Source organism: Citrobacter sp. L55, from assembly GCF_002850715.1.
In the GTDB taxonomy this organism is placed as follows: domain Bacteria; phylum Pseudomonadota; class Gammaproteobacteria; order Enterobacterales; family Enterobacteriaceae; genus Citrobacter; species Citrobacter braakii.
Map to the genome: position 1 here is coordinate 1 of NZ_KZ559411.1, position 57,671 is coordinate 57,671.

A 57,671-nucleotide genomic window follows, 5' to 3' on the forward strand; every position below is an offset into this window, starting at 1 on the left:
GGTGTTCGGGTTGTCATGCCAATGGCATTGCCCGGTAGCTAAATGCGGAAGAGATAAGTGCTGAAAGCATCTAAGCACGAAACTTGCCCCGAGATGAGTTCTCCCTGACCCTTTAAGGGTCCTGAAGGAACGTTGAAGACGACGACGTTGATAGGTCGGGTGTGTAAGCGTAGCGATACGTTGAGCTAACCGATACTAATGAACCGTGAGGCTTAACCTTACAACGCCGAAGATGTTTTGGCGGATGAGACATCGAAATTCAGCTTGATTACAGATTACATCGACAGACCCGAGAGGTGTGTTGATAAACAGAATTTGCCTGGCGGCTGTAGCGCGGTGGTCCCACCTGACCCCATGCCGAACTCAGAAGTGAAACGCCGTAGCGCCGATGGTAGTGTGGGGTCTCCCCATGCGAGAGTAGGGAACTGCCAGNGAGAGGTGTGTTGATAAACAGAATTTGCCTGGCGGCTGTAGCGCGGTGGTCCCACCTGACCCCATGCCGAACTCAGAAGTGAAACGCCGTAGCGCCGATGGTAGTGTGGGGTCTCCCCATGCGAGAGTAGGGAACTGCCAGGCATCAAATAAAAGCGAAAGGCCCGGTCGAAAGACCGGGCCTTTTGTTTTATCTGTGGTCTGTCGGTGAGTGCTCTCCTGAGGAGGACAAATCCGCCGGGAGCGGATTTGAACGTTGCGCAGCAACGGCCCGGAGGGTGGCGGGCAGGACGCCCGCCATAAACTGCCAGGCATNAGGCCCGGTCGAAAGACCGGGCCTTTTGTTTTATCTGTGGTCTGTCGGTGAGTGCTCTCCTGAGGAGGACAAATCCGCCGGGAGCGGATTTGAACGTTGCGCAGCAACGGCCCGGAGGGTGGCGGGCAGGACGCCCGCCATAAACTGCCAGGCATTAAATAAGTGAAGAAGCCCATCCTGCCGGATGGGCTTTTTTGCGTCTGAAGGGAGTGAAAACTGCCGGATGCAGCGTACCATTTTATCCAGCCCATCATGTTGTAACCGGTGTTCAGGCCTGAGAAGCGCAGCGCACCTGGCTCTCCCGGCAGCACATTGCCTGTTACGCGAACGACGAATAGCATTCTCCTTTTTTCTTTACTGCACTAATCTACAGCAAGGAGCCGTGAAACTTTCTCAACTTGAGGATGCAGGCTCGACATTCGCATGATTCCTGGGTATCTTCAGCTATCTGGATGTCTAAACGTTTAAATGTATGTAGTGAGGTTATCAGGTTATGCCAATTCGCGTGCAGGACGAGCTACCCGCCGTCAATTTCTTGCGTGAGGAAAACGTCTTTGTGATGACGTCATCTCGCGCTTCTGGTCAGGAAATTCGTCCACTGAAGGTGCTTATCCTCAACCTGATGCCCAAGAAGATTGAAACGGAAAACCAGTTCCTGCGTTTACTCTCTAACTCACCGCTGCAGGTAGATGTTCAGCTATTGCGCATTGATGCCCGCGAGTCACGCAACACCCCTACGGAGCATCTGAATAACTTTTACTGTAATTTCGAGGATATCTGCGATCAGAACTTTGATGGACTGATCGTGACCGGCGCGCCGTTGGGTCTGGTTGAATTTAATGACGTGGCTTACTGGCCGCAGATTAAACAAGTGCTTGAATGGGCGAAAGATCATGTTACATCGACGCTCTTTGTCTGTTGGGCGGTGCAAGCCGCATTGAATATCCTGTACGGAATTCCCAAGCAAACCCGTACGGATAAACTCTCAGGCGTCTATGAGCACCATATTCTTCATCCTCATGCGCTGCTGACGCGTGGATTTGATGATGCGTTCCTGGCCCCGCATTCGCGCTATGCCGATTTTCCTGCTGCCCTTATCAGGGACTACACCGATCTCGAGATTTTTGCCGAAACAGAAGAGGGAGATGCCTACCTGTTTGCCAGCAAAGATAAACGTATCGCCTTCGTAACGGGCCATCCTGAATATGACGCCCATACACTCGGCAGTGAATATTTTCGTGACGTCGAAGCGGGCTTAACGCCGGAAGTGCCCTATAACTACTTCCCAAAAGATGACCCGCAAAATAAACCGCGGGCAACCTGGCGTAGCCACGGCAATCTGTTGTTTACCAACTGGCTCAACTATTACGTTTACCAGATCACGCCATATGATCTGCGTCACATGAATCCAACGCTGGATTAATCTTCTGTAACAGACGATCCTTAAGCGTTTCAGCATGTTGAATCAGGCACCTTCGGGTGCCTTTTTTATTTCCGAAACGCACCTCAATGTGTAATTAAATTTTATTTATATTGTTATCAATAGGTTAATTGATAATTAAATTAAAAATGGAAATTGTTTTTGATTTTGAAATTTAAATGAGTAGTCTTAGTTGTGCTGAACGAAAACCGCACAACGATCCTTCGTTCGCATTGGGGATGTGTTTGGATCAATGACGAGGAACTACGCAATGAATCAACAGGCAACGACAACCGATGAACTGATCTTCACCAGGCCGCGTGGCGAACAGGAACAGCAGATTCTGACCGCTGAAGCGGTGGAGTTTCTGACCGAGCTGGTGACAAGATTTACGCCAAAGCGGAATAAACTTCTGGCTGCACGTATCCAGCAGCAGCAGGATATTGATGACGGTAAGTTGCCTGACTTTATTTCGGAAACAGCTTCCATTCGCGAAGGTTACTGGAAAATTCGCGGTATTCCTGATGATTTACTGGATCGCCGTGTAGAGATTACCGGACCGGTTGAGCGCAAGATGGTTATCAACGCGCTGAACGCGAACGTCAAAGTCTTTATGGCTGATTTTGAAGATTCGCTGGCTCCTGAGTGGAGCAAAGTTATCGACGGGCAGATCAACTTGCGCGATGCAGTCAATGGCACCATTAGCTACACCAACGAAGCCGGTAAAATTTATCAACTCAAACCCAATCCGGCCCTGTTAGTGTGCCGCGTTCGCGGTCTGCACCTGCCGGAAAAACACGTCACCTGGCGTGGCGAATCGATCCCGGGCAGCCTGTTCGACTTTGCCCTCTATTTCTTCCACAACTACAAAACGTTGCTGGCAAAAGGCAGTGGCCCTTATTTCTATCTACCCAAAACGCAGGCCTGGCAAGAAGCGGCATGGTGGAGTGAAGTGTTCAGCTATGCAGAGGATCGCTTTAATCTGCCGCGCGGCACAATTAAAGCGACCCTGCTGATTGAAACGCTGCCAGCCGTTTTCCAGATGGACGAAATTCTGCACGCGCTGCGTGACCACATTGTGGGCCTGAACTGCGGTCGCTGGGACTACATTTTCAGTTATATCAAAACCCTGAAGAACCACCCGGATCGCGTGTTGCCGGACCGTCAGGTGGTGACGATGGATAAGCCATTCCTCAGTGCGTATTCGCGTCTGCTGATTAAAACCTGTCATAAACGCGGCGCGTTCGCGATGGGCGGCATGGCTGCGTTCATTCCCAGCAAAGATGTGGAACGTAACAACCAGGTTCTGACCAAGGTAAAAGCGGACAAAGCGCTGGAAGCCAATAACGGTCATGACGGCACCTGGATTGCCCATCCAGGACTCGCAGATACCGCAATGGCGGTGTTCAACGACGTACTCGGTGAAAACAAAAATCAGCTGTTTGTGACCCGTGAAGAAGATGCGCCGATTACCGCAGAACAATTGCTGGCACCCTGTGAAGGTGAGCGTACTGAAGAAGGCATGCGTGCCAACATTCGTGTCGCGGTGCAGTACATCGAAGCGTGGATCTCCGGTAACGGCTGCGTACCGATTTACGGTCTGATGGAAGATGCGGCCACCGCCGAAATCTCTCGTACCTCCATCTGGCAGTGGATCCACCACCAGAAAACGCTCAGCAACGGCAAACCGGTTACCAAACCGTTGTTCCGCCAGATGCTGGCCGAAGAGATGTTGGTGATTCAGGACGAACTGGGGGAACACCGCTACAGCAGCGGGCGTTTTGACGATGCCGCGCGCCTGATGGAGCAAATCACCACTTCCGACGAGTTAATTGACTTCCTGACGTTACCGGGCTACCGCCTGTTGGCCTAATTTACCCACAATTTATCCTAATGGAGCATCTGCACATGAAAACCCGTACTCAACAAATCGAAGAATTACAGAAAGAATGGACTCAACCGCGCTGGGAAGGCATCACCCGCCCCTATAGCGCGGAGGAAGTGGTGAAATTACGTGGCTCGGTCAACCCGGAATGCACGCTGGCGCAGCTTGGCGCGGCGAAAATGTGGCGTCTGCTACACGGCGAATCGAAGAAAGGTTATATCAACAGCCTCGGCGCGCTGACTGGTGGTCAGGCGCTGCAGCAAGCGAAAGCTGGTATTGAAGCGGTCTACCTTTCAGGCTGGCAGGTGGCGGCAGATGCCAACCTGGCGTCCAGCATGTATCCGGATCAATCGTTGTATCCAGCGAACTCCGTTCCGGCGGTGGTGGACAGGATCAACAACACATTCCGTCGTGCCGATCAGATCCAATGGTCAACCGGTATTGAGCCGAACGATCCGCGCTATGTGGATTACTTCCTGCCGATCGTTGCCGATGCGGAAGCGGGTTTTGGCGGGGTACTGAACGCGTTTGAACTGATGAAATCGATGATTGAGGCTGGTGCAGCGGCCGTTCACTTCGAAGATCAGCTCGCATCGGTGAAAAAATGTGGTCACATGGGCGGCAAAGTCCTGGTGCCGACTCAGGAAGCTATCCAGAAACTGGTGGCAGCCCGTCTGGCTGCAGACGTCATGGGCGTTCCGACGCTGGTGATTGCGCGTACCGATGCTGACGCAGCCGATCTGATTACGTCTGATTGCGACCCATACGATAGCGAGTTCATCACTGGCGAACGTACCAGCGAAGGGTTCTACCGTACGCATGCGGGCATTGAGCAGGCGATTAGCCGTGGCCTGGCCTACGCACCGTATGCGGATCTGGTGTGGTGTGAAACCTCCACGCCGGACCTCGAACTGGCGAAGCGCTTTGCCGATGCTATTCATGCGAAATTCCCAGGCAAACTGCTGGCCTACAACTGTTCGCCATCGTTTAACTGGCAGAAAAACCTGGATGACAAAACCATTGCCAGCTTCCAGCAACAGCTGTCCGATATGGGTTACAAATACCAGTTCATTACGCTGGCGGGTATTCACAGCATGTGGTTCAACATGTTCGACCTCGCGCATTCCTATGCGCAGGGTGAAGGCATGCGCCACTACGTTGAGAAGGTTCAGCAGCCGGAATTTGCGGCGGCTAAAGATGGCTACACCTTCGTGTCCCATCAGCAGGAAGTGGGGACAGGCTATTTCGACAAAGTAACCACCATCATTCAGGGCGGCACTTCTTCAGTGACCGCGCTGACCGGCTCGACTGAAGAATCGCAGTTTTGATCAATGCCCGGTGGCGCTGCGCTTACCGGGCCTACGAAGGGATGTAGGCCGGATAAGCGAATGCGCCATCCGGCATGACATTGTGCCGGATGGGAGAAATTGATGACGCGTGGCCTGGAATTACTGATTGCTCAGACGATTTTGCAAGGTTTCGACGCCCAGTACGGGCGTTTTCTGGAAGTGACCTCCGGCGCGCAGCAGCGTTTTGAACATGCCGACTGGCACGCGGTTCAGCAGGCGATGAAAAGCCGTATCCACCTTTACGATCATCATGTGGGTCTGGTGGTGGAGCAACTGCGCTGCATTACTGACGGCAAAAGTACCGACGCGGATTTTTTACTTCGCGTGAAAGAGCATTACACCCGGCTATTGCCAGATTATCCACGCTTCGAGATTGCGGAGAGTTTCTTTAACTCCGTCTATTGCCGGTTATTTGACCACCGCTCGCTGACTCCCGAGCGACTGTTTATTTTCAGCTCTCAGCCAGAGCGCCGTTTTCGCACGATCCCACGCCCGTTGGCGAAAGACTTTTTTCCCGATACCGGCTGGGAGTGGCTGCTTACGCGCGTCCTCAGCGATCTGCCCTTGCGTCTGCCGTGGCAGAACAGACATCGGGATATCCACTACATCATCGAACACCTGACCGAAACGCTGGGGGCGGATCTGTTGCAGCGCAGTCATTTGCAGGTGGCGAACGAACTGTTTTATCGCAACAAGGCCGCCTGGCTGGTCGGGAAGTTGATTACCCCTTCCGGGACGCTGCCGTTTTTACTGCCAATTCACCGTACTGACGAGGGCGAACTGTTTGTCGATACCTGCCTGACCACAACGGCGGAAGCCAGTATCGTGTTTGGCTTCGCCCGCTCGTATTTTATGGTTTACGCCCCGCTGCCCGCCGCGTTAGTGGAGTGGCTGCGCGAGATCCTGCCCGGTAAAACCACCGCTGAATTGTATATGGCGATTGGCTGTCAGAAACACGCGAAGACCGAAAGTTACCGCGAATATCTGCTCTATCTTGCCCATTGCGATGAGCAATTTATCGAAGCGCCGGGGATCCGCGGCATGGTGATGCTGGTGTTTACCCTGCCGGGCTTCGACCGCGTCTTTAAAGTCATCAAAGACAAATTTGCTCCGCAAAAAGAGATGTCGGCCGCCCACGTCCGCGCCTGTTATCAACTGGTCAAGGAGCACGATCGTGTCGGGCGGATGGCTGACACCCAGGAGTTCGAGAACTTTGTGCTGGATAAACGGCAAATCGATCCGTCGCTGATGGCGCTGTTGCTACAGGAAGCCCCGGAAAAAATTACCGATCTCGGCGAGCAGATTGTCATTCGCCATTTGTATATCGAACGACGGATGGTGCCGCTGAATATCTGGCTGGAGCAGGTCGAAGGCCAGCAACTGCGCGATGCAATTGAAGAGTACGGCAATGCCATTCGTCAGCTGGCCGCCGCCAATATTTTCCCCGGCGATATGCTGTTTAAGAACTTCGGCGTGACTCGCCACGGGCGCGTGGTGTTCTACGACTACGATGAAATTTGCTACATGACGGAGGTGAATTTCCGTCATATCCCGCCGCCGCGTTACCCGGAAGATGAGATGAGCGCTGAACCGTGGTATAGCGTATCGCCGGGGGATGTCTTCCCGGAAGAGTTTCGTCACTGGCTATGCGCTGACCCGCGTATCGGGCCGCTATTTGAAGAGATGCATGCTGACCTGTTCAGCGCCGACTACTGGCGAGGTCTGCAAACGCGGATCCGTGAAGGACACGTGGAAGATGTTTACGCCTACCGGCGCAAACAGCGGTTTTGCATCAGATTTTCGGCTTGATGTCCGGCAACCCTTTCTTAACGAAATCCGCCGTATGCCAGCGTGACTTCTTTCGCCGCTTTGATCGCCATGGCGCCAAACTCGGTCACTCGATCGTCGGTAATGCGCGAAATGGGTCCGGAGATGGAAATAGCGGCAAACGGCTCACGGTGTTCATCATAAATGCACGACGCCACGCAGCGCAGACCCAGCGCATGCTCCTCATCATCAAAGGAGTAGCCGCGCTTGCGCGTCTGGGCTAAATCCTCTTTCAAATGCACCGGCGACACCAGCGTGGCGTGGGTGTAAGCGTGCAGCCCTTTACGGTGCAGCAGGCCAGTCACCTGTTCTTCACTCAGTTGGGATAAAAACGCCTTACCCGCACCGGAGGCGTGCATCGGCAGTTTGCCGCCGATAGGCGCGGACATGCGCATCAGTTGGGTACACTGCACCTGGTCGATAATAATGGCCTGATGGTCGCTTTGATCTAACACGGCAAGGTTTACCGTCTCACCGGAGTCTTCCATCAGCTTGCGCAGGATCGGGTGGACAATCGCCAGCAAATTACGGCTTTGCAAAAAGCTGCTGCCGACGATAAACGCATGCGCACCCACGGCCCAGTGGCCTAATTCACCCACCTGACGGACAAATCCTTGCTGCTGCATGGTGGTCAACAAACGGTGAGTCGTGGAGTTTGGCAAGCCGGCCTGCTGTGCCAGCTCGGTTAGCGCCACGCTGCCGTTGGATTCTGCAATCCACTCCAGTAGCTTCAGGCCGCGGGTCAGAGACTGAACCTGCCCGGTTGCAGGCGTAGTAGCAGCGGCGGGTTTTCTACCGCGTTTCGCGGGGATTGTGGCAACCATGGCGGACTCCTTTTCTGTATCGTGGAAATCATTTTCGTTTTATTCAATTATAATGCAAGAATTCCTGTACTGATCGGATGAGTGAAGCTGAACATGTCTCATGTTGGCCGTTGTTCTCTTTTCCACCTCTCAGGTTTGTGCCAGTATGGTCTGTTGAGTTTTTTTCGGTCTGGTTGAGCGTTGTCGGGAGCGAGTGTGAGCAGCAAAGTTGAACAATTACGTCAGCAGTTAAATGAACGTATTCTGGTGCTGGACGGCGGTATGGGCACCATGATCCAGGGATATCGTCTGAGCGAAGAGGATTTCCGCGGCGAACGCTTTGCCGACTGGCCGTGCGATCTGAAAGGCAACAACGACCTGTTGGTGCTCAGCAAACCTGAGGTGATCGCCGCCATCCATAACGCCTATTTTGAGGCGGGCGCGGATATCATCGAAACCAACACCTTTAACTCCACGACGATCGCCATGGCGGATTACCAGATGGAATCCCTGTCGGCGGAAATCAACTTTGCAGCAGCCAAACTGGCGCGCGCGGCGGCAGACGAATGGACGGCACGCACACCGGAAAAACCGCGTTATGTCGCGGGCGTGCTCGGCCCAACCAACCGTACGGCGTCTATCTCGCCTGACGTCAACGACCCGGCTTACCGCAATATTACCTTTGATCAGCTGGTGGCCGCCTACCGTGAATCCACCAAAGCGCTGGTGGAAGGTGGCAGCGACCTGATCCTGATTGAAACCGTCTTCGATACCCTGAACGCCAAAGCCGCTATTTTCGCGGTTAAAACCGAATTTGAAGCGCTGGGCGTTGAGTTGCCGATTATGCTCTCCGGCACCATCACCGATGCTTCCGGGCGTACGCTCTCCGGTCAGACAACCGAAGCGTTCTATAACTCACTGCGCCACGCCGATGCGCTGACCTTCGGTCTGAACTGCGCCTTAGGCCCGGACGAGTTGCGCCAGTACGTGCAGGAACTGTCGCGCATTGCCGAATGCTACGTTACCGCGCACCCGAACGCCGGGTTGCCGAACGCCTTTGGCGAATACGATCTTGATGCAGACACCATGGCGGCGCAAATACGCGAGTGGGCGCAAGCGGGCTTCCTCAACGTGGTCGGCGGCTGCTGCGGCACCACGCCGGAACACATCGCCGCGATGAGCCGCGCAGTGGAAGGCTTGCCGCCGCGCCGCTTGCCGGAAATCCCGGTAGCCTGCCGTCTGTCTGGCCTTGAACCGTTGAATATTGGCGACGATAGCCTGTTTGTGAACGTCGGCGAGCGTACCAACGTCACCGGTTCGGCAAAATTTAAGCGACTGATCAAAGAAGAGAAATACAACGAAGCGCTGGATGTCGCCCGTCAGCAGGTGGAAAGCGGCGCACAGATTATCGATATCAATATGGATGAGGGGATGCTCGACGCCGAAGCGGCGATGGTGCGTTTTCTCAACCTTATCGCCGGTGAGCCGGATATCGCCCGTGTGCCGATTATGATCGACTCCTCGAAATGGGACGTCATCGAAAAAGGGCTGAAGTGCATTCAGGGTAAAGGCATCGTTAACTCCATCTCGATGAAAGAGGGGGTTGAGACCTTTATCCACCACGCGAAGTTGCTGCGACGCTACGGTGCCGCAGTGGTGGTGATGGCCTTTGACGAGCAGGGGCAGGCCGACACCCGAGCACGTAAAATTGAGATTTGCCGTCGGGCGTACAACATTCTTACCGAAGAGGTAGGCTTCCCGCCGGAAGACATTATCTTCGACCCGAACATCTTTGCGGTCGCGACCGGGATTGATGAGCACAACAACTACGCCCAGGACTTTATCGGCGCCTGTGAGGACATCAAACGCGAACTACCGCACGCGCTGATCTCCGGCGGCGTCTCCAACGTGTCGTTCTCCTTCCGTGGTAACGACCCGGTTCGTGAAGCCATTCACGCGGTATTCCTTTACTACGCCATTCGCAACGGCATGGACATGGGGATCGTCAACGCCGGACAACTGGCGATTTACGACGACCTGCCCGCCGAGCTGCGCGATGCGGTTGAAGATGTGATTCTCAACCGTCGTGACGATGGCACCGAGCGTCTGCTGGAGCTGGCTGAGAAATATCGCGGTAGCAAAACTGATGACACTGCCAATGCCCAGATGGCGGAATGGCGCAGTTGGGACGTGAAAAAGCGCCTCGAATATTCGCTGGTGAAAGGCATTACCGAATTTATTGAGCAGGATACTGAAGAAGCTCGCCAGCAGGCCGCGCGTCCGATCGAGGTGATTGAAGGGCCGCTGATGGACGGGATGAACGTGGTTGGCGATCTGTTTGGCGAGGGCAAAATGTTCCTGCCGCAGGTGGTGAAATCCGCCCGCGTGATGAAGCAGGCGGTGGCCTACCTCGAACCGTATATTGAGGCCAGCAAAGAGAAAGGCTCCAGCAACGGCAAGATGGTCATTGCTACCGTGAAAGGCGATGTGCACGATATCGGCAAAAACATCGTTGGTGTGGTGCTGCAATGTAACAACTACGAAATCGTCGATCTTGGCGTGATGGTGCCAGCGGAGAAAATCCTCAGAACGGCACGTGAAGTGAATGCCGATCTGATTGGTCTTTCCGGGCTGATTACCCCGTCGCTGGACGAAATGGTCAACGTGGCGAAAGAGATGGAGCGTCAGGGGTTCACTATTCCGTTGCTGATTGGCGGCGCGACCACCTCAAAAGCGCACACGGCGGTGAAAATAGAGCAGAACTACAGTGGTCCAACGGTTTATGTGCAGAACGCCTCGCGTACCGTTGGCGTAGTTGCCGCACTCCTCTCTGACACTCAGCGCGATGACTTTGTCGCCCGTACGCGTAAAGAGTACGAAACTGTGCGTATCCAGCATGCGCGTAAGAAACCGCGGACCCCACCAGTAACGTTACAGGCTGCCCGCGACAACGATCTGGCCTTCGACTGGGAAAACTACACGCCGCCAGTGGCGCACCGCCTCGGCGTACAGAGCGTTGAAGCCAGCATCGAAACGCTGCGCAACTACATCGACTGGACGCCGTTCTTTATGACCTGGTCGCTGGCCGGGAAATACCCGCGCATACTCGAAGATGAGGTGGTGGGAGAAGAGGCGAAACGTCTGTTCAAAGACGCCAATGACATGCTGGATAAACTCAGTGCTGAGAAAACCCTGAATCCGCGCGGCGTGGTGGGCTTGTTCCCGGCTAACCGCGTGGGAGACGACATCGAGATTTACCGTGACGAGACGCGTACGCACGTCATCAACGTCAGTCATCACCTGCGCCAGCAGACGGAAAAAGTCGGTTTCGCCAACTACTGCCTGTCTGACTTTGTTGCGCCGAAACTGAGCGGCAAAGCGGATTACATCGGTGCTTTCGCAGTTACCGGCGGTCTGGAGGAAGATGCACTGGCGGACGCCTTCGAAGCCCAGCATGACGACTACAACAAGATCATGGTGAAAGCGATCGCCGACCGCCTGGCGGAAGCGTTCGCGGAATATCTGCACGAGCGCGTGCGTAAAGTCTACTGGGGCTATGCGGCGAATGAGAACCTCAGCAACGAGGAGCTGATCCGCGAAAACTACCAGGGAATTCGCCCGGCACCGGGCTATCCGGCTTGCCCGGAACACACCGAAAAGGCCACCATCTGGGAACTGCTGGATGTAGAAGCGCACACCGGGATGAAGCTCACCGAATCCTTCGCGATGTGGCCAGGTGCGTCGGTTTCCGGCTGGTATTTCAGTCATCCAGACAGCAAGTACTACGCCGTGGCGCAAATCCAGCGCGATCAGGTTGAAGATTACGCCTTCCGTAAAGGCATGAGCGTGGCGGAAGTCGAACGTTGGTTAGCGCCTAATCTGGGCTATGACGCTGACTGATTCACAAAACTGTCATCTTTATTTACAACAAACAAGGCACTCAATGAGTGCCTTGTCTCTTTATTACGTTTAAACCCTTATACTGAAAGAACGTTCATCGGTACTGCTTGCCGGATGGCACATTTTTGTCGGCCTGATAAGCGTGGCGTCATCAGGTGTTATGTCATCGCTATGAGCCTCAGGAACATATAACGATAAGGAGAACCTGATTCCGTGCTAACTCTGTTACACCTGCTTTCTGCTGTCTCTATGCTGGTTTGGGGTACGCATATTGTGCGCACCGGCGTGATGCGCGTCTTCGGCGCCCGTTTGCGTACCGTACTCAGCCGTAGTGTTGAAAAGAAGCCGCTCGCCTTTTGTGCGGGTATCGGGGTGACGGCGCTGGTACAAAGCAGCAACGCCACCACCATGCTGGTGACCTCGTTTGTCGCGCAGGACCTCGTCGCGCTCACCCCTGCGCTGGTGATTGTACTCGGCGCCGACGTCGGGACCGCGCTGATGGCGCGTATCCTGACTTTCGATCTCTCCTGGCTGTCGCCACTGCTGATTTTTATCGGCGTGATCTTCTTTCTCGGACGTAAGCAGTCCCGTGTGGGGCAACTGGGGCGGGTTGGTATTGGACTGGGGTTGATTTTACTGGCGCTGGAACTGATTGTGCAGGCGGTAACACCGATCACCCAGGCTAACGGCGTACAGGTTATTTTCGCCTCGCTCACCGGCGATATCATGCTGGATGCGCTGATTGGCGCTATGTTCGCGATTATCAGTTACTCCAGCCTTGCGGCGGTGCTGCTGACGGCAACGCTGACCGCGGCAGGCATTATCTCGTTCCCGGTGGCGTTGTGTCTGGTGATTGGCGCCAACCTCGGCTCTGGCCTGCTGGCGATGCTTAATAACAGCGCCGCTAACGCCGCCGCCCGCCGTGTGGCGCTCGGTAGCCTGCTGTTTAAGCTGGTGGGTAGCCTGATTATCCTGCCGTTTGTTCATCCGTTGGCAAATCTGATGGATGAACTGCCGCTACCGAAATCTGAACTGGTTATTTACTTCCATGTCTTCTACAACCTGGTGCGCTGCGTGGCGATGGTGCCGTTTGCAGAACCGATGGCGCGTTTTTGTAAGCGCATCATCCGCGATGAGCCGGAGCTGGATGCGCATTTGAAGCCCAAGCATCTGGACGTCAGTGCGCTGGATACGCCGACGCTGGCCCTGGCCAATGCCGCTCGTGAAGCTCTGCGCATCGGCGACGCGATGGAGCAGATGATGGACGGGCTGAAGAAGGTGATGCACGGCGAGCCGCGTGAAGAGAAAGAGCTGCGCAGGATGGCGGACGACATTAACGTGCTATACACGGCAATTAAGCTCTATCTGGCCCGGATGCCAAAGGATGAACTGGCGGAAGAGGAATCACGCCGTTGGGCGGAGATTATCGAAATGTCGCTTAACCTCGAGCAGGCTTCCGATATTGTCGAACGTATGGGCAGTGAGATAGCGGATAAGTCGCTGGCTGCTCGTCGCGCATTCTCCGTGGAAGGATTGAAAGAGCTGGATGCGCTCTTCGATCAGCTGCTCAGCAATCTGCAGCTGGCGATGTCGGTGTTCTTCTCAGGTGACGTGACCAGCGCCCGTCGTCTGCGCCGTAGCAAGCACCGTTTCCGTATTCTCAACCGTCGGTATTCGCATGCGCACGTTGACCGTCTGCATCAGCAGAACGTGCAGAGCATCGAGACCAGCTCCTTGCACCTGGCGCTGCTGGGCGATATGCAGCGTCTGAACTCGCTGTTTTGTTCCGTGGCCTATAGCGTGCTGGAACAGCCGGATGAGGACGATGAGCGCGACGATTATTGAGTGAGGTGGACCGGTTGGCCGGATAAGGCATTTATGCCGTTATCCGGCAACGTCGGTTAGAAGCAGTGACCTGCTTCGAGGGCAACCGCGTCTTCACCCGCTTTAAAGACGTAAGTGGTGTTCGGACCGCCAAGAACCGCCTGGCCGTTACTCACCTTAATCCAGTTTCCTTCCGGCAAACCAATCACCGTCAGCTCTGGTGCCACAACCAGCAGCTCGCGAATACGCTGTTCACGCGTTTCGCCTTTGTGGCCTTCCGGAAGCGCATTGGTGAAATGTGGGTTAATCTGCAGCGGGAACAGACCCAGGGCATCAAAACCTTTTGGATCGACAATCGGCATGTCGTTGGTGGTGCGGATGGTCTGGCAGGCGAGGTTAGAACCTGCGCTCCAGCCGATGTACAGCGCACCGCGTTTGACGACATCCACAATCGGCGCCAGCAGTCCGCGCTCGCGGCTCTCTTTCAGTAACTGGAAGGTGTTACCCCCGCCGACAATCACCAGCTCTGCGTTTTCAATGGCAGCGATCGGATCGGCAACGGTATGAATGCCAGTAACGTTGACGCCCATTGGCGCAAAGATGGCTGCCGTTTTCGCCGTGTATTCATCCCAGGTTTGAGTCACGCCAGCGAACGGAATAAACACCGCCGTACGGCGACCATTCAGCTGCTCAGCAATCAGCGGTAGCGCATGTTCCATCCAGCCTTTGCCCGGCAGCGTCGAGTTACTCAATAAAAGCAGTTCCATCATTTCTCCATGTAATCAGAAAATTACAAACCGCGCTAATGCTACCACTATCAGCGTAACGCCTTACTGATATGGCTCACGATGTTGGAAGGGGGGAAAGCCGAATGGGTTAACCACAACCTCCTGTTGGAAAAATCCGTTCGGACTTAACAACGATCAATCTATTGAAACAGCGTCCTTTTGCGTAGTGGCAAACGCCAGGCCTTCGTCCTCCCAGCCCTTAATACCACCAATCATTATTTTCACCGGTCGACCTAGCTGCGCCAACTTCAGCGCCGCGCGATCGGCCCCGTTACAGTGTGGGCCAGCGCAATAGACGACAAACAGTGTGTCCTGTGGCCATTTTTTCAAGGATTCCGTATTTATCAGTCGATGGGGAAGATGAATCGCGCCAGGGATATGACAACGGGAAAAACTCTCTGCACTCCCCACCACATGTAAAAGCACAAAATCTTTGTCGTCAGCAGCCATCGCGGAATGAACGTCAGAACAATCCGTCTCCATATTCAGACGTTGCTGGAAATGGGCGATAGCTTGTGCAGATGAAGCGGCTGGAATATCAGTTACGGTACTCATATTGTTGTTTTCTCTTGTGGTGAAATCAGCTGTTGTGTTACCTCTTATCTCATCAAAAAATTAACCTCGAAACACCCTCTGACTATGACAGATTCCGCCAGGATCATGACAACATCTTCTCGCCCGTTGGTCGTTGCACTCGCTTATGACGGGCTATGTACTTTCGAGTTTGGCGTCGCAGTGGAAGTTTTTGGGCTTCCGCGACCTGAACTGGGAGAGAGCTGGTATCGTTTTGCCGTGGCTTCGGTTGATCTAGGTGAATTAAGGGCAACTGGCGGGGTTCGTATCGTGGTGGACGGTGGGTATGAATTGCTGCAAGAAGCAGACACTATTGTCATTCCTGGCTGGCGTGACGTGAGCTCACCGGTCCCGGAAGCATTATGCGATGCGCTTCGTGAAGCACATCAACGCGGTTGTCGAGTCATCTCTATCTGTTCTGGTGTATTTGTTCTGGCTGCGGCAGGTTTGCTGGATGACCGTAAGGCGACGACGCACTGGCGTTACGTCAGTGAACTCCAGCGACGCTTTCCCGCCATCAACGTCGTGGAAGATGTCCTGTATGTCGGTGACCACGACGTGCTCACTTCGGCAGGTAGTGCGGCAGGGATTGATTTATGTTTGCATGTGGTGCGCACTGATTTTGGACTTGAGATTGCCAATAACGTGGCCCGTCGCCTGGTGCTGCAGCCCCACAGGGATGGCAGCCAGACTCAGCAGCAACTGCGTCCTGTTGCCCGCAGTCGGGAAAGCCAGCGTTTTGGTCTTTTGCTTGACTGGTTACATAACAATATCGCGCAGAAGCATACCCTTGACGCTCTGGCCAGCCAGGTCGGTATGAGTCCCCGAACGTTGATGCGGCGATTTCAGGAGTCAACGGGGCTTACTCCCGCACGTTGGCTGATGAATGAACGGCTAAACCGTGCGCAGCAGGCGCTCAATACATCCCATATCAGTATTGAGCAGATCGCGCAGCAAACCGGGTTCGGCAGCGCAAACTCTTTGCGTTACCACTTTCAAAAACGATTTGGTATCAGCCCGCAGGCATTACGTAATCAGATGCGATAGCACATTTTCACGCTCTGCTTTTTTATCCCCCGCAAGGTAGGGTATATTTCGCTGTCAAAGGAGAAATTATGCTGCCCGACTCATCCATCCGATTAAATAAATACATCAGTGAAAGCGGAATCTGCTCGCGCCGCGAGGCGGATCGCTTTATCGAACAAGGGAATGTCTTCCTGAATGGTAAACGCGCCACCATTGGCGATCAGGTGATGCCTGGCGACGTCGTAAAAGTGAATGGTCGGTTGATTGAGCCGCGTGAAGCGGAAGATCTGGTTTTTATCGCGTTGAACAAGCCAGTAGGGATTGTCAGCACCACTGAAGACAGCGAACGCGACAACATTGTTGATTTTGTTAACCACAGCAAGCGCGTGTTCCCAATCGGTCGTCTGGACAAAGATTCCCAGGGGCTTATCTTTCTGACCAACCACGGCGACCTGGTGAATAAAATCCTGCGTGCCGGTAACGATCACGAAAAAGAGTATCTGGTGACGGTAGATAAGCCGGTCACTGATGACTTTATCCGTGGGATGAGTGCCGGTGTGCCAATCCTTGGCACCGTTACCAAGAAATGTAAGGTCAAGAAAGAAGCGCCGTTTGTGTTTCGCATCACGCTGATTCAGGGGCTGAACCGCCAGATCCGTCGTATGTGCGAGCACTTTGGCTATGAAGTTACTAAGCTTGAGCGTACACGTATCATGAACGTTGGTCTGTCCGGCCTGCCGCTGGGTGAATGGCGTGACCTGACGGATGACGAACTGATCGACCTGTTCAAGCTGATTGAGAACTCGTCCTCAGAAGCCAAACCGAAGGCGAAAGCGAAGCCAAAAACCGCAGGCATTAAGCGCCCGGTGGTGAAAATCGAAAAATCGGCAGAGAAAGAGAAATCGCGCCCGGCGGCAAACGGGAAGCGTTTTACCTCGCCGGGGCGTAAGAAGAAAGGGCGTTAACGTCTGCCGCGCGTTGGCGTATTCGCTGACCAGGAAAATGATGCTTCCGCATCCGGTTTATAAGCCTGCTTTTTCTTCAACTGGCGGGCTTTTTTAGCTTCTGCTTCGCGCAAGGCCATCAGTTTATCGATGTACTCTTTCTTGATGCTGTTGGTCTCAGCGTTGGTCAGCAGTCGACCATGCGCAATGCGCGCGCGGTCGAGCAGCGTTTTCAGTTCACGCTGTTCGCGCTCGGTCATCTCTTTTTGGGTAATGCGGGGGAGTGCCATAAGGGTGCCCTCTGTTAGCCGATATCCGCAGTGTACGGCAAAGTGCAGAGGCTGGGTAGGCCGGATAAGGTGTTAGCCGCTATCCGGCCTGCCGCCGCCAATTAGCGGCGTTCTTTTTCTTCAATCGGTTTACCGGACCAGTAACCTGCCAGCAGCGAACCGGAAAGGTTATGCCAGACCGAGAACAACGCGCCGGGCAGCGCCGCAAGCGGGCCAAAGTAGATTTTGCCCAGCGCAGCGGCAAGCCCTGAATTCTGCATGCCCACTTCAATAGCCAACGTACGACAGGTTGACTCGTCGAAACCAAAGAGTTTTCCGCCCCAGTAGCCGCCGAGCAAGCCAATGGTGTTATGCAGGATCACGGCGATAATCACCACAAAGCCGACAGACGCAATGTGCGAGGCGGAACCCGCCACGACGGCGCTGATGATCGCCAGGATGCACAGCATAGAAAACGCCGGCAGATACGGTTCCACGGCTTTTACGACGCGTGGGAACAGATGGTGAATGACCAGTCCCAAAGCAATCGGAATGACCACGATCTGCAGAATACTCAGCAGCATACCCATCACATCCACCTGGATATGCGCGTCGACATACAGCCGTGTCAGCAGCGGCGTGGCGACAACGCCGACCAGCGTTGAAACCGATGAAATAGTCACGGAGAGCGCCACATCACCTTTTGCCAGATAGATCATGACGTTCGATGCCGTTCCGCTGGCGACGCTACCGACCAGCACCATCCCTGCCGACAGTTCCGGCGGCATATTAAATGCCAGCGCCAAAATCCATGCGGCGAGCGGCATCACCAGATAGTGCAGGAAAATACCCGCCGCGACAGGTGCGGGGCGTGAGAGTACGCGTTTAAAGTCGTCCACCTTCAGGTGAACGCCCATGCCGAACATGATCAGCATCAGCAACGACGGTACGAATGGCCCGACAGGCGTAAAGGTGGAGGGCGTGTAATACGCAATAACAGAGAGCAGCAGCGCCCATAACGGGAACAGCCGCGTGAGAGTAGCGAGCATGTTATCTTCCTTGCGATTGAAATGTGTTGTGTTGTTATAAAAAAGCCGGGTTCGAGCCCGGCTATAGTTATTGTTTATCGCGTGATGAAATATTATTCAAACAAATTATGATGCAGCTTCTGTACCACCTGTTCGGCTTCGCTACCGGGCACCAGGAAGCACAGGTTATGGCTGGACGCGCCGTAGCAAATCATGCGGATGTTGAACGGCTCCAGTACACCAAACACCTCTTTACCCACGCCGCAGGCTTTGGACAGGTCGTTGCCAATCAACGCCACCAGCGCCAGGCCTTCTTCGACTTCAACCCGGCACAGGGCAGACAGTTCCATCAGCAGAGATTGCGTTAACAGCGTATCGCCGGTGGAGGTTGAACCGGTGGTATCCAGCGTCAGCGCCACGCTGACTTCTGATGTGGTAATTAAATCTACCGAGATATTGTGGCGTGCAAGGATGCCGAACACTTCTGCTAAAAAGCCGCGAGAGTGCAGCATATTCAGGCTATGCAGCGTCAGCAGCGTCTGCTTACGGCGTAGCGCCAGCGCACGGAACAGCGGTGGATTCGCGGTTTTATTGCAGACCAGCGTACCGCCTGCTTTTGGATCCTTGCTGGAGCCAACAAATACCGGGATATCGCTACGTACGGCCGGCAACAGGGTTGCCGGGTGCAGCACTTTCGCGCCAAAGGTCGCCATTTCCGCGGCCTCTTCAAAGGCGATTTCATCAATACGCTGCGCTGCAGGAACAACGCGCGGATCGGTAGTGTAAATGCCAGGAACATCGGTCCAGATATCGACGCGCGTTGCGTGCAGCGCTTCGGCCAGCAGGGCGGCTGTATAATCGCTACCGCCGCGCCCCAACGTGGTGGTGCGGCCTTTGCCTTCGCTGCCGATAAAACCCTGAGTGATTACCAGACCTTCGCTCAGACGCGGGGCCAACTGAAGCGTTGCCAGTTCAGCCAGCGCCGCGACGTCGGGTTCTGCGCGACCAAAACGATCGTTGGTGCGCATCACTTTACGCACGTCAAACCACTGTGCTTGCACGTTGCGTTCACGCAGGATTTCGACGAACAACAGGGTAGACATCAGTTCACCGTGGCTGACCAGTTCGTCGGTCAGGGCGGTTGAGGTCGCCAGTGATGCCGCTTCTGCCAGCGTGGTGATGTTTTCCAGCAGACGTTCAATCTCTTCACGAATTACGTTTGGATAACGCAGGCGTTCCAGAATATTGAACTGAATTTGACGAATGGCGTCGAGTTTTTCGAAGCGCTCGGTTGGCTCCAGCCCTTCAGCCAGTGCGACCAGCAGGTTGGTAATTCCAGCGGAAGCGGAAAGTACCACTACACGGACGTTAGCATCAGAAAGTACCACATCAGCGCTGCGATTCATGGCATCAAAATCCGCCACGCTGGTACCGCCAAACTTGGAGACAACTACATCAGTCATAACTACCTCGTGTCAGGGAATGAATAGAGCGACCATGGCACATAAGGCAGAACGAAAACCGGTGCAGGCGCAAATGCAAATACCGTATTTATAAATAAAATGTGTAGCTTGCACTGTCAACGCTGGGATTATGCGGATTTTTCATGCTGCGTTTCCGTTCAGTAACAGCGCTTATAACATCTATACTTTTTACCCTGGTTCGATGGATACAAGGGCGATGGCATTAAAACAATCACACTTTTCTGTGACTGGCGTTACAATCGATCTCAGTCACAATTCTCAAAATCAGAAGAGTATTGCTAATGAAAAACATCAATCCAACGCAGACCTCAGCCTGGCAGGCACTACAAAAACACTTTGAAGAGATGAAAGACGTTACTATCGCGGATCTGTTCGCGAAAGATAGCGATCGTTTCACTAAATTTTCCGCAACGTTTGACGATCTGATGCTGGTGGATTTCTCCAAAAACCGCATCACTGAAGAGACGCTGGCTAAACTGCAGGATCTGGCGAAAGAGACCGATTTGGCAGGCGCCATCAAGTCCATGTTCTCCGGTGAGAAAATTAACCGCACTGAAGATCGTGCCGTGCTGCACGTGGCGCTGCGCAACCGTAGCAACACTCCAATCATCGTTGACGGCAAAGATGTGATGCCGGAAGTGAACGCGGTGCTTGAGAAGATGAAATCCTTCTCTGAAGCGATTATCTCCGGAAGCTGGAAAGGCTATACCGGTAAAGCCATTACTGATGTCGTGAACATCGGTATCGGCGGTTCAGACCTCGGCCCGTTCATGGTGACCGAAGCGCTGCGCCCGTACAAAAATCACCTGAACATGCATTTTGTGTCTAACGTCGATGGTACGCACATTGCCGAAGTGCTGAAGAAAGTGAATCCGGAGACTACGCTTTTCCTGGTCGCTTCCAAAACCTTCACCACTCAGGAAACCATGACTAACGCCCACAGCGCGCGCGACTGGTTCCTGGCGACCGCTGGCGACAACAAGCACGTTGCTAAACACTTCGCAGCGCTCTCCACTAACGGTAAAGCGGTTGGCGAGTTCGGTATTGATACCGCCAATATGTTCGAGTTCTGGGACTGGGTTGGCGGTCGTTACTCCCTGTGGTCTGCAATCGGTCTGTCCATCATCCTTTCTGTGGGCTTCGACAACTTTGTTGAGCTGCTCTCTGGCGCGCACGCCATGGACAAACACTTCTCCACCACTCCGGCGGAGAAAAACTTGCCGGTGCTGCTGGCGCTGATCGGTATCTGGTACAACAATTTCTTCGGTGCTGAAACCGAAGCGATTCTGCCGTACGACCAGTATATGCACCGTTTCGCGGCCTACTTCCAGCAGGGCAATATGGAATCCAACGGTAAATACGTTGACCGTAACGGCAATGCGGTGGATTACCAGACAGGCCCAATCATCTGGGGTGAGCCGGGTACTAACGGTCAGCATGCGTTCTACCAACTGATTCATCAGGGTACCAAAATGGTTCCGTGCGATTTCATCGCTCCGGCAATCACCCACAACCCGCTGTCGGATCACCATCCGAAACTGCTGTCTAACTTCTTCGCTCAGACCGAAGCGCTGGCTTTTGGTAAATCTCGTGAAGTGGTTGAGCAGGAATACCGCGACCAGGGTAAAGATCCGGCAACGCTTGACCACGTTGTGCCGTTCAAAGTGTTCGAAGGTAACCGTCCAACTAACTCCATCCTGCTGCGCGAAATCACACCGTTCAGCCTGGGTGCGCTGATTGCGCTGTACGAGCACAAAATCTTCACTCAGGGCGCGATCCTGAATATCTTCACCTTTGACCAGTGGGGCGTTGAGCTGGGCAAACAGCTGGCGAATCGCATTCTGCCAGAGCTGAATGATGATAAAGAAATCACCAGCCATGATTGCTCAACTAACGGTTTGATTAACCGTTATAAGTCCTGGCGTTAATCTGCTTCTTCCTTCGAGCTGCAGCGCTGTTGGCTGTGTTCGTTAACCCCGGTCGCATAGCTATCTATGCTCCCGGGGATTAACGATCTTGCCGCCTTGCTGCAATTCGAATGAATTTGCAGATTACTTATAAAAAAGCCGATATTAATATCGGCTTTTTTTATAATCTGGCTCCCGAATATCTACGCTTTTGCTTTACACCTTTATTGAGCTTAATCCTAAAATAATTCATTCAACGTTATCGTGTTTCTGGTTTTTTCAGAATTACCGGATGTTGTGTTTTTGTTTTTATATTTTAACTTTATGATTGTATTAATTTAATTATCTGACGTTAATCATTTTATTTCTTGCTATCTAATTATCCTAAATTCCCGCCTGGCGTAATTTACACACTTTGGCTTGTGTATACTCGATCTCGCCCGAAATTCTTTTGGGTAAATCTCCATTCATACAATGAAGGGAATTTGTGATGAAAAAAGTTCTGTATGGCCTTTGGGCTATATCTGCGCTTGCGGCGACTTCTGTCTATGCCGCCCCCGTTCAGGTGGGTGAGGCTGCAGGGTCGGCTGCCGCGTCGGTTTCGGCAGGAAGTTCCTCCGCAACCAGCGTGAGCACCGTAAGTTCTGCGGTGGGGGTTGCCCTTGCGGCAACCGGTGGCGGCGATGGTTCTAACACCGGAACCACAACCACCACAACCACCAGTACCCAGTAATACCGGTACGTCTAATTCTAACCACACTTCGGTGTGGTTATTTTGCCGCTGCGGAGAAATGTCGTGAAGCGACCAGCGCTGATAATGGTTTGCCTGTTATTGCAGGCGTGCTCAGCCACCACCGAAGGGCTGGGTCATTCGCTATGGGATAGCGTGTTTGGTACTCCCGGCGTACAGATGACGGACGATGAAATCAAAAACATGCCCTACGCCAGCCAGTACATGCAGCTCAACGGCGGCCCTCAGCTGTTTGTGGTACTCGCGTTCGCGGAAAACGGACAGCAGAAATGGGTGACTCAGGATCGGGCCATTCTCGTCACGCAGTCTGGGCGCATGGTGAAAACGCATCTCGGCGGGGATAACCTGATCGAGGTGAATAATCTCGCGGCAGATCCGCTCATCAAACCAAACCAGATAGTCGATGGGGCAACGTGGACTCGCACGATGGGCTGGACCGAACATCAGCAGGTGCGCTATGCCACCGCCCGCTCGGTTTTCGAATGGGATGGCACTGACACCATTAAGGTTGGTAGCGAAGATACGCCAGTACGGATCCTTGACGAAGAAGTCACCACCGATCAAACGCGCTGGCATAACCGCTACTGGATCGACAGCGAAGGGCAGATTCGCCAATCGGAACAGTATCTTGGCGCACGTTACTTCCCGGTGAAAACCACGCTGATTAAGGCGGCAAAATCATGATGAAACGAGCCGTTGTGGCGCTGCTATTGAGCCTGAGCGCAGCGTCAGTTTTTGCTGCGGGTAGCGTTAAGGTCTTTACCTCCGCCAGCGAAGAGCCAAAGACGCTGACCGGGGCCGAACATCTGCTCGACCTGGTTGGGCAGCCGCGATTGAGTAATAGCTGGTGGCCAGGAGCGGTTATCAGCGAAGAGCGGGCAACGACGGAAGCAGAGCGTCAGCAGCAGGCATTACTGGCTCGTCTGGCGATGCTCAGCGCTGAAGAAAGCGGTGACGATGCCGCGGCTATCAACGCATTGCGCCAGCAAATTCAGGCGCTGAAGGTGACCGGCAGACAGAAGATTAATCTCGACCCGGATGTTGTGCGCGTCAGTGAGCGAGGCAACCCGCCGTTGCAGGGCAATTACACGCTGTGGGTCGGACCGCAGCCAACGGATATAACGCTGTTTGGCCTGCTAAGTCATCCGGGTAAACAACCGTTTATGCCCGGGCGCGATATCGCCAGCTATCTCGATGGGCAACGTCGGCTCAGCGGCGCAGATCGTAGCTACGCCTGGGTCATCTATCCCGACGGACGCACGCAAAAAGTCCCGGTCGCCTACTGGAACAAACGTCACGTTGAGCCGATGCCCGGCAGCATCATTTTTGTCGGGCTCTCTGATGCTGTCTGGCGCAGCACCCCGGATGAAATCAATGCCGACATTCTTCGCACCCTGACCCAGCGGATACCCGAATAATGAGAAAAACTTATCTGCTCAGCTTACTGGCGCTGGGCGTAAGCGTTGCCTGCCACGGTGAAACCTGGCCCGCGCCCATTGGACCTTCCCAGTCCGATTTTGGCGGCGTGGGACTGCTGCAAACCCCAACCGCACGCATGGCGCGTGAAGGCGAAATGAGCCTTAACTACCGCGATAACGATCAATACCGTTACTACTCTGCGTCGGTACAACTCTTCCCCTGGCTGGAAACTACCCTGCGCTATACCGATGTGCGTACCAAAAAATACAGCGGCGTGGAGTCGTTTTCTGGCGATCAGACTTATAAAGATAAGGCTTTTGATCTCAAACTTCGCCTGTGGGAAGAGAGCTACTGGATGCCGCAGGTGGCGGTTGGCGCGCGGGATATCGGTGGTACCGGCCTGTTTGATGCGGAGTATGTGGTGGCGAACAAAGCCTGGGGCCCGTTTGATTTCTCTCTCGGCCTTGGCTGGGGATATCTCGGGACCAGCGGCAACGTTAGCAATCCGTTTTGCTCATACAGTGATAAATTCTGCCATCGCGATAACAGCTACAAGCAGGCCGGTTCTATTGACGGTAGCCAGATGTTCCACGGCCCGGCGTCGCTGTTTGGCGGCGTAGAATATCAGACTCCCTGGCAGCCGCTGCGCCTGAAACTGGAGTATGAAGGTAATAATTACCAGCAGGATTTTGCCGGCAAGTTGGATCAGAAGAGCAAGTTTAACGTCGGCGCTATTTATCGCGTCACCGATTGGGCCGACGTTAACCTCAGCTATGAGCGCGGGAACACCTTGATGTTTGGGGTCACGCTGCGGACTAACTTTAACGATCTGCGACCAAACTATAACGACAATACCCGCCCGAAATATCAACCACAGCCGCAGGATGCCATCCTGCAACATTCGGTGGTGGCGAATCAGTTAACGCTGCTGAAATATAATGCCGGGCTGGCGGATCCTAAAATTCAGGTGCAGGGCAATACGCTGTATGTAACGGGTGAACAGGTGAAATACCGTGATTCGCGCGAAGGGATCGAGCGTGCTAACCGGATCGTGATGAACGATCTTCCCGATGGGATCCGCACGATCCGCATTACGGAAAACCGCCTTAACTTGCCGCAGGTGACGACCGAAACGGAGGTTTCCAGCCTCAAGCGCCATCTGGAAGGCGAGCCGTTGGGCCATGAAACTCAACTGGCACAAAAACGCGTCGAACCCGAGGTACCGAAAACGACCGAGCAGGGCTGGTATATTGATAAGTCACGCTTCAATTTCCACATCGATCCGGTGCTAAATCAGTCGGTGGGCGGCCCGGAAAACTTCTATATGTATCAGTTGGGCGTGATGGGAACGGCGGATTTGTGGGTTACCGATCATCTGCTGACCACCGGGAGTTTGTTCGCCAACCTCGCCAATAACTATGACAAGTTTAACTACACCAACCCGCCGCAGGATTCGCATTTACCACGCGTGCGTACCCATGTGCGTGAGTATGTGCAAAACGATGTCTACGTGAATAACCTGCAGGCCAACTACTTCCAGTCACTCGGAAATGGGTTCTACGGACAGGTTTACGGTGGCTACCTGGAAACTATGTACGGCGGAGCGGGGGCAGAAGTGCTGTATCGCCCGCTGGACAGCAACTGGGCGTTTGGTGTTGACGCCAACTACGTGAAACAGCGTGACTGGCGCAGCGCGCAGGACATGATGAAGTTCACCGACTACAGCGTGAAGACCGGGCATTTGACGGCTTACTGGAATCCTTCGTTCGCCCAGGATGTACTGGTGAAAGCCAGCGTGGGGCAATATCTGGCGGGGGATAAGGGCGGAACGCTGGAAGTGGCGAAACGCTTTGACAGCGGCGTAGTGGTGGGCGGCTATGCGACCATCACCGACGCCTCGCCGGATGAATACGGAGAGGGTGATTTTACCAAAGGGGTGTACGTTTCTGTGCCGCTGGATCTGTTCTCGTCAGGCCCAACCCGCAGCCGTGCGGCGATTGGCTGGACGCCGTTAACACGCGATGGCGGCCAGCAGCTTGGACGTAAGTTTGGTCTGTACGACATGACCAGCGACAGGAGTGAAAACTTCCGCTGATAGATGGCCGGATGGGACCTGCGCTTATCCGGCTCTATAAACGACGTAATAATTTTGCCGGATTTCCCGCATACACGCCTTTCTCGGTGATCGATTTGGTCACCACGCTTCCCGCGCCGACGACCACGCCATCACAGATAGTGACTGCCAGAATGGTCGCTCCGCTACCGATCGAGACATCGTCGCCAATCGTAATACGTCCCCAACTGTTGCGGTCGGCATTGGGTTTTCCTTCGCGAAACATATCGTTGGCGAACATCACGCCGTGACCGATAAAACAGCGGGCGCCGAGGGTGACATATTCGCAGATGAAGGTGTGCGACTGAATTTTGCTATCTGCGCCAATCTGCGTATTACCCTGGATTTCAACAAATGGTCCGACAAAAACGTTGTCCCCTAATGTGCAGTCGTAGAGATTTGCGGGTTCATAGATCACCACGTTCTCACCGCAGGTAACGTTGCGAACAGCGGATTGTCTTAGCTGCATAATTCATCCTGTGAAATGTGTCGTGACACTCATCATTCCCTGCTGACCTTTCTTGCACAAAATATAAACAAAAAATGTAGATCTCTGTCACATTTTTGCGTTATACAGGAACCTTGCCACTGAGTAAGAGGTGCTGTTATGACGTCGCTATCTCGTCCGCGCGTGGAGTTTATCTCCACTATTTTACAGACCGTGTTGAATCTGGGGTTGCTGAGTCTGGGCCTGATCCTGGTCGTATTCCTCGGGAAAGAAACGCTGCATCTGGCGGATGTGCTGTTCGCGCCGGAACAAACCAGCAAGTATGAACTGGTGGAAGGGCTGGTGGTTTACTTTCTCTACTTTGAATTTATCGCGCTGATTGTGAAGTACTTTCAGTCAGGTTTTCACTTTCCGCTGCGCTACTTTGTCTATATCGGGATCACTGCGATTGTGCGGCTGATCATTGTCGATCATAAAGCGCCGATGGATGTGCTGATCTATTCTGCGGCGATCCTGCTGCTGGTGATCACCCTGTGGCTGTGTAATTCCAAACGGCTGAAGCGAGAGTAAAAGACAACACGCCGCAATTGGGCTGCGGCGTGTTTTGGGTAAAAATTACTGCGCAGAGGCCGGCTGGGTTTTCTCCGCTGCGGGCTCCCACAGCTCTTCAAATTTATCCACCGTCATGATCGCCAATACGGTAAAGCTAAGGTTGATCACGCCGATGGCGATAATGCCTGCGCCAAACTAATTCTGTTTAATTTGTCGAGTTTCAGGCGAAAAATTGATTTGCAGTGATGGGGGGCACGAAAGGAAATAATCGTAAGCGTAATGCAAAATAACATAAAAAAAGGGCGCTCCGTAGAGCGCCGAATAACAGTCACAGGTTGGGATAACATAAGTTGAGGGTTGCAGTGGCATTGCCCGTTGCCGGGCAGTTACTTCGGTAAAACTTAACCTTTCACACCACCCGCCGTCAGTCCGTTGACCAGCCAGCGCTGTGCCAGCAGGAACACCAGAGTGATCGGAATGGCTGAAAGTACAGCTGCGGCGGCAAAGTCGCCCCACAAATAGTTCTGTGGATTGAGGTACTGCTGCATACCTACCGCAAGGGTATAGCTGTTCACATCACGCAGCAGCAGTGATGCGACCGGTACTTCGGTAATCGCGGCAATGAAAGACAGAATAAACACGACCGCCAGAATCGGAACGGAAAGCGGTAGCAACACCAGGCGGAATGCCTGCCATGGCGTTGCGCCATCCAGCGCGGCCGCTTCTTCCAGCGAACCGTCGATGGTTTCGAAATAGCCCTTAATCGTCCATACATGCAGCGCAATACCGCCGAGATAGGCGAAGATCACGCCACCGTGAGTGTTCAGACCAATAAACGGAATGTACTGGCCCAGGCGGTCAAACAAAGCATACAACGCGACCAGAGACAGCACCGCCGGGAACATCTGGAATATCAGCATCCCTTTCAGCAGGGTTGCTTTGCCCGGGAAACGCATACGGGCAAAGGCGTAAGCGCAGGTGGTGGAAAGCGTCACGATACCGATCGCGGTAATGGTGGCTACTTTCACCGAGTTCCACAGCCATAACAGCACCGGGAACGGCGGCGGCGTCACGCGGCCATCCACATGCTCAACGCTAAAGCCCAGCGCCAGTTTCCAGTGTTCCCAGGAGATGTTTTCCGGGATCAGGCTGCCGGTGGCAAAGTTACCTTCACGCAGCGAGATAGCGATAACCATCAGCAGCGGGAACATGATCGCTGCAATGAAAATCAGCAGCAGCAAGTGCGTTGTTAAGAGACGCAGTTTCTGAGATTTGGGTTGTACCATAGCCATGTTCGTTGTCTCCCTTAATCAAACTTCATACGCGTGGCTTTCAGGTTCACGATGGCCAGCGCACCGACCAGCAGGAAGATCAGCGTGGCAATCGCCGCCGCCAGACCGAAGTCCTGACCACCGCCGCCTTCGAAGGCGATACGGTAGGTGTAGCTCACGAGCAGGTCGGTATAGCCTGCTGGCGTGGTGGTACCAAGACGGTCTGGACCACCGTTGGTCAACAGTTGAATCAGCACGAAGTTGTTAAAGTTAAAGGCGAAGCTGGCGATCATCAGCGGCGTCAGCGGCTTAATCAGCAGTGGCAACGTAATCTTAAAGAAGTTCTGGAACGGACCTGCACCATCCATCGCCGACGCTTCATACAGGTCGTCAGGGATCGCTTTAAGCAGACCCATGCACAGGATCATCATGTACGGGTAACCAAGCCAGGTGTTGACGATAATAATCATCGAACGCGCGGTGGTTGGGTCGCTGAACCAGGCCGGTTTGATGCCAAACAGTGCGCTCAGCATCATGTTGATTTCACCGAAGCTCTGGTTGAACAGCCCTTTGAAAATCAGAATCGAAATAAACGACGGTACGGCATACGGCAGAATCAGCAGGACACGGTAAATCGCTTTGCCTTTGAGAGACTCCCACTGTACGAGACAGGCTAGTACCATCCCCACGGCCACGGTGAGGATCACGGTCAGAACGGAGAAGACCACCGTCCAGACAAAGATGGCGAAGAACGGTTTCTGAATGCCTTCGTCGGTAAATACGCGGGTGAAGTTGTCCCAACCGATGGCAACGGTATAGCCTGGGCTGAGTTTTTCGTTACCCCAGCTACCGTCAGCGTTAATTGCCTGATAATAACCAATATCGTTGTTGGCGCGGTATTTTACGCCGCTTTGGCTGTTGGTGAGCGTGCCGTCATCAGCGAGCGTATAGAGTGGCTGCGTGCCGGAAAACTGGCGCAGTGAACTCATAATCACTTTGCTTTCATCCGGCAGGATGGCGGTGAGTTGGGTTAACGCCTGGCGATTTTGCGTAATGACACGCAGCGTCGCACGTTCGCCCGTTGGCAGCGCTTCGGCTTCTTTCAACTGCAGTTTCTGTTCGCCGCCAAATTTAAAGGCGTCGGAGAGATAATTCTTGCCAGTTTCACCGTCGGTGAGGGCCAGTTGCCACTCCGTACCCGCCGGATACAGGCCGAAGTTGTAGGTTTTCCCCGCCTGATAAGAACGGTCCATCAGGACTTCCTGAGCACGTTCAAAGGTCAGTTGGTTGGTGCTGCTGTAGTTGGTAAAGGCAATTGCGATAGTACAAATCAGCGGAAACAGGACAAACAGCCCCATCCCGGCAACGCCTGGGTAAACATAGCGCCAGGCGTAGGCTTTACGGTTAGCAAAAATATACAGGCCAGCAGAGCTTAAAATCAGCGTCATGATGGCAAACAGGTACTCCCCCTGAGCATACATCAAAACAACAAGGTAACCGACCAGCAGCCCAAGCAGACCCATCACTGACCATTTCAGCCGGTCGCTTTGCCACCAGTGTTTCTTTTTAATGACATCCATGGGGATCAATCCTCTTTACGCTTTATCCTTCGCACTACCTCTTTGTTGGCTGCGGAAGCTCACCCCAGTCACTTACTTATGTAAGCTCCTGGGGATTTGCCTCCTTGCCGCCTCGATGTAGCGCGAATGATTTCGCGTAACAACGTATTCAATAAACCTGATTCCCTAAGAAATAAGGGAAACCGTATTACTTGGTGATACGACCTTGTGCATCTTTCAGCGCGGCATCGACGGTCTGACGGCCGCTGGCAGCGTTGATCACTGCGGTACGAACGGCATACCAGAATGCGGACATCTGCGGGATGTTCGGCATGATCTCGCCTTTCTGGGCGTTATCCATGGTGGCCGCGATACGCGGGTCTTTCGCTAACTGATCCTGGAAGGATTTCAGCGCAACCGCGCCCAGCGGTTTGTCCTTATTCACTTCATCCAGACCCTGATCGGTCAGCAGGTAGTTTTCGAGGAACTCTTTTGCCAGTTCTTTGTTCGGGCTGGCAGCGTTGATACCTGCGCTCAGAACGCCCACGAACGGTTTGGACGGTTTACCCTTGAAGGTTGGCAGCAGGGCAACGCCGTAATTCACCTTGCTCTTATCGATGTTGGACCACGCCCACGGACCGTTGATGGTCATCGCGGTGTCACCTTTGTTAAAGGCCGCTTCGGCGATGGAGTAATCGGTATCCGCGTTCATGTGTTTGTTCTTGATCAGATCAACCAGGAAGGTCAGACCCGCTTTTGCGCCCGCGTTGTCCACGCCCACGTCTTTCACGTCGTACTTGCCGTTTTCAAACTTGAACGCGTAACCGCCGTCGGCGGCAATCAGCGGCCAGGTGAAGTACGGTTCTTGCAGGTTGAACATCAGCGCGGATTTCCCTTTCGCCTTCAGCTCTTTATCCAGCGCAGGAATTTCTTCCCAGGTTTTTGGCGGGTTCGGAACGAGGTCTTTGTTGTAAATCAACGACAGCGCTTCAACCGCGATCGGGTAGGCAATCAGTTTGCCGTTATAGCGTACGGCATCCCAGGTGAACGGATAGAGTTTGTCCTGGAACGCTTTATCTGGGGTGATTTCAGCCAGCAGGCCAGACTGAGCGTAGCCGCCAAAACGGTCATGTGCCCAGAAGATGATGTCAGGGCCATCGCCAGTCGCGGCAACCTGTGGGAACTTCTCTTCCAGTTTGTCCGGGTGCTCAATGGTGACTTTGATACCGGTGTCTTTCTCGAATTTTTTGCCCACTTCAGCGAGGCCGTTATAGCCCTTGTCGCCGTTAATCCAGATAACCAGCTTACCTTCTTCAATCTTGGCGAGAGCCGAGGCGGAAAACATCATCGTCGTTAATGCAGACAATGCGAGGATGCGTGCGCCAGTTTTGATTTTCATAGTTCCCATCCTGTTTGGTGATTTTGCAGAGGTGGCTTAACGGTTACTAGTTTCTTTATACGACAACCTCTTTCCATCCTCCTTACCCCTACGCCCCACCCGCTCTTTATGTGATCTGTGTTACATAAATGTGAGTATTGCGTACTGGCGCACATAAAAACCCACTGATTTTTGCAGGCTGCATCACGAAATTCCTCCGCGGCGTACGGCCCGGGTCTCAGACGCTGTTCTCTCATCCTCCCGCCTCCTCCCCCATAAAAAAGCCGGGGGTGGAGGATTCACGCAGTCAAGGGATCACGCATAGTCAGCCCATCATGAATGTTGCTGTCGATGACAGGTTGTAACGAAGGGAGAAGGGCATGGCGAGCGTACAGCTGCGAAATGTAACGAAAGCCTGGGGTGACGTGGTGGTATCGAAAGATATCAATCTCGACATTCACGAAGGGGAATTCGTGGTGTTTGTCGGACCGTCAGGCTGCGGTAAGTCGACCTTGCTGCGTATGATCGCCGGACTTGAAACCATCACCAGTGGCGACCTGTTTATCGGGGAGACCCGGATGAACGACATTCCCCCCGCCGAACGCGGCGTGGGCATGGTCTTTCAGTCCTACGCGTTGTATCCCCATTTATCCGTCGCAGAAAACATGTCGTTTGGCCTCAAACTGGCTGGCGCAAAAAAAGAGGTGATGAATCAGCGCGTGAATCAGGTCGCGGAAGTTCTGCAACTGGCGCACCTGCTGGAGCGTAAACCGAAAGCGCTTTCCGGCGGACAACGTCAGCGTGTGGCGATTGGCCGAACGCTGGTTGCCGAGCCGCGCGTATTCCTGCTGGATGAACCGTTGTCGAACCTCGACGCCGCTCTGCGTGTGCAAATGCGTATTGAAATCTCCCGCCTGCATAAACGTCTGGGCCGCACGATGATTTACGTCACCCACGATCAGGTCGAAGCGATGACGCTGGCCGACAAAATTGTGGTGCTGGATGCCGGTCGCGTGGCGCAGGTCGGCAAACCGCTGGAGCTATACCACTATCCGGCTGACCGCTTTGTGGCGGGCTTTATTGGCTCGCCGAAGATGAACTTCCTGCCGGTGAAAGTCACCGGGACGGCCATCGATCAGGTGCAGGTTGAACTGCCCAACCGCCAGCAAATATGGCTACCAGTGGACAGCCATGCGGTACAGGTTGGTGCCAACATGTCTTTAGGTATCCGCCCGGAACATCTGCTGCCCAGCGATATCGCCGATGTCACCCTCGAAGGTGAAGTGCAGGTGGTCGAGCAGCTTGGTCACGAAACTCAAATTCATATCCAGATCCCCGCCATCCGTCAAAACCTGGTTTACCGCCAGAACGACGTGGTGTTGGTAGAAGAGGGTGCCACATTCGCTATCGGCCTGCCGCCAGAGCGTTGCCATCTGTTCCGTGAGGATGGCACTGCATGTCGTCGGTTGCATCAAGAGCCGGGCGTTTAAGGTCCCATAAAAAACGAAACGCAAAGCCATTCGAAGCTACATCGAGGCGGCAAGTAAATGAATCCCCGGGAGTGTACAAAGAGTACGCGACTGGGGTGAAAGAACGCAGCCAACAAAGAGGCAGCCCGAAGGGGGACGCGTTTAAAGAAAAGCAATGATCTCAGGAGATAGAACGATGATTACTCTGCGCAAACTCCCTCTGGCGGTTGCTGTAGCAGCAGGCATTATGTCTGTTCAGGCAATGGCTGTAGATTTCCACGGTTACGCTCGTTCCGGTATTGGCTGGACAGGGAGTGGCGGTGAACAACAGTGTTTCCAGGCAACCGGTGCACAAAGTAAATACCGTCTCGGTAACGAATGTGAAACCTATGCGGAAATCAAATTAGGTCAGGAAGTGTGGAAAGAAGGCGATAAGAGCTTCTACTTCGACACCAACGTTGCTTACTCCGTCGCACAGCAGAATGACTGGGAAGGCACAGATCCGGCATTCCGTGAAGCTAACGTGCAGGGTAAAAACCTGATCGAATGGCTGCCAGGCTCCACTATCTGGGCCGGTAAGCGCTTCTACCAGCGTCATGACGTACACATGATCGACTTCTACTACTGGGATATTTCAGGTCCTGGCGCCGGTATTGAAAACATCGATCTGGGCTTCGGTAAACTGTCTTTGGCAGCGAGCCGTTCACAGGAAGCGGGTGGTTCATACGCTTTCAGCAGCCAGAATATCTATGATCGTACCAAAGACACCGCGAACGATGTATTTGACGTTCGTTTAGCGCAGTTGGCAACTAACCCGGATGGGATGTTGGAACTGGGCGTTGACTATGGTCGCGCGAATACCACCGATGATTACAGGCTGGCGGACGGCGCATCTAAAGATGGTTGGATGTTCACCGCTGAACATACCCAGAGCATGCTGAAGGGCTACAACAAGTTTGTCGTTCAGTACGCCACAGATTCCATGACCACCCAGGGCAAAGGCCTGAACCAGGGTTCTTATGGTTCTTCCACTACGACCATTGAAGATCCCGTTACTGGCGTTAAAACCAACTATGCCAACAATGTTGTGAATAACAACGGTAGCCTGTTCCGCGTGTTGGACCACGGTGCAATCTCCCTGGGCGACAAGTGGGACCTGATGTACGTCGGTATGTACCAGAACCTCGACATGGATAACGACCTGGGGACCGAATGGTACACCGTTGGTATTCGCCCGATGTATAAATGGACGCCAATCATGAGCACCCTGCTGGAAGTCGGTTACGACAACGTCAAATCTCAGCAGACCAGCGATCGCAACAGCCAGTACAAAATCACCCTGGCCCAACAATGGCAGGCGGGTGACAGCATCTGGTCTCGTCCGGCAATCCGCGTCTTCGCAACCTATGCAAAATGGGATGAAGAGTGGGGTTACATCAAAAATGGTAACGACGTAACCAAATTCGCAGCGGCAACGAACTCTGGCCTCAGCACAACCAGCCGTGGCGACAACGATGAGTGGTCCTTCGGTGCCCAGATGGAAATCTGGTGGTAATTCAGCACTAACCTGACGTAAAGACCGAAAGAGGGGCGCAAGCCCCTCTTGATTACGGTTTAGCGCGCTATTGCCTGGCCACCGCTGAACCCATGCTATCTGAGGTGATAACAATGAAAATGAAGAAAAGTCTCGTTGCCCTTTGTTTATCTGCAGGGTTATTTGCCAGCGCTCCTGGCATCAGCCTGGCCGATGTGAATATTGTTCCGCAGAACACCACCGCGGCCCCATCTATTCCCACTGCGGCGCTGCAGCAGTTAACCTGGACACCTGTTGATCAATCCAAAACCCAGTCTTCGCCGCTTGCGACAGCGGGTCAGCGTCTGGATGTCGCCGGTATTACCGGCCCGGTCGCTGCGTATAGCGTCCCGGCGAATATTGGCGAGCTCACTCTGACGCTGTCCAGTGAAGTGAATAAACAAACCAGCGTATTTGCGCCAAACGTATTAATTCTTGACCAAAACATGACGCCATCTGCGTTCTTCCCCAGCAGCTATTTTACTTACCAGGAGCCCGGCGTGATGAGTGCCGATCGTCTGGAAGGGGTAATGCGTCTGACGCCAGCGCTGGGTCAGCAAAAACTCTATGTTTTGGTCTTTACCACTGATAAAGATCTCCAGCAGACCACAACCCTGCTTGACCCGGCAAAAGCCTATGCCAAGGGCGTAGGTAACGCTATTCCGGATATTCCAGACCCGATCGCCCGTCATACCACCGACGGTTTACTGAAACTGAAAGTCAAAACCAGCTCCTCCTCCAGTGTTCTGGTCGGGCCGCTGTTTGGTTCATCCGGCCCTGGTCCTGTCACGGTGGGCAATACCGCCGCGCCTGCGGTGACCTATGCGGCTCCGGCAGCAGCCGTTGCTGCTCCAGCGCCACAACCGGTGAAGAAAAGTGAGCCGATGCTGAACGACACGGAAAGTTATTTTAACCAGGGCATTAAGGATGCTGTTGCGAAAGGCGATGTCGATAAAGCGCTGAAGCTGCTTGATGAAGCTGAGCGTCTGGGATCCAAATCTGCCCGATCCACCTTTATCAGCAGTGTAAAAGGCAAGGGGTAAACATCGCCCCGCATTGTTGATTTTGCAACAACTGGTGCGTCTCCTGGCGCACCTTTTTTTATCCTTCGGTGCTAATTGTTACACTTATGTTGCTCTGGCGATCACTTAATTGTGTTTGCTCACCCCGTAATGCATTTTCTGCGATACAATGCCTTCAAGTTATAAATCGGAGAGTAAGGCATGCCACACCCTGCGTTAACGCAACTGCGTGCGCTGCGTTATTTTGATGCGATCCCGGCGCTGGACGCCCAACTGCTCGACTGGTTGTTACTGGAAGATTCCATGACTAAACGTTTTGAGCAGCAGGGAAAACAGGTCACCGTAACGTTGATTCGCGAAGCATTCGTTGGGCAAAATGAGGTGCCTGAAGAGCTGCCGCTGCTGCCTAAAGAGTCCCGTTATTGGTTACGTGAGATCCTGTTATGCGCGGATGGTGAACCCTGGCTTGCCGGGCGGACCGTGGTGCCTGAATCAACCTTGTGCGGCCCTGAGCTGGCCTTACAAAATCTGGGGAAAACCCCGCTCGGACGCTACCTGTTTACATCATCGACATTGACCCGAGATTTTATTGAGATTGGCCGCGATGCAGCGCTGTGGGGGCGCCGTTCCCGCCTGCGGCTGAGCGGTAAGCCGCTGATGCTTACCGAGCTTTTTCTACCTGCATCGCCGTTGTACTGAGAGGAAGATAAAGATGGAGTGGAGTCTGACGCAGAATAAGCTGCTGGCATTTCACCGCTTGATGCGTACGGATAAGCCAATCGGTGCCTTACTGCTGCTCTGGCCTACGCTGTGGGCATTGTGGGTGGCAACCCCAGGCATGCCGCAAATGTGGATCCTGGCTGTGTTTGTCGCTGGCGTTTGGTTAATGCGCGCCGCCGGCTGCGTGGTGAATGATTATGCCGACAGGAAATTTGACGGACACGTTAAGCGCACCGCAAATCGCCCGTTGCCGAGCGGGGCCGTCACTGAAAAAGAGGCCCGAACGCTGTTCGTCGTATTGGTACTGCTGGCCTTCCTGCTGGTTTTGACGCTCAACACGATGACCATTTTGTTGTCCGTTGCGGCGTTAGCGCTGGCGTGGGTTTACCCGTTCATGAAGCGCTATACGCACCTGCCGCAGGTGGTGCTGGGGGCGGCGTTTGGCTGGTCGATCCCGATGGCGTTCGCCGCCGTGAGCGAGTCCGTACCGCTGAGCTGCTGGCTGATGTTCCTCGCCAATATTCTCTGGGCGGTGGCCTACGACACGCAGTATGCGATGGTTGACCGCGATGATGACCTGAAGATCGGCATTAAATCGACCGCGATTCTGTTCGGTCAAAACGACAAGCTGATCATTGGTATCCTGCAGGTGGGCGTACTGGTGCTGATGGCGCTGGTGGGTTGGCTAAACGGGCTGGGACTGGGTTATTACTGGTCTCTGCTGGTGGCTGGCGCGCTATTTGTATATCAGCAGAAACTGATCGTCAATCGCGAGCGTGATGCCTGTTTTAAAGCGTTTATGAACAATAACTACGTCGGTCTGGTGCTGTTCTTAGGGCTGGCGATGAGCTACTGGCATTTTTGAGTTTGGCTTAGCCTGCAAAATAAAAAACCGGTCATTTCATTTCGACCGGTTTTTTTATGCTTACTCGCCCTGTGTGGCGCTCTCGATGGTCAGACGCACATCTGACGTGACCAGTTCGGCCAACATCTGATAGATCTTCATCGTCTCTTCCGGTTCGGCATCTCCGGTATCGCTGATGAATCCCTCGTCACGCAGCGTCAGCACCAGAGAGCTGAACACGGCTTTATCGAAGAATTCCGGCGCGTTAATGCCGTGCAGTACGGAGAGGCGTTGCGCCACGGTACGGCTCTCTTTCTCCAGCGTGCCACGGTTGATAGACGGGTTCGCGCTCAGCAGCCAGAAGGTAATGGCGTAGCGTTGCAACGTCTCGCGAGCACCCGCCGCCAACAGCTGTAGCGTACGAGAGCGGGCCGGATTGATATGCAGTTCGTCATCGTTCAGGGTGATCAGTCCCTGGCGCTGCATTTCGCTGGCCAGTTCGTCAATCACTCCGGCGAGTTCATCACGCTCCCAACGTAAGAACAGCTCTGCTTTCAGCATCGGGTACAGCGCATCAATATGCTGCTGTAGCGCGGCGCGTGAAATACGACGATGCTGAGTCACAATGGCTGCCATCAACGAAGGCAGAACCAGCATATGCGCAATGTTGTTGCGGTAATACGTCATCAATACCGCCTGCTCGCGCGGCAGAATGATGATGTCACCGATGGTGTCTTTCTCGACCTCAAACTTATTCATCTGTAAGGCATGGTCGATCAATTCACTGGCGCTCTGCGCAGGAACCGTAGCATCCGCCGCGTACGGCACGTTGCGCAGCAGACTCAGATAGCAGTCGAGCTGTTCAGTCAGTTGCTCACGGGTCAGAGAGCGCTGGCGGGAGGCCAACAGCGCGGTACAGCACAGGTTCATGGCATTGGCCGCGCCTGCGTTGTTAATGCGTACCATCAGATCGGCGGCAATGCTATTCACCGTCGGCGTCAGCCAGGCCGGGCGGATGGACTCGATAGGATCGATCGATTCACGCCACTCCGGTACATGCTGGTTGAGGTAAGTCATCAATGGCATCGGTTCGCCAAAGTTGACATAACCCTGGCCCAGATTACGCAGCTTGCTCAAGCCACGCAGCATTTGCGGCAAACTCTCTTTCTCTTTCGTCGCGCCACGCAGCTCTTTCGCGTACGTGCCTACTTCCATTACGTGCTCGTAGCCGATGTAGATGGGTACGAGGGTAATCGGACGCGTACCGCCGCGCAGCATCGCCTGAATGGTCATCGACAGCGTGCCGGTTTTCGGGTCGAGCAGACGCCCGGTACGTGAACGGCCTCCTTCGACAAAGTATTCAACCGAGTAGCCGCGGCTGAACAACTCGCCCAGGTATTCGCGGAAAACGGTGGAATAGAGCTTGTTGCCCTTGAAGGTACGACGAATAAAGAACGCGCCCAGACGACGGAAAATCGGACCTGCTGGCCAGAAGTTCAGGTTGATACCGGCAGCGATGTGCGGCGGAACCAGCCCCTGGTGGTACAGAACGTACGACAGCAGCATATAGTCCATATGGCTGCGGTGGCACGGAACATAGACGATTTCGTGCCCATCGTGCGCCAACTGACGTACACGCTCCGCATTGTGAACGTTAATCCCCTGATACAGACGGTTCCAGGTAAAGCCCAGAATACGGTCTGTCAGACGAATCATCTCGTAGGAGAAGTTGGCGGCAATCTCTTCCATCAGCGCAATGGCATTTTGCTGCGCTTTTTCGTGGGAGATTTTTTTACTGCGTGCTTCATCTTCTACCGCGCGAGCGATAGCTTTTGAGGCCAGCAGCTTATTGAACAGGTCCTGGCGGGCAGGGAGGCGCGGGCCGACTGCGGCCAGACGCTGACGAGCAAAGTGCATGCGCGCCACGCGAGCCAGTTTCTGAGCGATGATTTTATCCGTACCGTGTTCGTCCGCCATGCGACGCAGGGAGACCGACGGGGAGAAGCGGACAAAACTGTCGCGACCCAGCCAGGACACAGCAAAGAATTTCTGTACGCCGTTCAGCATGCGCAGCGGCGGATTGACCTCGCCTTTTTCACGCCCAGGCGCACGGCCAAACATCACCGAAACTGGCACCATTTGCACATCCAGGTCTGGATTGCTGCGGTGCAAGTCGAGATAGTTATGGAACAGCTTAATGGACTCTTCTTTCGGCGTGTAATAGGTGAACACGCGCGGGCCGCCGTGAATAAACACGTAGCGCGGCAGCAGAGTTCCGTCTATCTCCAACGGTTCCAGGGGATCCGGGAGATCGTGCACCAGACATTGGGCACGCAGCGTCAGCAAGTCTGCTTTTGAATTGTACGGTAGGACGTACATAATGGGACGCGAAGTATCGAGCCCCAATTCCGGGGCAGGTTCTGCCGGAATAGACTTGCTTTTTACCAGGACGCTTAATGGTAAATTCAGTAATTTGTAGTAAATTCGTGGCCAGCCGGACATAAACGATGTAAAGCCTCTGGTTAATAATGCAAATGCGCTGCAAGGATATCAGAAAGTTTAGTGAATTTCTGGTGTATCCGGTCATACTTCGCGCTGCTTTGCCACACCCTGAAACAAACGGGGTAACGTTACAATGACATTGACGCTAATAATGTAAAAAGGTTCTTTTTGATGGCCAATAATACCACTGGATTCACCCGAATTATCAAAGCTGCAGGCTATTCCTGGAAAGGTTTTCGCGCCGCATGGATCAATGAGGCGGCATTCCGCCAGGAAAGCGTTGCCGTACTGTTGGGCGTAGCCATCGCCTGCTGGCTGGACGTCGACGCCATTACCCGCGTGCTGTTGATTGGTTCCGTGATGCTGGTGATGATCGTTGAAATCCTCAACAGTGCGATTGAGGCGGTGGTTGACCGTATTGGCTCTGAGTATCACGAACTTTCCGGTCGGGCGAAAGATATGGGCTCGGCAGCGGTATTGCTGTCTATTTTTGTCGCTCTGATCACCTGGGGCATCCTGTTGTGGTCGCATTTGCGATAAAGATTCCACAACAGCATAAATCTCCTGTTTTTTGTGCAGTTTGCGGTTCCAAAATCACCTTTAGCTGTATATACTCACAGCATAACTGTATATACACCCAGGGGGCGGAATGAAAGCGTTAACGGCCAGGCAGCAAGAGGTGTTTGATCTCATTAGGGATCACATCAGCCAGACAGGTATGCCACCGACGCGTGCGGAGATCGCGCAGCGTTTGGGGTTCCGTTCCCCAAACGCCGCTGAAGAACACCTGAAAGCGCTTGCGCGTAAAGGCGTCCTTGAAATTGTATCCGGCGCATCGCGCGGTATTCGACTGCTGCAGGAAGAAGAAGAAGGGTTACCGCTTGTCGGACGCGTAGCGGCAGGCGAGCCACTGCTGGCGCAGCAGCACATCGAAGGCCACTATCAGGTCGATCCTTCACTGTTCAAACCGAACGCCGATTTTCTGCTGCGCGTCAGCGGTATGTCGATGAAAGACATCGGTATTATGGACGGTGATTTACTGGCTGTGCATAAAACTCAGGATGTGCGTAACGGTCAGGTCGTTGTTGCCCGTATCGACGACGAAGTCACCGTTAAGCGCCTGAAAAAGCAGGGCAACAAAGTTGAACTCCTGCCTGAAAACAGCGAATTTAAACCTATTGTTGTGGACCTGCGCGAGCAAAACTTCACTATTGAAGGGTTGGCGGTAGGCGTCATTCGTAACGGTGAATGGCTGTAATTTTCTGTTGATTCCCTGTAGGCCGGATAAGACGTTTACATCGTTATCCGGCAACTTGCCCGGTGGCGCTACGCTTACCGGGCCTACACAGCATCTTTTTTCAGTACATCTAACTTCTTCTCAGGCTCTCCTGTATGCCTTTCTTTACCTCTTCTGATAAAGCACTCTGGCACCTCGCCTTACCGATGATCTTCTCCAATATCACCGTTCCCCTGTTGGGACTGGTGGATACCGCGGTGATTGGTCATCTGGATAGTCCGGTCTATCTTGGCGGCGTTGCTGTTGGCGCCACGGCGACCAGCTTTCTCTTTATGCTGCTACTTTTTTTGCGCATGAGTACCACCGGCCTTACCGCGCAGGCATTTGGCGCAAAAAATCCGCAGGCGCTGGCGCGCGCGTTGGTGCAGCCGCTATTGCTGGCGCTGGGCGCGGGGCTGCTTATCGCACTGTTTCGGACGCCGATTATCGAGCTGGCTCTGCATATTGTCGGCGGAAGTGAGGCGGTACTGGAGCAGGCCCGACGTTTCCTGGAAATCCGCTGGTTAAGCGCACCTGCGTCGCTGGCGAATCTGGTGCTGCTCGGCTGGTTGCTTGGCGTTCAGTATGCGCGCGCGCCAGTTATCCTGTTGATTGTCGGCAATATTCTCAACATTGTGCTCGATTTATGGCTGGTAATGGGCCTGCATATGAACGTGCAGGGGGCGGCGTTAGCGACGGTGATTGCCGAATATGCCACGCTGCTGATTGGCCTGATGATGGTACGCAAAGTCCTGCATATGCGTGGAATTTCGCTGGCAATGTTGAAGCTGGCGTGGCGTGGTAACTTCCGTCGTTTGCTGGCGCTCAACCGCGACATCATGCTGCGTTCGCTGCTTTTACAGCTCTGCTTTGGGGCCATTACGGTTCTGGGCGCGCGTTTGGGAGGCGACATCATCGCGGTTAACGCCGTTCTGATGACTCTGCTGACGTTTACCGCCTACGCGCTGGATGGATTTGCCTATGCCGTGGAAGCGCATTCGGGTCAGGCCTATGGGGCGAGGGATGGCAGCCAGTTGCTTGATGTCTGGCGGGCGGCCTGTCGACAGTCCGGTATTGTGGCTATTCTGTTTTCGCTGGTTTATGCCCTGTTTGGCGAGCAGATTGTTGCGCTGCTGACCTCGCTGCCGCAAATCCAACTGTTGGCCGATCGCTATCTTTTTTGGCAGGTTGTTTTGCCGCTGGTGGGGGTATGGTGTTATCTGCTCGACGGTATGTTTATTGGAGCGACACGGGCTGCAGAAATGCGCAACAGTATGGCCGTTGCCGCAGCAGGGTTCGCATTAACGCTACTGGCTTTACCGTTGCTGGGAAATCATGGTTTGTGGCTGGCGTTAACCGTTTTTCTCGCGCTGCGTGGGCTTTCCCTGGCCTTTATCTGGCGGCGTCACTGGCGTAATGGAACCTGGTTTGCCTGAGCGGATGGTTAAAAATTCCGAATAGTAAATAAAACCCAGAATCCCTGACTACACTTATTCTCACGTCCAGCAAAAACAGCATGTGTCTGGACATGGCACTCTCGCTATTCACAACCTAACGATGAGGACTTGATGATGAATAAAGACGAAGTCGGCGGTAACTGGAAGCAGTTTAAAGGTAAAGTGAAAGAGCAATGGGGCAAACTGACCGATGATGATATGACGGTCATTGAAGGTAAACGTGACCAACTGGTCGGTAAAGTCCAGGAGCGTTACGGTTACGCGAAAGATCAGGCGGAGAAAGAAGTGACCGATTGGGAAAAACGTAATGATTACCGCTGGTAATTAACCCTTCCCTCCTGAGAGTACAAGGATGTACGCTCTCCCACCCGCTTAACGCCCAACTTTCTTCTTCACCTGAATCGTATGGTCATGCTGGCATTCGCCAGGGTGACGACATGACTCAACCTCCACACAGGCCGGGCATAGTCCGTGGGCTTCAATAACGTTATGTCGCAGGGCAAAGCCCATTTTTGCTGCCAGCGTATGCATGATGTCTTCCACGCCTTCCGCGCACTCTTCTTTTACCACACCACAGCGATCGCAAATGAACATTGCGGAACTGTGAGTTGGCTGATCGAACAGATGGCAAAGCACATAGCTGTTGGTGGATTCCACCTTGTGCACAAACCCTTGTTCCAGCAGAAAATCGAGCGCACGATACACGGTCGGCGGCTTGGCCTGCGGCTCGGTTTCCCGCAACAGGTCAAGTAGGTCGTAAGCGCTGATTGCGCCTTCCTGCAGGCTCATCAGGCGCAGCACTTCGAGGCGTTGTGGCGTAAGGCGTACGTTGCGTTGCGCACAGAGTTTTTCAGCTTGAGCCAATAACTCCTGCGTGGTGGTTTTGTCCATTTGGCGCCTCGATTTGCGTGCAAGGTTAATCCCTTACTTTAACATGTTCTGTTTAAAACACCGAGATCCACCACGGTGTGCTATACCTGACCCATCGCAATACTGGAAAATAATCATGAAAAGACCCGATTGTATTCGTCACTGGCGTGAAGTTGAGGGGGCTGATGACTCCACCTATCCCGACAGCGATGAGCTGTTTTCCATAGGTGCGCCGCTTGCCCGCAAGCTGGGGTTAGGGCGACTCGGCATTCATCATGAGCGCCTGCCGCCGGGCCGACGCACCTCGTATCCGCACGCTGAAAGCGATGAGGAAGAGTTTATCTATGTGCTGGAAGGATATCCTGAGGCCTGGATTAACGGTTATTTATGGAAGCTGGAACCGGGCGACAGCGTCGGTTTCCCGGCGGGCACCGGCGTGTGTCACACCTTTATCAATAACACCAGTGAAGAGGTACGTCTGCTGGTCGTGGGTGAGGCGAACAAAAAATACAATCGTATTTATTATCCGCTTAATCCGGTTTATGCCGCCACGCGTGAGGACCGTTGGGTCGACCATCCGCCGCAGTTTTTTGGATCTCACGACGGAAAACCGGGGCGTAAATAGCGCTTGTCGGGGAGCAGGGAGGGGGAACTGCGAGGATGTGGCTCACTATCGTAACGGTCTATGCTATAGTAGCGCCCCTTTTTTAACCGGATGCTTGAATATTCGCCATGCTGCCTGAATCTCAGTCTACCGCTTTTCCCGCTCATCGTTTTTCTATCGCGCCGATGCTCGACTGGACGGACAGACATTGCCGCTACTTTTTGCGCTTACTGTCCAGCCAGACGCTGCTCTACACGGAGATGGTAACCACCGGCGCGATCATTCATGGTAAAGGCGATTATCTGGCGTATAGCGAAGAAGAGCATCCGATCGCTTTGCAACTGGGCGGGAGCGATCCGGCTGCGCTGGCACAGTGCGCAAAGCTTGCTGAACAACGGGGCTATGACGAAATTAACCTCAACGTGGGTTGCCCTTCCGACCGTGTACAGAATGGAATGTTTGGTGCCTGTCTGATGGGAAATGCGCAACTAGTCGCTGATTGCGTCAAAGCGATGCGCGATGTGGTATCGATTCCGGTAACGGTGAAAACCCGTATCGGTATTGATGACCAGGACAGCTACGAATTCCTGTGCGATTTCATCAACACGGTCTCCGGTAATGGTGAATGTGAGATGTTTATCATCCACGCCCGTAAGGCCTGGCTGTCCGGGCTAAGCCCGAAAGAAAACCGCGAAATCCCACCGCTGGATTATGACCGTGTTTATCAGCTAAAGCGCGATTTTCCGCATCTGACGATGTCGATCAACGGTGGCATAAAATCGTTGGAAGAAGCGAAAATCCATCTGCAACATATGGATGGCGTGATGGTGGGGCGCGAAGCTTATCAAAACCCAGGCATTCTGGCGTCCGTTGACCGCGAGATTTTTGCTGTCACCAGCGAAGATGCCGATCCGGTCGCCGTAGTGCGTGCGATGTATCCGTATATTGAGCGTGAACTGAGTAAAGGAACCTATTTGGGGCATGTCACGCGCCATATGCTGGGACTGTTTCAGGGGATTCCTGGGGCACGGCAGTGGCGTCGCTATCTGAGCGAAAATGCGCATAAAGCCGGGGCAGATATTGAGGTTCTGGAACATGCGCTGAAGCTGGTGGCAAACAAACGTTAAGTTTTCGCCAAAAGTTAGTGAATTTCACCACGCCCTGCGCTTCGTCGTGGGGCGTTTGCTTTATAAATCAATATATTAATTTTGGCATGTTTCTTGTAAAGCTGTGGAGAGTATTTCATTTCGGGAGAGAGCCATGCTGGAACTACTTTTTGTGATTGGATTTTTTATCATGCTGATGGTCACCGGCGTATCTTTGCTGGGAGTGCTGGCCGCATTGGTGGTAGCCACTGTGGTGATGTTTTTGGGCGGACTATTTGCGTTGATGATTAAACTGTTGCCCTGGCTGTTATTGGCCGTTGCCGTGGTGTGGGTTATCAAGGCGATAAAAGCGCCAAAAGTCCCACAGTATCAGCGCAATAACCGCCGATTTTACTAAGGTATTGAGCGGTGTGTCACAACCTGCAACATTGCCTTTAGAAGCAAATAGGAATTGATTATCAAATCTGTCACTATTGCCAGGTTAACGAATTCATCGAGCTGTACCCTACATACAGCCGAACTAAAAAAAGAAAGGGCTTCCTACGGGAAGCCCTAATTCTTTCTTCCCCCTTCATAATTCAAACCGCAGGTTTGTTGGCGGCTTGAATTATTTAGCGGAAATGAGGGCGTTACGGGATCAACAAACTCGACCCCTGTGTGGCCCGGCTTTCCAGCACTTCATGAGCACGCTGCGCGTCGTGCAGTGCGAACGTCTGGCCCGGTGCGACATCCACTTTGATCACTCCGCTGGCAATCAGCGAGAAAAGCTCATTGCTGGCTTCGGTTAATTCATGGTGGTTGGTGATGTAACCCTGGAGTGAAGGGCGAGTCACGTACAGCGAACCTTTCTGATTCAGAATGCCTAAGTTAACGCCAGTCACCGGTCCGGAAGCATTACCAAAGCTGACCATGAGCCCCCGGCGCTGCAGGCAATCCAGTGAGGCTTCCCAGGTATCTTTCCCCACCGAGTCATACACCACCCGCACTTTTTTACCGCCAGTGATCTCTTTTACACGTTCTACAATGCTCTCTTCACGATAGTTAATGACCTGCCATGCGCCGGCCTGCAGCGCAATTTGCGCTTTTTGCGCATTACCGACGGTGCCAATCAGCTTCGCACCCAATGCTTTTGCCCACTGGCAGGAAATCATACCGACGCCGCCTGCTGCCGCATGGAACAAAAATGGTTCATCGGGCTGAATTTCATAGGTCTTACGCAACAGATAAAAAACGGTGAGCCCTTTAAGAAATGAGGCGGCAGCTTGTTCAAACGAGATAGCGTTGGGCAAAATAGCGGTTTTATCCGCCGGGACGTTATGCACTGAGCTGTAGGCGCCCAGGGGAGACTGAGCGTAAACCACGCGATCGCCGGCTTTAATGTGCGTCACTTTGCTACCGACTTTACTGACCACGCCTGCGGCTTCGGTACCCAGACCGCTGGGCAGAGAAGGCGGCGGATAAAGACCACTGCGGATATAGGTGTCGATATAGTTGATCCCAATCGCTTTGTTCTCGACCTGGATTTCATTTTCTGCCGGGTCTACGGGCGTAAACTCCACAGCCTTGAGTACATCAGGGCCACCATGCTTGTGAAATTCAATACGTGTTGCCATGCTTCCTCCAAAAGAAATGTGGTAATCTTTCGACCCAATCATTATCTCGGTAACTCCATTCACTATGGCAGGAAATAAACCCTTCAACAAACAACAGACTGATGCTCGTGAGCGCGATCCCCAGGTCGCCGGGCTGAAAGTACCGCCGCACTCGATTGAAGCGGAACAGTCGGTGTTGGGCGGTTTAATGCTGGATAACGAACGCTGGGACGATGTGGCCGAGCGTGTGGTGGCGGAAGATTTTTATACCCGACCGCACCGGCACATCTTCACTGAAATGCATCGCCTGCAGGAGATGGGAAAACCCATCGATCTGATCACGCTTGCAGAATCGCTGGAAGTTCAGGGGCAACTGGACAGCGTCGGCGGTTTTGCTTACCTGGCTGAGTTGTCTAAAAATACGCCAAGTGCGGCGAACATTAGTGCCTATGCGGATATTGTCCGCGAACGTGCCGTTGTTCGTGACATGATTTCGGTGGCGAACGAGATCGCGGAAGCCGGGTTTGATCCGCAAGGCCGTTCCAGTGAAGATCTGCTGGACCTTGCGGAATCCCGCGTCTTTAAAATTGCTGAAAGCCGCGCCAACAAAGACGAAGGTCCGAAAAATATTACCGATGTGCTCGACGCTACCGTCGCGCGTATCGAACAGTTGTTCCAGCAGCCACACGATGGTGTCACCGGGGTCAACACCGGTTATGACGACCTCAATAAAAAGACTGCTGGTTTGCAGCCGTCAGACTTAATTATCGTCGCCGCGCGTCCGTCGATGGGTAAAACGACATTTGCAATGAACCTCGTCGAAAATGCGGCGATGTTGCAAGATAAGCCGGTTCTTATCTTTAGTCTTGAAATGCCCTCAGAACAGATCATGATGCGTTCCCTGGCCTCACTCTCACGTGTAGACCAAACCAAAATCCGTACCGGTCAACTGGATGATGAAGACTGGGCGCGAATTTCCGGAACAATGGGTATTTTGCTGGAGAAACGAAACATCTATATTGATGACTCCTCCGGCCTGACGCCAACGGAAGTGCGCTCACGTGCCCGTCGTATCGCCCGCGAACACGGTGGTATCGGACTTATCATGATCGACTACCTGCAGCTGATGCGCGTGCCGTCGCTCTCCGACAACCGTACGCTGGAAATTGCTGAAATTTCCCGCTCGCTGAAAGCGTTAGCGAAAGAACTGCATGTGCCGGTGGTGGCGCTGTCGCAGCTTAACCGCTCTCTGGAACAACGCGCCGATAAGCGTCCGGTCAACTCGGATCTGCGTGAGTCCGGCTCCATCGAGCAGGATGCCGACTTAATCATGTTTATCTATCGTGATGAGGTTTATCACGAAAACAGCGACTTGAAAGGCATCGCCGAGATCATTATCGGTAAACAGCGTAACGGCCCGATCGGTACGGTGCGCCTGACGTTTAACGGTCAGTGGTCGCGCTTCGATAACTATGCTGGCCCGCAGTACGACGACGAATAACAACACTGAATCAGGTTACTCAAGCAAATACTTATCAAGGAATACAAATGCAAGCGGCAACTGTAGTCATTAACCGCCGCGCTCTGCGACACAACCTGCAACGTCTGCGTGAACTGGCTCCAGCCAGTAAACTGGTTGCGGTCGTGAAAGCGAACGCTTACGGCCATGGTCTGTTAGAGACCGCGCGAACGCTCCCCGATGCGGACGCTTTTGGTGTCGCTCGTCTTGAAGAAGCCCTGCGGTTGCGAGCGGGAGGGATCACGCAGCCCATCCTGCTGCTGGAAGGATTTTTTGATGCTTCCGATCTGCCGACTATCTCCGCGCAGCGTCTGCATACTTCCGTCCACAACCAGGAGCAGCTTGAAGCTCTGGAAGCCGCGGTACTGGCTGAACCGGTCACCGTCTGGATGAAGCTCGACACGGGAATGCACCGCTTGGGCGTGCGTCCGGAGCAGGCCGAGGCGTTTTATCAGCGCTTGACGCAATGTGAAAACGTGCGCCAGCCGGTCAATATCGTCAGCCACTTTGCGCGCGCGGACGAGCCTGAGTGCGGTGCGACCGAAAAGCAGCTCGATATCTTCAATAGCTTTTGCGCAGGTAAACCGGGTCAGCGTTCGATCGCCGCGTCGGGAGGTATTCTGCTGTGGCCGCAGTCTCACTTCGACTGGGCGCGTCCGGGGCTGATTCTGTATGGCGTATCGCCGTTGGAAAACCACTCTATCGGTGCCGATTTTGGCTGCCAGCCGGTGATGTCGCTCACTTCCAGCCTGATTGCGGTGCGTGAACACAAAGCGGGCGAGCCGGTTGGCTATGGTGGAACCTGGCTGAGCGAGCGCGACACGCGTCTGGGCGTGGTGGCGATGGGCTATGGCGATGGTTATCCGCGCGCAGCGCCGTCTGGGACACCGGTACTGGTCAATGGCCGTGAAGTGCCGATCGTCGGTCGCGTCGCGATGGATATGATTTGCGTCGATTTAGGTCCCGAGGCGCAGGATAAAGCCGGCGATTCGGTTATCCTGTGGGGTGAAGGCCTGCCCGTTGAACGCATTGCTGAAATGACGAAAGTAAGTGCTTACGAACTTATCACGCGCCTGACCTCAAGGGTGGCAATGAAGTACATCGATTAAGTTCATGATGTGCCGGATAAGGCGGTTACGCCGCCATCCGGCAATATTCCTCTCAACATCCTCTCGATCTTCTCCCGCTTCCGGTTTATTGTGTTCTTAACCCCTGCCTGTAAACCTGGAGAACCACACGTGTTTCAAAAAGTTGACGCCTACGCCGGCGACCCGATTTTATCGCTCATGGAGCGTTTCAAAGAAGATTCACGTAGCGACAAAGTGAACCTCAGCATCGGTCTGTACTACAACGAAGACGGCATTATTCCTCAGCTTAAAGCGGTGGCAGAAGCGGAAGCCCGACTGAATGCCAAACCGCATGGCGCTTCGCTGTATCTGCCGATGGAAGGCCTGAACACTTATCGCCATACTATTGCGCCGCTGTTGTTTGGCGCAGATCATCCGGTTCTCCAGCAGCAGCGCGTCGCAACGATTCAGACGCTGGGCGGCTCCGGTGCGCTAAAGGTTGGCGCAGACTTCCTGAAACGCTATTTCCCTGATTCTGGCGTGTGGGTCAGCGATCCGACCTGGGAAAACCACATCGCGATTTTTGAAGGTGCTGGATTCGAAGTAAGTACTTACCCCTGGTATGACAACACCACCAATGGCGTGCGTTTCAACGACCTGCTGGCCACGCTGAACACCTTACCGGCGCGCAGCATCGTACTGCTGCATCCGTGCTGCCATAACCCGACGGGTGCGGATTTAACCCCCGCGCAGTGGGATGGTGTCATTGAGATCCTGAAAGCTCGCGATCTGATCCCGTTCCTGGATATTGCTTACCAGGGTTTCGGCGGCGGAATGGAAGACGATGCCTATGCGATCCGCGCCATTGCCAGCGCCGGATTGCCTGCACTGGTCAGCAACTCATTCTCGAAGATTTTCTCTTTGTACGGCGAACGTGTCGGCGGACTTTCAGTGGTCTGTGAAGACGCTGATGCCGCCAGCCGCGTTCTGGGGCAGCTAAAAGCGACGGTGCGTCGTAACTATTCCAGCCCGCCAAACTTTGGTGCGCAGGTCGTGGCCGCGGTGTTGGGTGATGACGCGCTGAAAGCCAACTGGCTGGCGGAAGTCGAAGAGATGCGTACCCGTATTCTGGCGATGCGCCAGGCGCTGGTTAACGTATTGAATGCGGAGATCCCTGGTCGTAACTTTGATTACCTGCTGCAACAGCGCGGGATGTTCAGCTATACCGGGCTCAGCGCTGCTCAGGTCGATCGCCTGCGCGATGAGTTCGGTGTGTACCTGATAGCCAGCGGTCGTATGTGCGTGGCCGGGTTGAATCACGGTAACGTGCAGCGGGTGGCGAAGGCATTTGCCGCTGTCATGTAACCGGGTTTTTAGGCCTGATAAGCGTCGCGCCATCAGGCATTGTATTGCCGGATGGCGGTGTAATCACCTTATCCGGCCTACTTTCTTTCAGCGTGCTATTGGCCTGTTTTCCAATGTGATCATGCTCTTTTTCCAGGACAAAACCAGAGAAAATCCTTCCTTTCCCTCCTCCTAAGGGGTAAGGTCAGATAGTTTTTTGACCAGTTGTTAATAAAAAAATGATAACTAACTGACTACTTAGGGAAAAATATGCGCAAGTTTACGTTGGCACTGAGTGCCGTTTGTTTATTGTTCACGCTAAATCAGCCGGCCCAGGCGTTAGTTTCCTCTCCCTCTCAGCTTACTCCAGGCACCAACGTTGCAAAACTCGCTGAGCAGGCACCCATTCACTGGGTCTCCGTGGCACAAATTGAAAACAGCCTGACCGGACGCCCGCCGATGGCCGTCGGGTTTGATATCGATGACACCGTCCTCTTTTCCAGCCCAGGCTTCTGGCGCGGAAAAAAAACGTATTCTCCGGACAGTGAGGATTACCTGAAAAATCCGGCCTTCTGGGAAAAAATGAACAATGGCTGGGACGAATTCAGCATTCCGAAAGAAGTGGCGCGTCAGTTGATTGATATGCACGTGCGTCGCGGCGACAGCATCTTTTTCGTAACCGGGCGTAGCCAGACGAAGACCGAAACGGTGTCGAAAACGCTGTCCGATAACTTTCACATCCCGGCCGGCAATATGAACCCGGTAATTTTTGCCGGTGATAAGCCGGGTCAGAATACGAAAACGCAGTGGCTGCAGGATAAAAATATCCGCATGTTCTACGGCGACTCTGATAATGACATTACCGCCGCCCGAGATGTGGGTATTCGCGGTATTCGTATTTTACGCGCTTCTAACTCCACTTATAAACCGTTGCCACAGGCCGGCGCGTTTGGTGAAGAGGTGATCGTCAACTCGGAGTATTGAGGACGTTGCTTGCGATTGTTGGTTTTTTAAACAAATTTGCGTTACCTGCTTTTACCTTTTGCGGACTTGCTGCACACTGAATAAAAGATGTTCTCATTAGGCAATATGCTGGTAAGGGGAATTAAGATGACGAATTCGGAGTTGCTGCAATACTGCATGGCAAAAATGGGCGCCGAGCAGAGCGTACACAGTGACTGGAAGGCCACACAAATCAAAGTCGAAGATGTGCTTTTTGCCATGGTAAAAGAGGTGGAAGAACGCCCGGCGGTGTCACTGAAAACCAGCCCGGAACTGGCAGAGTTGTTACGTCAGCAGCATAGCGATGTACGGCCAAGCCGGCATCTCAATAAGGCGCACTGGAGTACGGTGTATCTGGACGGCTCGCTGCCGGATTCGCAAATCTACTACCTGGTAGACGCCTCTTATCAGCAGGCCGTAAACACGCTGCCGGAAGATAAACGCCGGATACTGGCGCAGTCCTGATCTGTTTTCCGCAATGAGGCGCCAGCGCCTTATCCGGCCTACAAGCAATTATGCATATTTTGTAGGCCTGATAAGCGTAGCGCCATCGGCATGATTACAACAGTGGTTTGAGGAAACGGGCCGTGTGTGAGGCTTCACACTCAGCGACCGTTTCTGGTGTGCCTGAAACCAGAATTTCCCCGCCGCCGCTGCCGCCTTCCGGACCGAGATCGACAATCCAGTCAGCGGTTTTTATCACGTCCAGATTGTGCTCAATCACTACGATGGTGTTGCCCTGATCCCGGAGCTGATGCAGCACGTCCAGCAGTTGCTGAATATCCGCAAAATGCAGACCGGTGGTCGGTTCATCGAGAATATACAGCGTTTGACCGGTACCGCGTTTGGACAGTTCACGCGCCAGCTTTACGCGCTGCGCTTCACCGCCCGAGAGCGTGGTGGCGGACTGACCCAGTCGGATGTACGTCAGACCCACGTCCATCAGCGTTTGCAGCTTACGTGCCAGCGCCGGAACGGCATCGAAGAACTCACGCGCTTCTTCAATCGTCATATCCAGCACCTCGTGGATAGTCTTGCCCTTATACTTAATCTCCAGTGTTTCACGGTTATAGCGCTTGCCTTTACACTGATCGCACGGCACGTAGATATCCGGTAAGAAGTGCATTTCGACTTTGATCACGCCGTCGCCCTGACAGGCTTCACAGCGTCCGCCGCGGACGTTAAAGCTGAAACGACCCGGAGTATAACCGCGCGCACGCGACTCCGGCACACCGGCAAACAATTCGCGCACTGGCGTAAACACGCCGGTGTAGGTTGCCGGGTTAGAGCGCGGCGTACGGCCAATCGGGCTTTGGTCAATGTCGATCACTTTGTCGAAATGTTCCAGACCCTGAACATCACGATATGGCGCGGGTTCAGCCAGCGTGGCGCCGTTCAGCGCCGTCTGCGCAATCGGGAACAGCGTGTCGTTAATTAGCGTCGATTTACCCGAACCGGAAACACCGGTAATGCAGGTAAATAAACCAACCGGCAGCGTCAGGGTGACATCTTTCAGGTTGTTACCGCGCGCGCCGGTCAGCTTCAACACTTTTTCCGGGTCTGCCGCCACGCGCTGTTTCGGCACTTCAATCTTGCGCTTACCGCTCATGTACTGGCCGGTCAGCGACTCAGGCACGGCCATGATATCTTTTAGCGTACCTTCGGCAACCACCTGGCCGCCGTGAACGCCCGCGCCGGGGCCGATGTCGATAACGTGGTCAGCGGCGCGAATCGCATCTTCATCGTGCTCAACCACAATGACGGTATTGCCCAGATTACGCAGGTGGATAAGCGTACCCAACAGACGCTCGTTATCGCGCTGATGCAGACCGATAGACGGTTCATCCAGCACGTACATTACGCCGACCAGACCTGCGCCGATCTGGCTTGCCAGACGAATACGCTGGGCTTCGCCGCCGGAGAGCGTTTCTGCTGAACGCGACAGCGTCAGATAGTTGAGGCCGACGTTGACCAGGAACTTCAGACGATCGCCAATCTCTTTGAGAATTTTCTCTGCAATCTTCGCTCGCTGACCCGCAAGCTTCAGGTTGTTGAAGAAATCCATGGCGTGACCGATGCTCATGTCGGAAATCGCGGGCAGCGGCGTATTTTCGACAAATACGTGGCGGGCTTCCCGGCGTAAACGCGTCCCCTCACAGCTGGCGCACGGTCGGTTGCTAATGAACTTGGCTAATTCTTCACGTACCGCGCTGGATTCCGTCTCTTTATAACGGCGCTCCATATTGTGCAATACGCCTTCGAACGGATGGCGGCGTACGGACGTATCGCCGCGATCGTTCATGTATTTAAATTCGATATTCTCTTTGCCGGAACCGTACAGCACCACTTTATGCACGGCAGGGTTCAGGCTGGCCCATGGGGCTTCGACGTCGAATTTATAGTGTTCCGCCAGTGACTTAAGCATCTGGAAGTAATAGAAGTTACGGCGATCCCAGCCGCGGATAGCACCACCGGCCAGCGACAGTTCCGGATTTTGGATCACCCGGTCAGGATCGAAATACTGCTGCACGCCGAGACCGTCACAGGTCGGGCATGCACCCGCTGGGTTATTGAACGAGAACAGACGTGGTTCCAGCTCGCGCATGCTGTAGCCGCAGATCGGACAGGCGAAGTTGGCGGAGAACAGCAACTCTTCCGCTTTCGGATCGTCCATATCGGCGACCACCGCCGTACCACCGGACAGTTCCAGCGCGGTTTCAAAGGATTCAGCCAGTCGCTGGGTGAGATCGTCGCGTACTTTAAAGCGGTCAATCACCACTTCAATAGTGTGTTTCTTTTGCAGTTCAAGCTTGGGCGGATCGGAAAGGTCGCACACTTCACCGTCGATACGGGCGCGGATATAGCCCTGGCCTGCCAGGTTTTCCAGCGTTTTAGTATGCTCGCCTTTACGCTCCTTAATCACCGGCGCCAGCAGCATCAGACGTTTGCCTTCCGGCTGCGACAGAACGTTGTCCACCATCTGGCTAACGGTCTGGGCCGCCAGGGGAACGTCGTGATCCGGGCAGCGCGGTTCGCCAACGCGGGCAAACAGCAGACGCAGATAGTCGTGAATTTCGGTAATCGTACCTACCGTGGATCGCGGGTTGTGGGATGTCGATTTTTGTTCAATTGAGATGGCGGGAGACAGCCCCTCAATGTGGTCGACATCCGGCTTTTCCATCAGCGACAGAAACTGACGCGCGTACGCGGAAAGGGATTCAACGTAACGACGCTGCCCTTCGGCATACAAGGTGTCGAAAGCGAGCGAAGATTTGCCTGAGCCCGAAAGCCCGGTGACGACAATCAGCTTGTCGCGCGGGATGACGAGGTTGATGTTTTTGAGATTATGGGTGCGGGCGCCCCGAACTTCGATCTTATCCATTCATCTTTCCCGGATTAAACGCTTTTTTGCCTGGCTGCATGGTGCTACCGGCGATCACAAACGGTTAATTATGACACAACCTGACCTGAATGGATATACAGTATTGGAATGCAAAACGCAGATGCCTGTGCAACAATGTCTGTCTGGGGTTGTTTACTGGAATCGATCTCGCAACGTAGTAAAAGCGCTATTGGAAATGCTACAATCCCGCGCTTACACTTATTCAGTAACGTTTTTCAGGAGACACAATCATGGCCAGCAGAGGCGTAAACAAGGTGATTCTCGTCGGTAATCTGGGCCAGGACCCGGAAGTACGCTATATGCCGAATGGTGGCGCAGTTGCCAACATTACGCTGGCTACTTCCGAATCCTGGCGTGATAAAGCGACCGGCGAAATGAAAGAGCAGACTGAATGGCACCGTGTGGTGCTGTTTGGCAAACTGGCGGAAGTTGCCAGCGAATATCTGCGTAAAGGTTCCCAGGTCTATATCGAAGGTCAGCTGCGTACCCGCAAATGGACCGATCAATCCGGCGTAGAAAAGTACACCACTGAAGTTGTGGTTAACGTTGGCGGCACCATGCAAATGCTGGGCGGTCGTCAGGGTGGTGGTGCTCCGGCAGGTGGCGGACAGCAGCAGGGTGGTTGGGGTCAGCCTCAGCAGCCGCAAGGTGGCAATCAGTTCAGCGGCGGCGCGCAGTCTCGCCCGCAGCAGCAGTCGGCTCCGGCAGCGCCGTCTAATGAGCCGCCGATGGATTTCGACGACGATATTCCGTTCTAATCCTTCTGCTTTTCGCTGAAAATTATGGCTACCTCAGAACTGGGGTAGCCATATGCAATTCTGTTATCAGTTCAACACCATCGGCCAGTCTGGCGGTGTATGGCTCATCACTTCAACCATTACGGTTTCAATGTTCTTCCAGATTGCGGACATATCCACCAGGGTTATGCCGAGTAATCCGGTCGCAAACCAGCAGGCAAAAACCAGCCCTAAACCGCTGCTAATGACGGCCAGGCCAATATAATCTGATTTACGAAAACGGATATTGAGCGTACTGGCTAAAAACATCAGCACTGCACTGAGTAATTGCCACCGCAGAAGAACCACGCCAGTTGTTATCGTTGCCATGAAAAACGTCCTCAGAAAGTCTGGATGCCCAGGACAGCGCGGGGGTGTTCACCGAGGGTGTAGTACTCTGGCTATCGACGGGCAATAACATGAATGAAACATCGTTTCTGTTACATGATTTTTGTGAACTATATCACATATGCTCGTTTGTTCACCAGTGTTGGGCGTATTTTTTGCAGGACGATAACCATGTTAAATATGTGGGTATATTCAAGCAAGCAACGATACTAAATAATCAATCTTAAAGATGCATTTTTGTTGCCTGTTTTATTTATCCTAAATTCATCGTTAAAAAAATCTAATGAATTTCTTAAATAAAGCCAAGATAGTGCTTATAAAAAATTACTCCTTGAGGATAATAACGTTATGAAATAAGCATAACTTTAAGTTTGCCTTACGGAAAAATAATATCATCATCAACTATTATCAGACTTTTACATAGAGAAGTCTGTTGCTAATACTGATAGATTCATGCAACTTAATCAGTCGGTGTTTATAGCATCTTGCCTTAATGGGTTCTGGCATATACGAAACAGGGAAACAGGGCTGACATGAATCACAGTGCGCGACGCAACATACTGAAGTTCCTCGGAACATTCATGGTGGTATTGCTCCCCGTGGTGCTGGCGTTATGGTTTGCTCAAATCCGGGCAATGTCCGAAACCCGTAATCAACTTCGCTCTTTTGCGCAACTGGTGTTAAATAAAACTGAATTGGTGATCCAACAAGCCGATTTAGCGCGAGATATGGCCCTGTTGTATCAAGGTAAGATGTGTACCCCGGCACATCAGAAAAATATGCTAGATATTATTCGTGGTCGTTTATATATCAGCGAGCTAATTTATGCGCAGGGCGATCATTTTTTGTGCTCTACGTCGATGGCGCCGCCAGTCGCCTATATTATGCCGACCGCCGACTATAAACGTACGCCGGACATCTCCATCTATTACTATCGCGATACCCCCTTTTTCGCTGGCTACAGAATGACGTATATGCAACGTGGAAACTACGTTGTCGTCATCAACCCATTATCTTACAGCGAAGTTATGTCAGATGACCCGGACCTGTCCTGGGGCGTGTATGACACGGTAACGGGTACTTTTTTCTCTGCCAGCGAAGGGGCGCCTATTGCGCAGTTATTGCCGTTGGTGCACGGTGAAGCCTCAACCTTCCAGTTGGACGATCGCTTTTACACCAAAGTGCATTCAGAAAAACGCCCGATTGCGATTATTGTGTCGACCTCGGATAAACGCATACATTCGATTTTCTATCATGAGGCTGCGTTAACGATTCCTTTCGGGATTATCTGCAGCATCCTGATGCTGTTAATGTGGTGGCGCACGCGTCAGGAATACTTATCTCCCCGCCGCTTGTTAAAACGCGCAATCAAAAAACGTCAACTGTGTCTGCACTACCAGCCGATCATTGATATCGAAAACGGCCAGTGCGTAGGGGCTGAGGCTCTGCTGCGCTGGCCGGGCTGTGATGGTGAAGTAATGAGCCCAACCGAGTTTATTCCGCTGGCTGAAAAAGAGGGAATGATTGAGCGGATCACGGATTACGTGATTGAAGAGGTATTCAACGATTTAGGATATTTTCTTTCGGCGCATCCTCAGCTTTATATCTCGATAAACCTCTCTGCTTCTGACTTTCATTCATCCCGACTTATTGCCCTGATTACCGACAAAAACCGTGAGTACTCTGTGGCGGCCCAGCAAATTAAAGTCGAGGTGACGGAACGCGGGTTTATTGATGTAGATAAAATGACCGCGGTAATCCAGGCGTTTCGTCAGGCGGGTTATGAAGTGGCGTTTGATGATTTTGGGACGGGATATTCCAATCTACACAATTTATCCGCGTTGAATATCGATATCCTGAAGATCGACAAATCGTTTATTAGTACGTTGTCCACCAACAGCACCAGTCACC

General features: G+C 53.4%; 48 protein-coding genes and 3 rRNA genes (1 of these 51 running past the window's edge). 36 read left to right on the forward strand and 15 right to left on the reverse strand.

Features of this window, described 5'->3' with window-relative positions; genetic code table 11:
- From B9P82_RS20660 to aceK, 7 genes are all read left to right on the forward strand, one after another.
- Nucleotides 1–220 (forward strand): 23S ribosomal RNA (locus B9P82_RS20660); the annotation flags it as partial.
- A gap of 98 nt (nt 221–318) precedes the next feature.
- Nucleotides 319–434 (forward strand): 5S ribosomal RNA (gene rrf, locus B9P82_RS20665).
- Nucleotides 435–460: 26 nt separating this feature from the next.
- Nucleotides 461–576: ribosomal RNA gene (gene rrf / locus B9P82_RS20670) — 5S ribosomal RNA — on the forward strand.
- A gap of 665 nt (nt 577–1,241) precedes the next feature.
- Nucleotides 1,242–2,171, forward strand: a complete 930-nt coding sequence (gene metA / locus B9P82_RS20680) for a homoserine O-acetyltransferase MetA (RefSeq protein ID WP_016155321.1) — start codon at nt 1,242–1,244, stop codon at nt 2,169–2,171.
- A gap of 268 nt (nt 2,172–2,439) precedes the next feature.
- Nucleotides 2,440–4,041: a malate synthase A gene (aceB, locus tag B9P82_RS20685; protein WP_101700858.1), complete on the forward strand. Its 1,602-nt coding sequence runs from the start codon at nt 2,440–2,442 to the stop codon at nt 4,039–4,041.
- A 35-nt stretch (nt 4,042–4,076) separates the two neighbouring features.
- Entirely contained in the window at nt 4,077–5,381 is a 1,305-nt protein-coding gene (gene aceA / locus B9P82_RS20690; RefSeq protein ID WP_016155323.1) for an isocitrate lyase, read from the forward strand.
- Nucleotides 5,382–5,483: 102 nt separating this feature from the next.
- Nucleotides 5,484–7,211 carry a bifunctional isocitrate dehydrogenase kinase/phosphatase gene (gene aceK / locus B9P82_RS20695; protein ID WP_080860373.1) on the forward strand — a complete coding sequence of 576 codons (1,728 nt, stop codon included), beginning with the start codon at nt 5,484–5,486 and terminating at the stop codon, nt 7,209–7,211.
- A gap of 17 nt (nt 7,212–7,228) precedes the next feature.
- Here aceK and iclR read toward each other — a convergent pair whose 3' ends face one another.
- Nucleotides 7,229–8,053, reverse strand: a complete 825-nt coding sequence (gene iclR, locus B9P82_RS20700) for a glyoxylate bypass operon transcriptional repressor IclR (protein ID WP_047357748.1) — start codon at nt 8,051–8,053, stop codon at nt 7,229–7,231.
- A gap of 195 nt (nt 8,054–8,248) precedes the next feature.
- On the opposite strand from iclR, the gene metH reads away from it, so the two are divergent.
- Both metH and B9P82_RS20710 read left to right on the forward strand, forming a co-directional pair.
- Entirely contained in the window at nt 8,249–11,932 is a 3,684-nt protein-coding gene (gene metH / locus B9P82_RS20705; protein ID WP_047357747.1) for a methionine synthase, read from the forward strand.
- A 213-nt stretch (nt 11,933–12,145) separates the two neighbouring features.
- Nucleotides 12,146–13,777, forward strand: coding sequence for a Na/Pi cotransporter family protein (locus tag B9P82_RS20710; protein ID WP_016155327.1), 1,632 nt, complete (start codon nt 12,146–12,148; stop codon nt 13,775–13,777).
- A 56-nt stretch (nt 13,778–13,833) separates the two neighbouring features.
- On the opposite strand, the gene pepE is transcribed toward B9P82_RS20710, so the two are convergent.
- Together pepE and B9P82_RS20720 are read right to left on the reverse strand one after the other, a co-directional pair.
- A complete protein-coding gene (gene pepE, locus B9P82_RS20715) occupies nt 13,834–14,523 on the reverse strand; it encodes a dipeptidase PepE (protein ID WP_016155430.1) in 690 nt (229 codons plus the stop codon).
- Between the two features lie 156 nt (nt 14,524–14,679).
- Complete coding sequence (locus B9P82_RS20720; protein ID WP_019077882.1) at nt 14,680–15,099, reverse strand: rhodanese-like domain-containing protein; 420 nt, start codon at nt 15,097–15,099, stop codon at nt 14,680–14,682.
- 84 nt (nt 15,100–15,183) lie between these two features.
- Here B9P82_RS20720 and ftrA point away from each other — a divergent pair, with 84 nt between their 5' ends.
- Together ftrA and rluF are read left to right on the forward strand one after the other, a co-directional pair.
- Nucleotides 15,184–16,164 carry a transcriptional regulator FtrA gene (gene ftrA / locus B9P82_RS20725; protein WP_101700859.1) on the forward strand — a complete coding sequence of 327 codons (981 nt, stop codon included), beginning with the start codon at nt 15,184–15,186 and terminating at the stop codon, nt 16,162–16,164.
- Between the two features lie 68 nt (nt 16,165–16,232).
- Complete coding sequence (gene rluF / locus B9P82_RS20730) at nt 16,233–17,108, forward strand: 23S rRNA pseudouridine(2604) synthase RluF (protein WP_016155331.1); 876 nt, start codon at nt 16,233–16,235, stop codon at nt 17,106–17,108.
- On the opposite strand, the gene B9P82_RS20735 is transcribed toward rluF, so the two are convergent.
- The 3 genes from B9P82_RS20735 to lysC all read right to left on the reverse strand — a co-directional run bounded on the left by B9P82_RS20735 (nt 17,105) and on the right by lysC (nt 19,847).
- Nucleotides 17,105–17,377, reverse strand: coding sequence for a YjbD family protein (locus tag B9P82_RS20735; protein ID WP_003826541.1), 273 nt, complete (start codon nt 17,375–17,377; stop codon nt 17,105–17,107). The genes rluF and B9P82_RS20735 overlap by 4 nt on opposite strands.
- A gap of 101 nt (nt 17,378–17,478) precedes the next feature.
- Nucleotides 17,479–18,405, reverse strand: a complete 927-nt coding sequence (gene panS / locus B9P82_RS20740) for a ketopantoate/pantoate/pantothenate transporter PanS (RefSeq protein WP_101700860.1) — start codon at nt 18,403–18,405, stop codon at nt 17,479–17,481.
- Nucleotides 18,406–18,497: 92 nt separating this feature from the next.
- Nucleotides 18,498–19,847, reverse strand: a complete 1,350-nt coding sequence (lysC, locus tag B9P82_RS20745; protein WP_016155333.1) for a lysine-sensitive aspartokinase 3 — start codon at nt 19,845–19,847, stop codon at nt 18,498–18,500.
- Nucleotides 19,848–20,149: 302 nt separating this feature from the next.
- Here lysC and pgi point away from each other — a divergent pair, with 302 nt between their 5' ends.
- The 5 genes from pgi to B9P82_RS20770 all read left to right on the forward strand — a co-directional run bounded on the left by pgi (nt 20,150) and on the right by B9P82_RS20770 (nt 26,040).
- On the forward strand, nt 20,150–21,796 hold the full coding sequence (gene pgi, locus B9P82_RS20750) for a glucose-6-phosphate isomerase (RefSeq protein ID WP_019077879.1): 1,647 nt from the start codon (nt 20,150–20,152) through the stop codon (nt 21,794–21,796).
- A gap of 469 nt (nt 21,797–22,265) precedes the next feature.
- Nucleotides 22,266–22,508 (forward strand): exopolysaccharide production protein YjbE, encoded by a 243-nt coding sequence (gene yjbE / locus B9P82_RS20755; RefSeq protein ID WP_003826562.1) that lies wholly within the window; start codon nt 22,266–22,268, stop codon nt 22,506–22,508.
- Between the two features lie 63 nt (nt 22,509–22,571).
- A complete protein-coding gene (locus B9P82_RS20760; protein WP_046275310.1) occupies nt 22,572–23,210 on the forward strand; it encodes a YjbF family lipoprotein in 639 nt (212 codons plus the stop codon).
- The gene (locus B9P82_RS20765; protein WP_046275309.1) at nt 23,207–23,944 is read left to right on the forward strand and encodes a capsule biosynthesis GfcC family protein; all 738 of its coding nucleotides are present in this window, start codon (nt 23,207–23,209) and stop codon (nt 23,942–23,944) included. Before B9P82_RS20760 ends, B9P82_RS20765 begins: the two co-directional genes overlap by 4 nt.
- Nucleotides 23,944–26,040: a YjbH domain-containing protein gene (locus B9P82_RS20770; protein ID WP_101700861.1), complete on the forward strand. Its 2,097-nt coding sequence runs from the start codon at nt 23,944–23,946 to the stop codon at nt 26,038–26,040. Before B9P82_RS20765 ends, B9P82_RS20770 begins: the two co-directional genes overlap by 1 nt.
- 34 nt (nt 26,041–26,074) lie before the next feature.
- On the opposite strand, the gene B9P82_RS20775 is transcribed toward B9P82_RS20770, so the two are convergent.
- Nucleotides 26,075–26,527, reverse strand: a complete 453-nt coding sequence (locus B9P82_RS20775; RefSeq protein WP_016155439.1) for an acyltransferase — start codon at nt 26,525–26,527, stop codon at nt 26,075–26,077.
- Between the two features lie 138 nt (nt 26,528–26,665).
- Between B9P82_RS20775 and psiE the strand changes: the two genes are divergently transcribed.
- Nucleotides 26,666–27,076, forward strand: coding sequence for a phosphate-starvation-inducible protein PsiE (psiE, locus tag B9P82_RS20780; protein ID WP_003031674.1), 411 nt, complete (start codon nt 26,666–26,668; stop codon nt 27,074–27,076).
- A 383-nt stretch (nt 27,077–27,459) separates the two neighbouring features.
- Here the strand turns inward: psiE and malG are convergent, their stop codons facing one another.
- The 3 genes from malG to malE all read right to left on the reverse strand — a co-directional run bounded on the left by malG (nt 27,460) and on the right by malE (nt 31,287).
- Nucleotides 27,460–28,350, reverse strand: a complete 891-nt coding sequence (gene malG, locus B9P82_RS20790) for a maltose ABC transporter permease MalG (protein WP_101700862.1) — start codon at nt 28,348–28,350, stop codon at nt 27,460–27,462.
- A gap of 14 nt (nt 28,351–28,364) precedes the next feature.
- Nucleotides 28,365–29,909, reverse strand: a complete 1,545-nt coding sequence (gene malF / locus B9P82_RS20795) for a maltose ABC transporter permease MalF (protein WP_101700863.1) — start codon at nt 29,907–29,909, stop codon at nt 28,365–28,367.
- 187 nt (nt 29,910–30,096) lie between these two features.
- Nucleotides 30,097–31,287: a maltose/maltodextrin ABC transporter substrate-binding protein MalE gene (gene malE, locus B9P82_RS20800; protein ID WP_016155342.1), complete on the reverse strand. Its 1,191-nt coding sequence runs from the start codon at nt 31,285–31,287 to the stop codon at nt 30,097–30,099.
- A 359-nt stretch (nt 31,288–31,646) separates the two neighbouring features.
- On the opposite strand from malE, the gene malK reads away from it, so the two are divergent.
- From malK to ubiA, 5 genes are all read left to right on the forward strand, one after another.
- Nucleotides 31,647–32,756, forward strand: a complete 1,110-nt coding sequence (malK, locus tag B9P82_RS20805; protein ID WP_016155343.1) for a maltose/maltodextrin ABC transporter ATP-binding protein MalK — start codon at nt 31,647–31,649, stop codon at nt 32,754–32,756.
- 175 nt (nt 32,757–32,931) lie between these two features.
- Complete coding sequence (locus B9P82_RS20810; RefSeq protein ID WP_016155344.1) at nt 32,932–34,290, forward strand: maltoporin; 1,359 nt, start codon at nt 32,932–32,934, stop codon at nt 34,288–34,290.
- Between the two features lie 113 nt (nt 34,291–34,403).
- Entirely contained in the window at nt 34,404–35,351 is a 948-nt protein-coding gene (gene malM / locus B9P82_RS20815) for a maltose operon protein MalM (protein WP_016155345.1), read from the forward strand.
- A gap of 180 nt (nt 35,352–35,531) precedes the next feature.
- A complete protein-coding gene (ubiC, locus tag B9P82_RS20820; protein WP_016155346.1) occupies nt 35,532–36,029 on the forward strand; it encodes a chorismate lyase in 498 nt (165 codons plus the stop codon).
- A 13-nt stretch (nt 36,030–36,042) separates the two neighbouring features.
- Nucleotides 36,043–36,915, forward strand: a complete 873-nt coding sequence (gene ubiA, locus B9P82_RS20825) for a 4-hydroxybenzoate octaprenyltransferase (protein ID WP_016155441.1) — start codon at nt 36,043–36,045, stop codon at nt 36,913–36,915.
- Between the two features lie 60 nt (nt 36,916–36,975).
- On the opposite strand, the gene plsB is transcribed toward ubiA, so the two are convergent.
- Nucleotides 36,976–39,396 (reverse strand): glycerol-3-phosphate 1-O-acyltransferase PlsB, encoded by a 2,421-nt coding sequence (gene plsB / locus B9P82_RS20830; protein ID WP_101700864.1) that lies wholly within the window; start codon nt 39,394–39,396, stop codon nt 36,976–36,978.
- 171 nt (nt 39,397–39,567) lie between these two features.
- Here plsB and B9P82_RS20835 point away from each other — a divergent pair, with 171 nt between their 5' ends.
- From B9P82_RS20835 to B9P82_RS20850, 4 genes are all read left to right on the forward strand, one after another.
- Nucleotides 39,568–39,936 (forward strand): diacylglycerol kinase, encoded by a 369-nt coding sequence (locus B9P82_RS20835; protein ID WP_003826594.1) that lies wholly within the window; start codon nt 39,568–39,570, stop codon nt 39,934–39,936.
- 109 nt (nt 39,937–40,045) lie between these two features.
- Nucleotides 40,046–40,654 carry a transcriptional repressor LexA gene (gene lexA / locus B9P82_RS20840; RefSeq protein WP_003826596.1) on the forward strand — a complete coding sequence of 203 codons (609 nt, stop codon included), beginning with the start codon at nt 40,046–40,048 and terminating at the stop codon, nt 40,652–40,654.
- Between the two features lie 134 nt (nt 40,655–40,788).
- The gene (gene dinF, locus B9P82_RS20845; protein WP_047357732.1) at nt 40,789–42,108 is read left to right on the forward strand and encodes an MATE family efflux transporter DinF; all 1,320 of its coding nucleotides are present in this window, start codon (nt 40,789–40,791) and stop codon (nt 42,106–42,108) included.
- Nucleotides 42,109–42,243: 135 nt separating this feature from the next.
- Complete coding sequence (locus B9P82_RS20850) at nt 42,244–42,453, forward strand: CsbD family protein (protein ID WP_019077869.1); 210 nt, start codon at nt 42,244–42,246, stop codon at nt 42,451–42,453.
- A gap of 48 nt (nt 42,454–42,501) precedes the next feature.
- Here B9P82_RS20850 and zur read toward each other — a convergent pair whose 3' ends face one another.
- Nucleotides 42,502–43,020: a zinc uptake transcriptional repressor Zur gene (gene zur / locus B9P82_RS20855; protein WP_003031709.1), complete on the reverse strand. Its 519-nt coding sequence runs from the start codon at nt 43,018–43,020 to the stop codon at nt 42,502–42,504.
- A gap of 115 nt (nt 43,021–43,135) precedes the next feature.
- Between zur and B9P82_RS20860 the strand changes: the two genes are divergently transcribed.
- The 3 genes from B9P82_RS20860 to pspG all read left to right on the forward strand — a co-directional run bounded on the left by B9P82_RS20860 (nt 43,136) and on the right by pspG (nt 45,106).
- On the forward strand, nt 43,136–43,624 hold the full coding sequence (locus B9P82_RS20860; RefSeq protein WP_016155350.1) for a cupin domain-containing protein: 489 nt from the start codon (nt 43,136–43,138) through the stop codon (nt 43,622–43,624).
- Nucleotides 43,625–43,731: 107 nt separating this feature from the next.
- Nucleotides 43,732–44,730 (forward strand): tRNA dihydrouridine(20/20a) synthase DusA, encoded by a 999-nt coding sequence (gene dusA, locus B9P82_RS20865; protein WP_101700865.1) that lies wholly within the window; start codon nt 43,732–43,734, stop codon nt 44,728–44,730.
- A gap of 133 nt (nt 44,731–44,863) precedes the next feature.
- The gene (gene pspG / locus B9P82_RS20870; RefSeq protein WP_016155352.1) at nt 44,864–45,106 is read left to right on the forward strand and encodes an envelope stress response protein PspG; all 243 of its coding nucleotides are present in this window, start codon (nt 44,864–44,866) and stop codon (nt 45,104–45,106) included.
- A gap of 232 nt (nt 45,107–45,338) precedes the next feature.
- On the opposite strand, the gene B9P82_RS20875 is transcribed toward pspG, so the two are convergent.
- Nucleotides 45,339–46,322 carry a quinone oxidoreductase gene (locus B9P82_RS20875; RefSeq protein WP_101700887.1) on the reverse strand — a complete coding sequence of 328 codons (984 nt, stop codon included), beginning with the start codon at nt 46,320–46,322 and terminating at the stop codon, nt 45,339–45,341.
- Between the two features lie 64 nt (nt 46,323–46,386).
- Here B9P82_RS20875 and dnaB point away from each other — a divergent pair, with 64 nt between their 5' ends.
- The 5 genes from dnaB (at nt 46,387) to B9P82_RS20900 (ending at nt 51,698) form a co-directional block, all read left to right on the forward strand.
- Complete coding sequence (gene dnaB / locus B9P82_RS20880; protein WP_003826610.1) at nt 46,387–47,802, forward strand: replicative DNA helicase; 1,416 nt, start codon at nt 46,387–46,389, stop codon at nt 47,800–47,802.
- A gap of 47 nt (nt 47,803–47,849) precedes the next feature.
- Nucleotides 47,850–48,929 carry an alanine racemase gene (alr, locus tag B9P82_RS20885; RefSeq protein ID WP_101700866.1) on the forward strand — a complete coding sequence of 360 codons (1,080 nt, stop codon included), beginning with the start codon at nt 47,850–47,852 and terminating at the stop codon, nt 48,927–48,929.
- 129 nt (nt 48,930–49,058) lie between these two features.
- The gene (gene tyrB, locus B9P82_RS20890; RefSeq protein ID WP_101700867.1) at nt 49,059–50,252 is read left to right on the forward strand and encodes an aromatic amino acid transaminase; all 1,194 of its coding nucleotides are present in this window, start codon (nt 49,059–49,061) and stop codon (nt 50,250–50,252) included.
- A gap of 249 nt (nt 50,253–50,501) precedes the next feature.
- Nucleotides 50,502–51,215: an acid phosphatase AphA gene (aphA, locus tag B9P82_RS20895; protein ID WP_101700868.1), complete on the forward strand. Its 714-nt coding sequence runs from the start codon at nt 50,502–50,504 to the stop codon at nt 51,213–51,215.
- A 126-nt stretch (nt 51,216–51,341) separates the two neighbouring features.
- Nucleotides 51,342–51,698, forward strand: coding sequence for an MmcQ/YjbR family DNA-binding protein (locus tag B9P82_RS20900; RefSeq protein ID WP_016155357.1), 357 nt, complete (start codon nt 51,342–51,344; stop codon nt 51,696–51,698).
- A 94-nt stretch (nt 51,699–51,792) separates the two neighbouring features.
- Here the strand turns inward: B9P82_RS20900 and uvrA are convergent, their stop codons facing one another.
- Complete coding sequence (uvrA, locus tag B9P82_RS20905) at nt 51,793–54,615, reverse strand: excinuclease ABC subunit UvrA (protein WP_016155358.1); 2,823 nt, start codon at nt 54,613–54,615, stop codon at nt 51,793–51,795.
- A gap of 251 nt (nt 54,616–54,866) precedes the next feature.
- Between uvrA and ssb1 the strand changes: the two genes are divergently transcribed.
- The gene (gene ssb1, locus B9P82_RS20915; RefSeq protein ID WP_016155359.1) at nt 54,867–55,394 is read left to right on the forward strand and encodes a single-stranded DNA-binding protein SSB1; all 528 of its coding nucleotides are present in this window, start codon (nt 54,867–54,869) and stop codon (nt 55,392–55,394) included.
- A 66-nt stretch (nt 55,395–55,460) separates the two neighbouring features.
- On the opposite strand, the gene B9P82_RS20920 is transcribed toward ssb1, so the two are convergent.
- Nucleotides 55,461–55,742 (reverse strand): YjcB family protein, encoded by a 282-nt coding sequence (locus tag B9P82_RS20920; RefSeq protein WP_016155360.1) that lies wholly within the window; start codon nt 55,740–55,742, stop codon nt 55,461–55,463.
- A 551-nt stretch (nt 55,743–56,293) separates the two neighbouring features.
- Here B9P82_RS20920 and B9P82_RS20925 point away from each other — a divergent pair.
- A protein-coding gene (locus B9P82_RS20925) for an EAL domain-containing protein (protein WP_101700869.1) crosses the window boundary here: on the forward strand, nt 56,294–57,671 show its 5' portion. Its footprint extends 209 nt past the window's final position; the window shows 1,378 of its 1,587 coding nt (coding positions 1–1,378); its start codon is at nt 56,294–56,296; the stop codon falls past the right edge of the window.

Coding starts and splice junctions, on each gene's coding strand:
- metA (WP_016155321.1), top strand. CDS start 1,242: ATGCCAATTCGCGTGCAGGACGAGCTACCCGCCGTCAATTTCTTGCGT.
- aceB (WP_101700858.1), top strand. CDS start 2,440: ATGAATCAACAGGCAACGACAACCGATGAACTGATCTTCACCAGGCCG.
- aceA (WP_016155323.1), top strand. CDS start 4,077: ATGAAAACCCGTACTCAACAAATCGAAGAATTACAGAAAGAATGGACT.
- aceK (WP_080860373.1), top strand. CDS start 5,484: ATGACGCGTGGCCTGGAATTACTGATTGCTCAGACGATTTTGCAAGGT.
- iclR (WP_047357748.1), bottom strand. CDS start 8,053: ATGGTTGCCACAATCCCCGCGAAACGCGGTAGAAAACCCGCCGCTGCT.
- pepE (WP_016155430.1), bottom strand. CDS start 14,523: ATGGAACTGCTTTTATTGAGTAACTCGACGCTGCCGGGCAAAGGCTGG.
- B9P82_RS20720 (WP_019077882.1), bottom strand. CDS start 15,099: ATGAGTACCGTAACTGATATTCCAGCCGCTTCATCTGCACAAGCTATC.
- ftrA (WP_101700859.1), top strand. CDS start 15,184: ATGACAGATTCCGCCAGGATCATGACAACATCTTCTCGCCCGTTGGTC.
- rluF (WP_016155331.1), top strand. CDS start 16,233: ATGCTGCCCGACTCATCCATCCGATTAAATAAATACATCAGTGAAAGC.
- B9P82_RS20735 (WP_003826541.1), bottom strand. CDS start 17,377: ATGGCACTCCCCCGCATTACCCAAAAAGAGATGACCGAGCGCGAACAG.
- panS (WP_101700860.1), bottom strand. CDS start 18,405: ATGCTCGCTACTCTCACGCGGCTGTTCCCGTTATGGGCGCTGCTGCTC.
- lysC (WP_016155333.1), bottom strand. CDS start 19,847: ATGACTGATGTAGTTGTCTCCAAGTTTGGCGGTACCAGCGTGGCGGAT.
- pgi (WP_019077879.1), top strand. CDS start 20,150: ATGAAAAACATCAATCCAACGCAGACCTCAGCCTGGCAGGCACTACAA.
- yjbE (WP_003826562.1), top strand. CDS start 22,266: ATGAAAAAAGTTCTGTATGGCCTTTGGGCTATATCTGCGCTTGCGGCG.
- B9P82_RS20765 (WP_046275309.1), top strand. CDS start 23,207: ATGATGAAACGAGCCGTTGTGGCGCTGCTATTGAGCCTGAGCGCAGCG.
- B9P82_RS20770 (WP_101700861.1), top strand. CDS start 23,944: ATGAGAAAAACTTATCTGCTCAGCTTACTGGCGCTGGGCGTAAGCGTT.
- B9P82_RS20775 (WP_016155439.1), bottom strand. CDS start 26,527: ATGCAGCTAAGACAATCCGCTGTTCGCAACGTTACCTGCGGTGAGAAC.
- psiE (WP_003031674.1), top strand. CDS start 26,666: ATGACGTCGCTATCTCGTCCGCGCGTGGAGTTTATCTCCACTATTTTA.
- malG (WP_101700862.1), bottom strand. CDS start 28,350: ATGGCTATGGTACAACCCAAATCTCAGAAACTGCGTCTCTTAACAACG.
- malF (WP_101700863.1), bottom strand. CDS start 29,909: ATGGATGTCATTAAAAAGAAACACTGGTGGCAAAGCGACCGGCTGAAA.
- malE (WP_016155342.1), bottom strand. CDS start 31,287: ATGAAAATCAAAACTGGCGCACGCATCCTCGCATTGTCTGCATTAACG.
- malK (WP_016155343.1), top strand. CDS start 31,647: ATGGCGAGCGTACAGCTGCGAAATGTAACGAAAGCCTGGGGTGACGTG.
- B9P82_RS20810 (WP_016155344.1), top strand. CDS start 32,932: ATGATTACTCTGCGCAAACTCCCTCTGGCGGTTGCTGTAGCAGCAGGC.
- malM (WP_016155345.1), top strand. CDS start 34,404: ATGAAAATGAAGAAAAGTCTCGTTGCCCTTTGTTTATCTGCAGGGTTA.
- ubiC (WP_016155346.1), top strand. CDS start 35,532: ATGCCACACCCTGCGTTAACGCAACTGCGTGCGCTGCGTTATTTTGAT.
- ubiA (WP_016155441.1), top strand. CDS start 36,043: ATGGAGTGGAGTCTGACGCAGAATAAGCTGCTGGCATTTCACCGCTTG.
- plsB (WP_101700864.1), bottom strand. CDS start 39,396: ATGTCCGGCTGGCCACGAATTTACTACAAATTACTGAATTTACCATTA.
- B9P82_RS20835 (WP_003826594.1), top strand. CDS start 39,568: ATGGCCAATAATACCACTGGATTCACCCGAATTATCAAAGCTGCAGGC.
- lexA (WP_003826596.1), top strand. CDS start 40,046: ATGAAAGCGTTAACGGCCAGGCAGCAAGAGGTGTTTGATCTCATTAGG.
- dinF (WP_047357732.1), top strand. CDS start 40,789: ATGCCTTTCTTTACCTCTTCTGATAAAGCACTCTGGCACCTCGCCTTA.
- B9P82_RS20850 (WP_019077869.1), top strand. CDS start 42,244: ATGAATAAAGACGAAGTCGGCGGTAACTGGAAGCAGTTTAAAGGTAAA.
- zur (WP_003031709.1), bottom strand. CDS start 43,020: ATGGACAAAACCACCACGCAGGAGTTATTGGCTCAAGCTGAAAAACTC.
- B9P82_RS20860 (WP_016155350.1), top strand. CDS start 43,136: ATGAAAAGACCCGATTGTATTCGTCACTGGCGTGAAGTTGAGGGGGCT.
- dusA (WP_101700865.1), top strand. CDS start 43,732: ATGCTGCCTGAATCTCAGTCTACCGCTTTTCCCGCTCATCGTTTTTCT.
- pspG (WP_016155352.1), top strand. CDS start 44,864: ATGCTGGAACTACTTTTTGTGATTGGATTTTTTATCATGCTGATGGTC.
- B9P82_RS20875 (WP_101700887.1), bottom strand. CDS start 46,322: ATGGCAACACGTATTGAATTTCACAAGCATGGTGGCCCTGATGTACTC.
- dnaB (WP_003826610.1), top strand. CDS start 46,387: ATGGCAGGAAATAAACCCTTCAACAAACAACAGACTGATGCTCGTGAG.
- alr (WP_101700866.1), top strand. CDS start 47,850: ATGCAAGCGGCAACTGTAGTCATTAACCGCCGCGCTCTGCGACACAAC.
- aphA (WP_101700868.1), top strand. CDS start 50,502: ATGCGCAAGTTTACGTTGGCACTGAGTGCCGTTTGTTTATTGTTCACG.
- B9P82_RS20900 (WP_016155357.1), top strand. CDS start 51,342: ATGACGAATTCGGAGTTGCTGCAATACTGCATGGCAAAAATGGGCGCC.
- uvrA (WP_016155358.1), bottom strand. CDS start 54,615: ATGGATAAGATCGAAGTTCGGGGCGCCCGCACCCATAATCTCAAAAAC.
- ssb1 (WP_016155359.1), top strand. CDS start 54,867: ATGGCCAGCAGAGGCGTAAACAAGGTGATTCTCGTCGGTAATCTGGGC.
- B9P82_RS20920 (WP_016155360.1), bottom strand. CDS start 55,742: ATGGCAACGATAACAACTGGCGTGGTTCTTCTGCGGTGGCAATTACTC.